Source organism: Achromobacter sp. PD1 (genome assembly GCF_048541815.1).
Taxonomy (GTDB): domain Bacteria; phylum Pseudomonadota; class Gammaproteobacteria; order Burkholderiales; family Burkholderiaceae_B; genus Achromobacter; species Achromobacter bronchisepticus_A.
In genome coordinates, this window is record NZ_CP183349.1 from 5,156,650 (window position 1) to 5,213,828 (window position 57,179).

General features: G+C 67.3%; 47 protein-coding genes (2 of these 47 only partly in view). 27 read left to right on the plus strand and 20 right to left on the minus strand.

The features are described from left to right. Positions 1-4,587 carry the 3' portion of a type VI secretion system tip protein TssI/VgrG gene (tssI, locus tag ACM1PE_RS24235; RefSeq protein WP_419341190.1) on the plus strand. Its footprint begins 498 nt before the window's first position, so only the last 4,587 of its 5,085 coding nucleotides appear in the window; its start codon lies beyond the left edge, outside the window; the stop codon is at positions 4,585-4,587. Then, complete coding sequence (locus tag ACM1PE_RS24240) at positions 4,568-5,194, plus strand: hypothetical protein (RefSeq protein WP_419341191.1); 627 nt, start codon at positions 4,568-4,570, stop codon at positions 5,192-5,194. Before tssI ends, ACM1PE_RS24240 begins: the two co-directional genes overlap by 20 nt. Before the next feature lie 23 nt (positions 5,195-5,217). Here ACM1PE_RS24240 and ACM1PE_RS24245 read toward each other — a convergent pair whose 3' ends face one another. The 12 genes from ACM1PE_RS24245 to ACM1PE_RS24300 all read right to left on the minus strand — a co-directional run bounded on the left by ACM1PE_RS24245 (position 5,218) and on the right by ACM1PE_RS24300 (position 15,326). Then, the gene (locus ACM1PE_RS24245) at positions 5,218-5,559 is read right to left on the minus strand and encodes a hypothetical protein (RefSeq protein ID WP_059371260.1); all 342 of its coding nucleotides are present in this window, start codon (positions 5,557-5,559) and stop codon (positions 5,218-5,220) included. Positions 5,560-5,578: 19 nt separating this feature from the next. Beyond that, entirely contained in the window at positions 5,579-5,941 is a 363-nt protein-coding gene (locus ACM1PE_RS24250) for a hypothetical protein (RefSeq protein WP_118935048.1), read from the minus strand. A 20-nt stretch (positions 5,942-5,961) separates the two neighbouring features. Next, complete coding sequence (locus ACM1PE_RS24255; protein ID WP_419341193.1) at positions 5,962-6,315, minus strand: hypothetical protein; 354 nt, start codon at positions 6,313-6,315, stop codon at positions 5,962-5,964. 75 nt (positions 6,316-6,390) lie between these two features. Further along, on the minus strand, positions 6,391-6,930 hold the full coding sequence (locus tag ACM1PE_RS24260; protein ID WP_419341194.1) for a hypothetical protein: 540 nt from the start codon (positions 6,928-6,930) through the stop codon (positions 6,391-6,393). Between the two features lie 4 nt (positions 6,931-6,934). Beyond that, positions 6,935-7,129, minus strand: coding sequence for a hypothetical protein (locus ACM1PE_RS24265; protein WP_124260420.1), 195 nt, complete (start codon positions 7,127-7,129; stop codon positions 6,935-6,937). Between the two features lie 30 nt (positions 7,130-7,159). Next, the gene (locus tag ACM1PE_RS24270; protein WP_419341195.1) at positions 7,160-7,690 is read right to left on the minus strand and encodes a hypothetical protein; all 531 of its coding nucleotides are present in this window, start codon (positions 7,688-7,690) and stop codon (positions 7,160-7,162) included. A gap of 47 nt (positions 7,691-7,737) precedes the next feature. Beyond that, the gene (locus tag ACM1PE_RS24275) at positions 7,738-9,522 is read right to left on the minus strand and encodes a hypothetical protein (protein WP_419341196.1); all 1,785 of its coding nucleotides are present in this window, start codon (positions 9,520-9,522) and stop codon (positions 7,738-7,740) included. A 101-nt stretch (positions 9,523-9,623) separates the two neighbouring features. Further along, positions 9,624-10,163: a hypothetical protein gene (locus ACM1PE_RS24280; protein WP_059371255.1), complete on the minus strand. Its 540-nt coding sequence runs from the start codon at positions 10,161-10,163 to the stop codon at positions 9,624-9,626. A gap of 18 nt (positions 10,164-10,181) precedes the next feature. Beyond that, positions 10,182-10,676, minus strand: a complete 495-nt coding sequence (locus ACM1PE_RS24285) for a hypothetical protein (protein WP_059371254.1) — start codon at positions 10,674-10,676, stop codon at positions 10,182-10,184. Then, positions 10,673-11,722, minus strand: coding sequence for a DUF4123 domain-containing protein (locus ACM1PE_RS24290; protein WP_419341198.1), 1,050 nt, complete (start codon positions 11,720-11,722; stop codon positions 10,673-10,675). Before ACM1PE_RS24290 ends, ACM1PE_RS24285 begins: the two co-directional genes overlap by 4 nt. Next, positions 11,671-14,550: a type VI secretion system Vgr family protein gene (locus ACM1PE_RS24295; RefSeq protein WP_419341199.1), complete on the minus strand. Its 2,880-nt coding sequence runs from the start codon at positions 14,548-14,550 to the stop codon at positions 11,671-11,673. The genes ACM1PE_RS24290 and ACM1PE_RS24295 overlap by 52 nt, the downstream gene beginning before the upstream one ends. 26 nt (positions 14,551-14,576) lie before the next feature. Then, complete coding sequence (locus ACM1PE_RS24300) at positions 14,577-15,326, minus strand: hypothetical protein (RefSeq protein ID WP_419341200.1); 750 nt, start codon at positions 15,324-15,326, stop codon at positions 14,577-14,579. Between the two features lie 310 nt (positions 15,327-15,636). On the opposite strand from ACM1PE_RS24300, the gene ACM1PE_RS24305 reads away from it, so the two are divergent. The 5 genes from ACM1PE_RS24305 to ACM1PE_RS24325 all read left to right on the plus strand — a co-directional run bounded on the left by ACM1PE_RS24305 (position 15,637) and on the right by ACM1PE_RS24325 (position 23,506). Further along, positions 15,637-16,488, plus strand: coding sequence for a M15 family metallopeptidase (locus ACM1PE_RS24305; RefSeq protein ID WP_118935031.1), 852 nt, complete (start codon positions 15,637-15,639; stop codon positions 16,486-16,488). 28 nt (positions 16,489-16,516) lie between these two features. After that, complete coding sequence (locus tag ACM1PE_RS24310) at positions 16,517-17,905, plus strand: hypothetical protein (protein ID WP_419341201.1); 1,389 nt, start codon at positions 16,517-16,519, stop codon at positions 17,903-17,905. Positions 17,906-18,024: 119 nt separating this feature from the next. Continuing rightward, complete coding sequence (tssM, locus tag ACM1PE_RS24315; protein WP_118935190.1) at positions 18,025-21,729, plus strand: type VI secretion system membrane subunit TssM; 3,705 nt, start codon at positions 18,025-18,027, stop codon at positions 21,727-21,729. Further along, positions 21,726-22,709, plus strand: coding sequence for a type VI secretion system-associated protein TagF (tagF, locus tag ACM1PE_RS24320; RefSeq protein ID WP_059371248.1), 984 nt, complete (start codon positions 21,726-21,728; stop codon positions 22,707-22,709). Before tssM ends, tagF begins: the two co-directional genes overlap by 4 nt. 2 nt (positions 22,710-22,711) lie before the next feature. Then, the gene (locus ACM1PE_RS24325) at positions 22,712-23,506 is read left to right on the plus strand and encodes an OmpA family protein (protein ID WP_059371247.1); all 795 of its coding nucleotides are present in this window, start codon (positions 22,712-22,714) and stop codon (positions 23,504-23,506) included. Positions 23,507-23,553: 47 nt separating this feature from the next. Here ACM1PE_RS24325 and tssA read toward each other — a convergent pair whose 3' ends face one another. Next, positions 23,554-24,654 carry a type VI secretion system protein TssA gene (gene tssA / locus ACM1PE_RS24330; protein WP_419341202.1) on the minus strand — a complete coding sequence of 367 codons (1,101 nt, stop codon included), beginning with the start codon at positions 24,652-24,654 and terminating at the stop codon, positions 23,554-23,556. Between the two features lie 172 nt (positions 24,655-24,826). Between tssA and ACM1PE_RS24335 the strand changes: the two genes are divergently transcribed. Both ACM1PE_RS24335 and ACM1PE_RS24340 read left to right on the plus strand, forming a co-directional pair. Further along, on the plus strand, positions 24,827-25,078 hold the full coding sequence (locus ACM1PE_RS24335) for a hypothetical protein (RefSeq protein WP_059371245.1): 252 nt from the start codon (positions 24,827-24,829) through the stop codon (positions 25,076-25,078). Positions 25,079-25,114: 36 nt separating this feature from the next. Next, positions 25,115-25,384, plus strand: coding sequence for a PAAR domain-containing protein (locus tag ACM1PE_RS24340; protein WP_042795237.1), 270 nt, complete (start codon positions 25,115-25,117; stop codon positions 25,382-25,384). Here ACM1PE_RS24340 and ACM1PE_RS24345 read toward each other — a convergent pair. Next, complete coding sequence (locus ACM1PE_RS24345; protein ID WP_306635395.1) at positions 25,381-25,827, minus strand: hypothetical protein; 447 nt, start codon at positions 25,825-25,827, stop codon at positions 25,381-25,383. The two genes, ACM1PE_RS24340 and ACM1PE_RS24345, sit on opposite strands and share 4 nt — an antisense overlap. A gap of 181 nt (positions 25,828-26,008) precedes the next feature. Between ACM1PE_RS24345 and ACM1PE_RS24350 the strand changes: the two genes are divergently transcribed. Further along, the gene (locus ACM1PE_RS24350; RefSeq protein ID WP_419341204.1) at positions 26,009-27,400 is read left to right on the plus strand and encodes a tetratricopeptide repeat protein; all 1,392 of its coding nucleotides are present in this window, start codon (positions 26,009-26,011) and stop codon (positions 27,398-27,400) included. Between the two features lie 56 nt (positions 27,401-27,456). Beyond that, on the plus strand, positions 27,457-27,621 hold the full coding sequence (locus ACM1PE_RS24355) for a hypothetical protein (RefSeq protein WP_165867768.1): 165 nt from the start codon (positions 27,457-27,459) through the stop codon (positions 27,619-27,621). Positions 27,622-27,633: 12 nt separating this feature from the next. On the opposite strand, the gene ACM1PE_RS24360 is transcribed toward ACM1PE_RS24355, so the two are convergent. Next, positions 27,634-28,389: a 5'-methylthioadenosine/adenosylhomocysteine nucleosidase gene (locus ACM1PE_RS24360; protein WP_419341205.1), complete on the minus strand. Its 756-nt coding sequence runs from the start codon at positions 28,387-28,389 to the stop codon at positions 27,634-27,636. Positions 28,390-28,730: 341 nt separating this feature from the next. Between ACM1PE_RS24360 and ACM1PE_RS24365 the strand changes: the two genes are divergently transcribed. Both ACM1PE_RS24365 and ACM1PE_RS24370 read left to right on the plus strand, forming a co-directional pair. Next, on the plus strand, positions 28,731-29,759 hold the full coding sequence (locus ACM1PE_RS24365) for a DUF2235 domain-containing protein (RefSeq protein WP_419341206.1): 1,029 nt from the start codon (positions 28,731-28,733) through the stop codon (positions 29,757-29,759). A 280-nt stretch (positions 29,760-30,039) separates the two neighbouring features. Continuing rightward, positions 30,040-31,725 carry a diguanylate cyclase gene (locus tag ACM1PE_RS24370; protein WP_419341207.1) on the plus strand — a complete coding sequence of 562 codons (1,686 nt, stop codon included), beginning with the start codon at positions 30,040-30,042 and terminating at the stop codon, positions 31,723-31,725. Positions 31,726-31,738: 13 nt separating this feature from the next. Here ACM1PE_RS24370 and ACM1PE_RS24375 read toward each other — a convergent pair whose 3' ends face one another. Further along, entirely contained in the window at positions 31,739-35,281 is a 3,543-nt protein-coding gene (locus ACM1PE_RS24375; protein WP_419341208.1) for an indolepyruvate ferredoxin oxidoreductase family protein, read from the minus strand. A 102-nt stretch (positions 35,282-35,383) separates the two neighbouring features. On the opposite strand from ACM1PE_RS24375, the gene ACM1PE_RS24380 reads away from it, so the two are divergent. Continuing rightward, positions 35,384-36,289 carry a LysR substrate-binding domain-containing protein gene (locus ACM1PE_RS24380; RefSeq protein WP_419341209.1) on the plus strand — a complete coding sequence of 302 codons (906 nt, stop codon included), beginning with the start codon at positions 35,384-35,386 and terminating at the stop codon, positions 36,287-36,289. Between the two features lie 20 nt (positions 36,290-36,309). On the opposite strand, the gene ACM1PE_RS24385 is transcribed toward ACM1PE_RS24380, so the two are convergent. Then, positions 36,310-37,218 (minus strand): LysR family transcriptional regulator, encoded by a 909-nt coding sequence (locus ACM1PE_RS24385; protein ID WP_118931578.1) that lies wholly within the window; start codon positions 37,216-37,218, stop codon positions 36,310-36,312. A 126-nt stretch (positions 37,219-37,344) separates the two neighbouring features. Here ACM1PE_RS24385 and ACM1PE_RS24390 point away from each other — a divergent pair, with 126 nt between their 5' ends. The 8 genes from ACM1PE_RS24390 (at position 37,345) to prpF (ending at position 48,459) form a co-directional block, all read left to right on the plus strand. Further along, complete coding sequence (locus tag ACM1PE_RS24390) at positions 37,345-37,938, plus strand: amino acid synthesis family protein (RefSeq protein ID WP_419341210.1); 594 nt, start codon at positions 37,345-37,347, stop codon at positions 37,936-37,938. After that, positions 37,935-38,723, plus strand: a complete 789-nt coding sequence (locus ACM1PE_RS24395) for an alpha/beta fold hydrolase (RefSeq protein WP_419341211.1) — start codon at positions 37,935-37,937, stop codon at positions 38,721-38,723. The genes ACM1PE_RS24390 and ACM1PE_RS24395 overlap by 4 nt, the downstream gene beginning before the upstream one ends. A gap of 31 nt (positions 38,724-38,754) precedes the next feature. Next, positions 38,755-39,726 carry a Bug family tripartite tricarboxylate transporter substrate binding protein gene (locus ACM1PE_RS24400; RefSeq protein ID WP_054452078.1) on the plus strand — a complete coding sequence of 324 codons (972 nt, stop codon included), beginning with the start codon at positions 38,755-38,757 and terminating at the stop codon, positions 39,724-39,726. Positions 39,727-39,832: 106 nt separating this feature from the next. After that, positions 39,833-41,725: a sigma-54-dependent Fis family transcriptional regulator gene (locus ACM1PE_RS24405; RefSeq protein WP_419341214.1), complete on the plus strand. Its 1,893-nt coding sequence runs from the start codon at positions 39,833-39,835 to the stop codon at positions 41,723-41,725. Positions 41,726-41,958: 233 nt separating this feature from the next. Further along, positions 41,959-43,761 carry an NAD(P)/FAD-dependent oxidoreductase gene (locus ACM1PE_RS24410; protein WP_419341216.1) on the plus strand — a complete coding sequence of 601 codons (1,803 nt, stop codon included), beginning with the start codon at positions 41,959-41,961 and terminating at the stop codon, positions 43,759-43,761. Between the two features lie 134 nt (positions 43,762-43,895). Beyond that, complete coding sequence (locus ACM1PE_RS24415; protein WP_059371233.1) at positions 43,896-44,606, plus strand: GntR family transcriptional regulator; 711 nt, start codon at positions 43,896-43,898, stop codon at positions 44,604-44,606. After that, entirely contained in the window at positions 44,603-47,212 is a 2,610-nt protein-coding gene (gene acnD / locus ACM1PE_RS24420) for a Fe/S-dependent 2-methylisocitrate dehydratase AcnD (RefSeq protein WP_118931574.1), read from the plus strand. The genes ACM1PE_RS24415 and acnD overlap by 4 nt, the downstream gene beginning before the upstream one ends. A 62-nt stretch (positions 47,213-47,274) precedes the next feature. Beyond that, a complete protein-coding gene (gene prpF, locus ACM1PE_RS24425) occupies positions 47,275-48,459 on the plus strand; it encodes a 2-methylaconitate cis-trans isomerase PrpF (protein ID WP_118931573.1) in 1,185 nt (394 codons plus the stop codon). Between the two features lie 69 nt (positions 48,460-48,528). Here prpF and ACM1PE_RS24430 read toward each other — a convergent pair whose 3' ends face one another. Continuing rightward, positions 48,529-49,200, minus strand: a complete 672-nt coding sequence (locus ACM1PE_RS24430; RefSeq protein ID WP_419341218.1) for an ankyrin repeat domain-containing protein — start codon at positions 49,198-49,200, stop codon at positions 48,529-48,531. 129 nt (positions 49,201-49,329) lie between these two features. Here ACM1PE_RS24430 and ACM1PE_RS24435 point away from each other — a divergent pair, with 129 nt between their 5' ends. Beyond that, positions 49,330-50,202: a LysR family transcriptional regulator gene (locus ACM1PE_RS24435; protein ID WP_059371229.1), complete on the plus strand. Its 873-nt coding sequence runs from the start codon at positions 49,330-49,332 to the stop codon at positions 50,200-50,202. Here ACM1PE_RS24435 and ACM1PE_RS24440 read toward each other — a convergent pair. Beyond that, positions 50,186-51,388: an amidohydrolase family protein gene (locus ACM1PE_RS24440; RefSeq protein ID WP_419341219.1), complete on the minus strand. Its 1,203-nt coding sequence runs from the start codon at positions 51,386-51,388 to the stop codon at positions 50,186-50,188. The two genes, ACM1PE_RS24435 and ACM1PE_RS24440, sit on opposite strands and share 17 nt — an antisense overlap. Before the next feature lie 612 nt (positions 51,389-52,000). Between ACM1PE_RS24440 and ACM1PE_RS24445 the strand changes: the two genes are divergently transcribed. Next, positions 52,001-53,692, plus strand: a complete 1,692-nt coding sequence (locus ACM1PE_RS24445) for a sodium:solute symporter family protein (protein WP_306635366.1) — start codon at positions 52,001-52,003, stop codon at positions 53,690-53,692. A gap of 28 nt (positions 53,693-53,720) precedes the next feature. Then, a complete protein-coding gene (locus ACM1PE_RS24450) occupies positions 53,721-53,843 on the plus strand; it encodes a putative transporter small subunit (protein WP_217278763.1) in 123 nt (40 codons plus the stop codon). A 26-nt stretch (positions 53,844-53,869) separates the two neighbouring features. Here ACM1PE_RS24450 and ACM1PE_RS24455 read toward each other — a convergent pair whose 3' ends face one another. Continuing rightward, positions 53,870-55,012, minus strand: coding sequence for a glycosyltransferase (locus ACM1PE_RS24455; protein WP_419341221.1), 1,143 nt, complete (start codon positions 55,010-55,012; stop codon positions 53,870-53,872). A gap of 286 nt (positions 55,013-55,298) precedes the next feature. Here ACM1PE_RS24455 and ACM1PE_RS24460 point away from each other — a divergent pair, with 286 nt between their 5' ends. Both ACM1PE_RS24460 and ACM1PE_RS24465 read left to right on the plus strand, forming a co-directional pair. Then, positions 55,299-55,973, plus strand: coding sequence for a heavy metal response regulator transcription factor (locus ACM1PE_RS24460; RefSeq protein ID WP_118931568.1), 675 nt, complete (start codon positions 55,299-55,301; stop codon positions 55,971-55,973). After that, a protein-coding gene (locus ACM1PE_RS24465; RefSeq protein WP_419341223.1) for a heavy metal sensor histidine kinase crosses the window boundary here: on the plus strand, positions 55,970-57,179 show its 5' portion. 173 nt of this gene lie beyond the right edge of the window; the window shows 1,210 of its 1,383 coding nt (coding positions 1-1,210); it begins with the start codon at positions 55,970-55,972; its stop codon lies off the right edge, out of view. The genes ACM1PE_RS24460 and ACM1PE_RS24465 overlap by 4 nt, the downstream gene beginning before the upstream one ends.

Here is a 57,179-nt window from a genome sequence, read left to right on the forward strand (position 1 = left end):
GAAACCGACCTGGCCTTCGTGCTACGCCTGCTGGCCGAAGCCGGCTTGAGCTTCCGCTTCGACCACCAGCAGGGCGAACAACAAGACGAGGCCTCGGGCGGCGCGCGGCACCGGCTGGTCGTGTTCGACACGCGCGCGGCGCGGCCGGCCTGCCCCGATGCCGCGCTGCGCTTTCACCGCAGCGACGCCACCGAAACCGAGGACAGCATCACGCGCTTCGGCGCGTCCCGCGCGGTACGGCCCAACGCCGTGACGCGCCTGGCCTGGGACGATCGCAAGCTGCTCGCACACGCGGCGCATGCGCAGTCCGACGTCGCAGCCGGCGCGGTGCCCCGCCTTGAAGACTACGACTACGACGGCCACGGCCGCCATGCCGACGGCGACAGCGCGGAACTGGCGGCTGCGCGCAGCCTGCAGACGCACGAAGCCCGCATGGTGCGCTTTGACGGCGGCGGCACGGCCCGCCAGATGATGCCCGGCCATGACTTCACGCTGACGCAGCACAGCCGCTACGCCGCGGGCCCTGGCCAGGCCGTCGACGAGATGGGCGGCAACCGCTACACGCTGCTGCACGTCGAACACGAAGCCGCCAACAACCTGGGCAGCCAGGCTGCCCAGGCGTTGGGCGATTCCGATCTGGAACACGGCTCATACCGCAATACCTTCGGCGCCCTGCCCGCGGCCGCGCCGCTTGCGCCCGGCTGGCGCGCCAAGCCCACTGCGCCCGAAGGCCTGGCGGCCATGGTGGTGGCCGCGCAGGACGCGCCCATTTCCTCGGGCCGCGATCTACGCATCAAGGTGCAATTCCCCTGGCAGCGCGGTGCGCGTCCGCTGCCGGGCGGCCTGGCGCACCGCAGCCATGGCGACGACACCGGCAATGCCCCGGGCGACGACAGTTCCGGCACCTGGCTGCGCGTCGCAGGCGCGCAGGCCGGCCCCAACTGGGGCGCGCACCATCTGCCGCGCAAAGGCACCGAGGTCCTGGTCGAGTTCCTGGACGGCGACATCGACCAGCCCGTGGCCTCGGCCCAGCTGTACAACGACGCCGACCTGCCGCCCTGGTCCGCCGGCGAGGACGCCGACGCCAATCATCCCGGCAGGCTCAGCGGCTGGCACAGCAAGGGCCTGGACGGCGAAGGCCACAGCCAATGGCTGTTCGACGACACGCCCCGGCAGATGCGCACGCGCCTGTCGAGCTCCATCGGCGCCACGCAGCTGGGTCTGGGCTATCTGGTCGAACAGGGCGCGGATGAATCCAATCGCGGCGCATGGCGCGGCACCGGCTTCGAACTGCGTTCGGACGCCTGGACCGTGGTGCGCTCCGGGCAAGGCATGCTGCTGTCCGCCAACGCACGCAAGGATGCACGCTCTACCCAGGCCGACTCGCAGGAAGCGCTGGCGCTGCTGCGCGGCGCGCAGAATGCGGCGCAGCGCCTGGATACCGCCGGCACGCAGCGCCAGGCGCGCGCGCTCGCGGCCACCAGCCAGTACGATGCGCTGACCCGCGCCATCGACCCCAGGGGTGACGGCCGCTATCCGGGCAGCGTAGGCGGCCAGCAGGCGATCAAGGCCAGCGGCGGCGAGCGCACCGGCACGGACGCAGTGGAGCGCATCGACGGCGCCCGCATGCTGATCGACGCGCCGTCCTCACTGAACTTCGCCACGCCCGCCTCGGCCATCCTGCACGCCAGCGAAAACCTGCACGTCACGGCGCAAGCCGACGGCCACGTGGCCGCGCGCCAGACCTTTGCCACGGCCTCCGGCCGCTCCACCAGCCTGTTCGTGCAGGACGGCGGCATCCGCGCCGTCTCGGCCGAATCGCCGGTGTCGATCCACGCGCATACCGACATGCTGGAGATGCTGGCCGGCCAGGACATCACCGTCACCTCCACCACCGACAGCATCGAGATCCTGGCAAACCAGAGCATCACCCTGCAGGCCGCTGGCGCCAGCATCGTCATGAATGGCGGCGACATCGTGTTCAAGGGGCCGGGGATGTTCTCGGTCAAGGGCGCATCCCACAACCTGATCGGGCCTGCCAGCGACGCGGCCGCGCTGCCGGCGCTGCCGTCCTCGCAAGTGGGCGATCCCATGCTGGTCACTGCCGAACTGGTGCACCGGCCCAAGGCCAAGCTGCACGCGCAAGCCGGCTCCGGCCAGGCGCTGAATGCGGCCGGCGCGACGGGCGCCGTGGCCGCGGCTCCCGCGACTGCAACCCCCACGGCAGCCGCGGCCGCTGGATCGCAAGGCTCCCTGCTGGGCAGCGCGGGCGCGGCGCTTGCCAGCGGCGCGACTGCCGTATCCAAGAGTCTGTCCGCGGCGGCCGATGGCGCGTCCGGCATGCTGGACCAGGCCAAGAGCACGGCCGGCGAAGCGCTCAAGCCCGTCCAGGAATTGGGCGCGATGGCCGGCAAGACCATGCAGGCAGCGGGCAAGGCGGGCTCGGAGCTGATGTCGGGCGCCATGACCAAGGCCGGCGGCATGGCGAAGACGGCCATGCAGAATGTCGCTCCGTCGCTGACTGGCGGCGCCACGCCTTCACTGGCGACCGGCGCCACGCAATCCTTGGCCAGCATGGCAACACCGTCGCTGATGGATGGCGGCCTCTCCACCATGAACATGGCACAGGGCGCTGGCGACGCGCTGGCCGGCGCGGTATCCATGCCCCAGGCGCTGACTGACGCGGCGGGCGCCGTGTCCAAGGCCAGCGGCATGGCTACGCAAGCGTCAGACGTGGCCTCGCAGGCATCCAGCCTGACCGCCGACGGTAGCGGCGGCGTGGGGTCCGCCATCGGCCCGGTCATGACCCAGGCGATGGGCGCCATGGGCGGCCGCCCCGCCGCGCTGAGCTCGGCGGTGAACTCGCTGCTGACCATGCCGGACGTCAACCAGGGCAATCTGCCCGCGGTGGCAGGCGCGATACTCAGCACGCCGGGCCTGACCAACTCCGCGATTCCTTCCGTGGTCGGCGCCATCCTGCAATCGCCCACGATATCCAACGTCACGCTGCCCAAGGTGGCGGAGGCGATCATGAACATACCCGCGGTGGCCAACTCGCCCTATCCCGCGATGGCCAAGCGGGTCATGGAAATGGCCGGCGTCAGTCTGCCAGGCCCTGTGGCGAGGCCCGCGGGCATGCCCGGCGGCCAGGACGCGGGCGGCTCCGCGGCGGCCGGGACGCCAGATGCCGGCGCGCCCACGCCGTCCGCCTACCGGGCCAGAAGCGGCGCCAAGCTCCAGTACGTCAACCTGAAGGAAGAGGACGAGGTCTGGAACGATGGCCAGGCGCTGGACAGCCTGGACCGCCAGACCAACAAGCCCAGGATCCGCGTGCGCTTCAACAAGGCCGGCCAGCATCGCTTCAGCGTCAAGGTCAGCCCGCGTCCGGGCAATGCGGTGTACTCCGCGCGCGAGCAAAGCCGCCAACCGCTGTACCGTGAGCCCAACCAGCGCTCCTACAGCTACGTGACCGACGCCGACGGCACCAAGGTGGTCGACAACATCACCCTGCCGGCCGCGGGCCTGAACACCTATATGTTCGAGGTGGTGAACGACAAGAACCAGATCATCTCCACGGAGCAAGTCGAGACCGCAAGGCGGCTGTATCTCCAGGAGATCATGCTGCCCGGCCCCGAGACGCTGGCGCGCCGCCACGGCTTCCAGCCGACCGCGACGGAATACGCGCGGCATGGCGTGGACGTGGTGCAATTGCCGCCGGTCAGCACGCGCGGCGACGCCAACATGGACGTGTTCACGGACGACGGCTATGAACGCCTGCGCCGGCTGGCTGCGTCCGTCTACCCCGGGTCGCAGGGCCCGGACCACGAGCCCTATACGCTCGTCGTCTGCCACATCGACCGGCTGGCCACGATGCTGCCCGTCCAGCCCATTTACGTGCAAGCCTCGGCCGGCCCCGGCGCGGCCGACAAGCAGGTGCAGTTCGTCAACGCCGACGGCACCCTCAGCTTCCTGTGGTATCACATCGAGCCTGGCGTGGACTGGTACGTCGAATGCCTGTTCGAGTACACCGACCCTGCGGCCGGCATCAGGCAGGTCCCCATCCCCAAGGATCGCATGACCCCGATGCCTTACGACCCAGCGAATCCCAAGGCCTGCGACAGCCTGAACATCCGCATGGCGGGCCTGGTGCCCGTGCCGACCTCGGGCAAGATCATCCTGAAGGTCCGGCTGCTGGAAAGCTCCGCAGGCGGCGTGGCGTTCCCTGGCACCAACCTGCTTGGCGTGGCGGCGATGAGCCCCTGGGAGCCCAACACGCTGGATTATCTGCAGCAGACGCTGGTGCACGAGATCGGCCACCTGATCGGCATGACGCCCAGCGGACCCGAGTGGGTACGGGCCCATCCGGACGAAGCCGACATGGACTCGTCCAAACTCGACAAGGGTCCGTATTTCTATTCCCAGTTCGGCAACCACTGCCACTTCGGCCTGCCCGCCAGCCAGGCCGATCCCAGCCACGTGGGTTCCTGCGTCATGTTCGGCGGCGACTGCGTCAGCATCCGCTTCTGCGCCAGCTGCGCCCAGGCCGTACGCAAGACGGACATGTCCAATGGCTGGCCCTCGTTCTGACGCGCGGCGCCGCCTGGCGCCGGCGCTGGCCCTGCTGCTCGCGGCCGCGATGGCCATGGCCGCGTCTGGCGCCGCCAGCGCCGCGCACCCTACCCCTCATACCCAGAAGACCACGATGAACACCGACTGGATCGATCCGCCTTCGTTCGCCACCGCACCCATCGGCACGGTGCGCGACCACGCCTGCATTCCGCCCAACCATGGCAGCGACGACCAGCTCAACATCGCCGCGCCGGCGCGCGTGCGCCCGCAGGCTTCCGGCGCGCTGGTCATTCCGGTCTGCGCGCAAGGCATCATCCCCGTATCGCAGAACCAGAAGCTGCCGCGCTTCGTCGCCGTCAATACGCAGACCAAGGCGGTCTATGAAGGCGTGGCCTACGAATACAAGCCGCGCAAGCGCCCCGGCATGGAAGTGGACGAGATCCCCGGCTCGCGTCCGCCCAAGGGCATTCCCATCAGCCCGGGCATCAGCGTCGGCACGCAGTTCAGCACCGACCTTGCAGCGCAGGTGCAGCTGCCCAAGGATCCGGCGGTCTACGAGGTGTATATCGAATCGAACGGCGTGCGCTCGAATACGGTGAAGATCGAAGTGCAGGCGGCCAAGTAAGCGCCCTGCTTGCAGCGGCCGCCTCAGCCGCCAGGCCGGCGCTTCCAGATCGAGCCGCCCCATATCCAGCCCGCAAGGGCCAGCGCCAGCATCGCGATCATGAATTCAACCCGGCGCTCCTGCGGCACTGGATTAAGGTGGGACAAGGTCAGGAAGGGTTCCACGGACAGCAGTTCGGTAGCCGCAAGCGAACTGAAAAACATCGCCAGGACCAGCCCCGTAAAGCGCGGTCGCACGCCGCGCGTCTCCTTGTCGCCCGTGATGAACCACAGCAGACGGATCAGCTGTACCGCCGTCGCGGCGAACGGCAGGCAGATGGCCAATGTCAGGGCGCCCAACGCAAGAAGACCGTAGATCGACATCATGCGTCCACCCTGGCGGCCGCTAAGAGGCGCGGGCCCCGATCATGCGCAGCACCCGGTCCCGGATCGACCGCCCATAGGCCCAGCACCAGACGGCCAGCGCCAGCATCGCAACGGTGAAGTAAGCCCTGGCCTCGATCGGCACCGGATTCATCGCCGAGATCGTCAGAAAAGGTTCATAGCCCACGAAATCGCTGGCGGCCAGGGTGCTGAAGATCAGCGCCAGCACCGGCCCCGTGAAATGCGGCCGCTCGCCGCGCGTGGTCTTGTCGGCCCAGAAGGACCAATGGATGAAACGGCTCAGCTGGATCGTCACCGCAAACAGCGGGATGACGACGGCGAGCATCAGGACGATAAGGGCGACGAGGACTTGAGGCGGAAGCATCGGGGGATTTTAGCGGCACATCAGGCATTGCCCTTTACCCCCTTGCACAACCGGTACCGGACCCACAGGCCGATCACGGACAAAATCAGCGCCGGTCCCAGATAGTAGGGAAAAAAGAACAGAAAATACCCATACCAACGGTCATAGTTCCGGGCGACGTAATAGACGAGCAGGGCACCCACGGCCGCAAACGCCCAGACGGCTACCATGGCCACGGCAAACCACTTGCGCGATGCTGCGGATCCCAGGGCTCCGAAACGGTTTGGGCGCACGTGGGCTGCGATCCCGAGAAGATAGAGTAGGGGCAGCACAAAACCCAAGGCTTTTGTGGCGTAGAGGATCATGTCGGTGGACCACATGACGAATTCACGCAAAACCGTCTCCTACGGATCGAACTTTCCGATGACCCGCTTCATCAAGGTTTATCTCTATCCGGACTTCTGACATGATCATCGATTCGACACCCAATCGTTCCCAGGGAGTTCAGGATCTACGTTGCCAGACGCAAGTCCAAGTGGCGTCGTGGCATAACGCGCCGCGACTTTTCCGTCCGGATAGAAACGCAACTCCAGAACCACCTGTCCAGAGGGGCGCCTAGGTTGCGGCAACGTCACCTGAAACGGATACACACCCTCAGGCGTGACATCCGGACCCGACGCATAGCGCCACAGCACATTCAAAGGCGCATCTGGCGACTCCGGCTTATATCCAAATGTCTGGGCTTCGGTACCCGCGGCGGCATTCGCGTCGACGATCATACGAAGACCCGGTGTTGCGGAATAAGCCACGTCATAGCGAGTAAAGTTGTACGGATAGACCGTCACAGCGCCTTCAAACGCGCCCCGCTGAACATTCGCCGTGTAACGCCGCTCCACACAGGCGTAAGCCGCCGCTGCCACGGCTATCACCGCCGCGACGCCCAGTGCGACCCATCGGCCGAGTTTCGAACGCCCCGTCTTCACTACGCCCCGATCAGAGATTCCCCGCATTCCTCTATCTCTCGTTGATCAATGAGGTTGCTTTGGCCGCCTTCTTAGGCGTTTCCGTAAACGTGGGCTGTCGCGTATCGTTGCCGTCATCGATGTAGCGGGAGCGGAAAAGCTGCGCATTGTTGGGCAGGCGTTGAATCGCCCAACCATCATCAGGCGGTTCCACCCGATCACACACACAGCCTGCAAAAATCCGCATGGCCTATTTCCTTCCTGCTGTCGCGACTCGTCATTGGCCTGTCACCCAATCATTCCCCGGAAGAGCGGGATCCACATTACTGAATTCCGATACCAGCGGGCGCGTGACATAGCGCGCGGCGGCCTTGCCATCAGGATAGATACGCAATTCCAGCACCACCGCGCCCGGTGGCCGCCGAGGCTGCGGCAACGTCACAACAAAGGGGTAATCTCCCTCTGCTGTTTCCTGAGGACCGGAGTCATAGCGCCACGATATCTGCATCGGAGCATCAGGCGTGGCCGGCTTGTAGCCGAATGACTGCAGATTGTTTCCCGTGGCGGAATTCGCTCGTGCGAACCAGCGAAGGCCGGGCATCAACGAATACGCCACGTCGTACTGCGTAAAGTTGTACGAGTAAACGGCCACCGATCCTTCCAACGCACTTCGTTGAATATCTTTTAGCTGGCTTCGCTCTATGTAGACATAAGCCCCTGCGGCCACGGCTATCGCGGCCGCGACGCCCGGTGCGACCCACCGCCCGAGTTTCGAGCGCCTCGCCTTCATGCCGCTTCGTTCAGACATTCCTGATGCCCCACTTGCTTCAGAAAAACCCGCATTAGCGCCAATGACTAGAACGGCAATCCCAATAGCAACGGATTCGGTGTCGCCATGTTGGAAAAGGTTGCGTCGGCCGCCTTCTTCAATTTTTCCGTAAACGTGGGCTGCCGCGTATCGTTGCCGTCATCGATGTAGCGGGAGCGGAACAGCCGCGCATTGTTGGGCAGGCGTTGAATCGCCCAACCATCATCAGGCGGATCCACTGGATCATGCATATAGCCCGAGAAAATACGCATAATCGCCGGCCCCACAGGCAGACGCTCGTTGTCCGGCAATGACGACACCTCCATGCAGGCACGTTGATAGTCGTCGGGAGGCGAGATGCGGGATCCCCCGTAGAACGTCACCTTGCCGGGGTGCTTGTGCATGATCTCCAGGCGCGCAAAGTCGATCGCGGCCTGCATCGCCGTGATGTACAAATACCCCGGAGCAGCGCCGGTTCGCGCGTCATTGAGCAACACCCGCAGCCAGGCCACGTAAACCATGCGGTGAAGGTAGAGTTGCCGCGCAAGCGTCTTGTCGCCTTCCATGCCATCGATCGCGTCCTGGGCATGCCGTAGCCCCAGCAGCTGTTGGGAAGGCCGCGCCAGCTGTTGCTGATAGCTGCGCAGATCATTACGTACCCTGGAGGTCGCGGCAATATCGAAATCAGCGCCGAAAGCCCTTGCATTCGTCTTGGTTTTTTCCAGTCCTTCGAAGGGCACGCCCGAAAGCCGGGCTATCCGCCACATTTCCTGTAGCGTTACGCGGCCGATACCGGGATCGCGCTGCTGAAATCCGGGCGGGTAGCACCCCGACAAGTCGGCGCCCAAACCTGGATATATACGTTCTTGGCGGGCGGGAGGCGACATAGGCGTGTCCATCAATGGCAGCAACGTCGCACCGCCCAGCGTATGTACACGCCATCTCAGCTCGTGTGCAGAGATAAAATGCGCCGCCTTCGCGAGCGCTCGCGGCAGCTCCTGGTCGTCGGCGGCAGTGTTGCGCAAGAAGCCGAATGGAGTTTTTGAAGCCAGGAAGCCGACGACAGAATTGTCGCGATACCCTACTGCATCGTAGAACCCGGCAAAGACCATCTTGAGCGGGACCTTGCGCTTATCCGCCAGCGTCCATTCCAGCTTGTCGCTATTGGCATCGCCATCGCATTCCTTGCACAGCTCATTGAGAAAAGCCCGAGCCAGCGCCGCCCCCCAATCGCAGCCAAAAACCGAGACCTGGATTTCCTCAAGCCTTATCTGAGACGAATCGATGATCGCCTTGAACCGCGTCACACCTTCGGAAATACGAGGCTGCACTCCCGAATTTATTGCCTCGAACATGAATCTCGAATCGCGTACCGGATCAAGTTGATCCAGGATCGCTCGTGTAATGTTCCCGGCCGCATCCTTGACTATCTTGACTCCAGTCCTGCCCGGATTTCGCACGGCCTCCCCGACATCCCGCCGCACCTTTCCCGGCAGCCCTTTCAACGTGTCGCCGATCGCGTCTCCCACGCGCTTGCCCTTCAGGATCTCCATGCCGACATCCTTGGCGGCATCTGTGGGAACCCCCTTTGCCGGATCCAGGGTCACGCTTTTCAGCATATCGCCGGAAATCGATCCAGCCTGGTCTTTCGCGAACTCATAGGCATTCACATTCATTTCCGTGCCGAGCCCAGAAATGTATACCCGCTGACGCAAAAGTGCTCCGAGAGCCCCCTGACCAAAGCCCCTGAACAATCGGCCTACGTTGGACGGAAGCGGAGAAGGCTCTTCGATACTCAGGCCGACCCCATCAAAAAACACGGCAATATGCATCTTGCCATGGCATCTGACTCCGTTGAGGGGCTCACATTGGAGGGCTCGCGCAGCCTCTCGCTCCTCATCCAACGATATTTCCTTCCAGCTGTCGTGACCTGTCATTGGTTTGTCACCCAGTCATTCCCAGGAAGAGCGGGATCCACATTGCTGAACTCCGATACCAGCGGGCGCGTCACATAGCGCGCGGCAGCCTTGCCATCTGGATAGATGCGCAATTCCAGCACCACGGCGCCCGCTGGTCGCCGAGGCTGCGGAAGCGTCACGATAAAGGGGTAATCTCCCTCTGCTGTTTTCTGAGGACCAGAGTCATAGCGCCACGATATCTGCATCGGAGCATCGGGCGCGGCAGGCTTGTAGCCGAATAACTGCATATGGTCCCCCCTGGCGGAATTCGCTTCTGCAAACCAGCCACGGCCGGGCATCAACGAATACGCCACGTCGTACTGCGTAAAGTTGTACGGGTAGACGGCAACCGATCCTTCCAACGCGCTTCGTTGAACATTTTGCGCCTGGCTTCGCTCTACGTAGACATAGGCCCCAGCCGCCACGGCGATCACCGCCAGCACGCCCAGCGCGACCCACCGTCCCAGTTTCGAACGCCCCGCCTTTCCTTGACCCCGCTCAGACATCCCCGACATCCCTCTATCCCTAGTTGATCATTGACTGACCCAGTCGCCGCTATTCCACACCGATTCCGGCGCATCCATGGGCTCTGGCATTTCTGTTTCCGTCGCAAAGCGGGCCTGTACCCGGTCCGGCGCGGTAAAGCGCAGCAACAACACCGCGGCATTTCCCGGACGTGGCACCTTCAATTCGGCGCTGTGCGGATACTGCTTCTCGCCGCCGTTGATGGCCCCCCACACGACCTGCACAGGTTTGCGGCGGCTGTCCGGGCCATAAAAGCAGGCGCCCGAAAGAGGCCCGCCAGGAGCTCCCGACGCTCTCGCGACCCGATCTCCCGGGAACGCGCCGGACGAGTCCTCCAGGCGATAGCCGATATCGACCTCCGTGTCGTTGCGGGCTTCGCAGATCAGCAATGGCGGCAAGAGTGCGACGTAGGCCCAGCGATAGAATGGCGGACCTGCGATGGCGCCAATGGCAACCAGGGCCAGTATCAGCACCGTCCAGGGCCACAGACGTTTGGACTTCATGCAACTCTCCTATGTGCAAACTCTGTTGGCAGCGGCTCAATGGCATAGCCTGCCGGAGCTTCAAACTCCGTCGCGCCATTCTGCATCGCCAACTCCGCCCTGACGGCGGCGCGCTCCTCGGAGGCAAGGCGCTCCAACGCACTATCCAGTGCTTCTCCATTCCGTAAACGCGCCTGGACCACCGAGCTGCGGTGCGCCATCGGATGCAGATCCAGCGCATCCAGCGCGTAGCAGAACTGGCGCTCGAAGGTCGTCAGCCCATGCGCCGCCGCCACCCGCGAAAGATGGCAAGCCAAGGCGTACGGCGTGGGGCGCGTCCAGGGGGCCAACATGGCCGGCACCCGCTGCATCAGCGCGTCGAGCAGAGGGCCGGGTTCGCACAAGCGCATCAGGGCTTCCGTCTGCGGCTGCGTCAGGATCCAGGGTGGAGCGCCTGGCTTCTCTACTGGCCCGTCCGACGTCGGCGTCAGGGAGCAGACCCGATTCCACGGGTCAACCCAGGACCAGCTTTCGCCCGGGTCCAACATGCCGCGCAGCACGTCTACTCCCATCAGCGTCAGCATGGGCTCCGCATGGCGGGGATCGTAGTAGCGCAGCAGGAAGTCCAGGCCATCGTCGGTCCGCGCATCCAGCCAAACCGCCAGATGCCGGGCCATCTCTTCCAGAGGCCGTTCGGTCCATATCCACGATACGGCATGATGCGCCTGTCCAACCCGCCACAGCCACTCCGCCTGCGGGAGATCGGGCTGCGCCAGCATCGGGCCGATCGACGCCGCCACGGCCTCGTGCCGCCGCGCGTAGAGCGAGGCATCGCCAGGCTCCCTGAAATGCCGCAACAATTCGGCGGGCGCGGGATCCCGGCAGCCATCCAGCATGCCGGGCTCGACCAGGGCAAAAAGATGGAGGTCCGATACCTGGACGCGAGCGCTGGCCTGGACCCTGGCGTGCAGGCCGTCGAGATCGGAATGCAGGACCAGCGGACGAACCTGATTGCTCATGTGCGAAACACCGCTGGCAATGCCTGCTTCATGGCGTTCTTCAGGCATTCGACGCAAACCTGCCCCGGCATGGAGGGAAACTGATAGGGCATCTGGTCCGGTCCGGCAAACTGCTTGTTCCCCGTCTTCACATCGATCCGCCCAGGCGCGGTGACCGTGATGTTGCCGCCTTCCAGCACGATGCTGGCGCCGGCCGCGGTGGCGATGCGGATGCGTTTGGGCGCGGCATACTCCACATTGGTTTGCGCGCTGCCGATGGTGATGTCCTTCTGCGCCTGCACGCGCAGGATGTCGTGCTGGGCCTGGACGTGCACGTCGCCGGTGGCGGAGATCAGGTCCAGGCCGGAGTCCGCGCCGCCCTGCTGCAAGCCGGCGACGATGCCCAGACCCTGCCCGGTGTGCACGCGCAGCGCGCCCATCACGGCCAGGTTCTGGTCCTTGCCGGCCGACCAGTGCACGGTCTCGCCGGCGGTGTATTGCATGTGTTGCCCGGCGACCTGCGCCAGCCCCGCGCGCGCGGCCATGAACACGACCGGATCGGTCAGGTGCGGCACCTTGCCCTCGGCCGCCTGGGTGTGCTTGGCCGAAGCATCGCCGCGCGCGCCGTCCAGGCTTTCGCCTGCTACGGTGCCGGACACGGCGCGATGCATGGCGGCCAAGGGCGCCTTGCCGTCGTCCAGCACGCTCGCCTCTGCTCCCTTGGAGCCCAGCGCGCTCGCCAGGCGCAAGCCCTGGTGCGCGCCGACCACGCCATCCAGCGAACGCGCCATCTGGTCGGCCTGGCTGGCCAGCGCCTGCAAGCCCGCGGCCTCGCCTGCGGGGCCGGCGCTGGCGCCGGTGCCGGCGTAGGTGCTGAGCAGCACGCCCGCGCCGCCGCGCACGGCGCCGTAGGCGTCGGTGCGCAGCTCGGCGCCCAGGCCGCGCAGTCCGCCGCGGTAGTTGCCGGCCTGATGGATCAGGTGACCCAGGTTCAGTTCGCTGGCGTCCTGGCTGCTCTTGATCTGCAAGCGCAGTTGTCCGTCGCTGTCGTCGAACACGATCTGGTTGTAGCCCGAGCCGCCGAACTCCTTGCTCTTGAAGCCGCTCAGCGCGGCGGCGTTGCGGTGATTCTCGTCGCCGCCCGCGGCGCCATGCCAGGCGGGCGCGTTGCCTGCCGCCAGGTTGGCCTGGGCGCTGGGCGCGGCATCGCGCGCGGCGGCGTAGACCTGGGTGTCGGCTTTGCCGCCGTCACGTCCGCCCGGCGTGGCGGGCGTACCGCCCTCGCCGCGGCCGTTGTACAGCGCGCCCACGACGATGGGCTGGTCCACGTCGTCGTCCAGGAAGCGCACCAGCACCTCCTGGCCAATGCGCGGCACGAAGCTCATGCCCATGCCTGCGCCCGATTGGCGCTGCGCTACGCGGGCCCAGCGGCTCTTGGCCACGCCCTCGGCATCGTCTGCCTGCCAATGGAACCGGATGCGCACGTCGCCGCGCTTGTTGCGCAGGATCTCGTCCTCGCCCTGCGCCTGCACCGCGCCGTCCGCGCCCGTGACGATGGCCGTGTGCACGCCATGGACCGAAGGCGCGCCGCTCAGGCGTGCACCGCGAGTCTGCGGCAGCGCCGGCCGCCATGGACGGTCGCAACGCACTGCCTGAAAGCGGTTGGCGTAGCCGACCTCGCGCGCTTTCGCCAACACCGCGGCGCCGGGCCGCGACGGATCGGTATTCGGACGCGCCGCGCCTGGCGCATCGGGGGCCTCGGCATCCAAGGCCAGATGCGCGTCCAGCCCGCCCAAGCGCTGCGACAGAGAGGCGCGGGTTTCAGGCGGCAGATTATTGATGCCTACATGCTCGACCCGGTCCAGCGCGAAGGCGGGCTCGAAGCCCTCTTCGCCTGCGGGTCCCAGTGGAGACATGTTCTGCAGTGTGAAGCGCGTGCCGGAACGGAAGGTGCGCACGCCGCCCTGGCCGACAAAGGTCTCCGCGCCGGCCTGCACCGCTTCCATCGCCAGCGTAGCCTGGCGCCGTGCCTCGGCCTCATCGGCAAAGCTGCCGTGGCCCGCCACTTCGTACCATTCCAGGCCGGTGTCGTCAGTGCCGTCGGACGGACGCGCCAGCGCCTCGGCCGCCACCGCGCGTTTGCCGCCGCCATGCCAGCCCAGGACGGTGACGCGGTCCGGACCGCGCCGCCACTGGCGCGACATGGCCTGCACGGTGTCACGCGACTCGGTCGCGCCGGCGCGGTGAAAGCGCACGCCGCCGCCTGCGGACTCGGCGTCTTCGGCCAGGCCGCGGCTGTCGGCGAAGATCAGCGCAACGTGCCGCGCAGGGACCTCCGGGTCTTCGACCACTGTCCAGCCCAGGCCCGCTTCGGCCAGCAGGCGGCTGATGAAGTCATAGTCGGTCTCGCGGTATTGCGTGGTGTAGGGGCGCGGCGCCGCGCCAGCCTGCGCGTCGGCCGCGTCGGGAGCCACGCGATGCACATAGCCTTCGTAGCCGCCCAGCACATGGCCGACGATGTCCAGCACCGAACGCGCTTCGAATACACGGCTGTTGCGCTGCTGCGTGGCCAGCCACAGCCAGGGCGCGACCGTCAGGCGGTAGCGCGCCAGGCCCGCGTCGCCCGACAGCAGCTCGGCTTCGCGGACCAGGCCGCTGCGGCCCGCGCGGCTGCCGTCGGCGCGCGTGGTCCACAAGGTCACGGGGCGTCCGATCATGTCGCGCAGGTCCAGGCCGGCGCTGTCGGACAGCGCGACCACGCGCGTCTGCCCGATACCCGACAAGGCTTCGCGCGCGATCCATCCCTCGACCTGCAGCGAGGCGAGCGCGCCCTCGCCTTCCAGGCTGTAGAGGCGGGCGTCGGAACTGAACAGGCCGGGCGTAGCAGTCGGATCCATTGCGGAAAAAAACCTTCTCTGAAGACTCAGGGTTCGACCTGGGCTTGCGGGTTGGGGCATTCGGGCGCGGTACCCCAATAGCCCGAGCACACCCGCAAGCGGCATTGCTCGCTTTCCAGGAAGCCCAGCTTGCGGCATTGCTCCAGGCGCGCCGCCAGGGGCGAGCCCGGCAGTTCGCGGACGAAGACGCCGTCGTTCTTGTAAACCTTGGTGCCAGGCGGCGACGCCGGTGGCAGGCCATAGGACATCAGCGCGGCCAGCAATGCGGCGTCGGAATCGTTGCGCGGCGTCTTGGCGCGCTGCGGCGCGGCCTCGGGCGGCGCTTTGGGCGAGGCTTGCGAGGTGTTCGCTCGAGGTACTGTGGGCCCGGCTGCCTTGGGCGCGGCGGCCTGCGCCTGCAACGCAGCGCGAGGCTGCGGCGGCGTAGCGGTGACGGCCAGCGCAGACAAGGGGTTCTCGGGCGCGCGGTCCTCATCGGCATTGGGAAGTCCCAATTGCGCCAGGGGGTGGTCTTCGATGATGGCAGCGGAAGAAGGCGGCGTATCGGGATCGGCAGCGGCCACGCGCGCACCCGCTGTCGGAGCGGCTGGCGCGGCGACGGGCTGCGCTGGCGGCGCGGCCGGGGGAGTCGATTCAGCAACCACGGGCAGCGGCGGCGTATCGAACACGCTATAGAACACCGCCCCCGCGGCGCCCGTCAGCAACAGCAGCAGCAAGGCCAGCGGCAAGCGGGAACGGCGCTTGGGCGCCAGGTGTTTGACCTCGGCGTCCGGCACTCGGCCCTCGAGCGCGGCGAGGATGCGCGATGCCGCGCGTTCATCCGGTGACGGTGCGCGTCCTGCGAGCAAGCTGGGAACAGAGGTCGGTGATCGCGATCTTTTTTCGTCTTCTGCCATGCGAAGTCCCGTGTCTGCAGAGGTCGTCTAAACCCCTGTAACCAAGGGGTTCGAGAATACCTGATGACTTCTTTCGCATCACCGTTTCTTGTTACGAGTTCTAAGCCACAGACGCGTTTTGCAACGTCCAAGCGCTTGCCTGAATCCCGAATAGAACAAAAGATTACGCCTTCGTAACTGAGGGACCTCCTTGCTTCTCCTGCTGCCTCTCTACTTTCTGCTCGCCATCGGCGTTTCCGCGTTGCTTGTATTCCCGTCCTTGCGGGAGGCCACGGCACGGGGAGCGCGCGCGCTTGCGCAGGGGATACGCCAGGGCATGGCGCGCGGCGCGGGACACGCCGGAGGGGCGGTCGGCGACTCCGCGCAGGCGCTGCGCACGGGCTTTGGAAAGGCCGGCGGCGCGTTTTCGGCGTACCGCTGGCACATCGCCGCGGGCCTGCTGGTTGTGTTGCTTCCGTCACTTTTCGCTTTCGTCATGCGACACAATCACACATTTGTTTACGAGGATCGGACAGCGGGTCCGGACCCACGCATCCAGGCTTTGCTGACCGGCGAAAGACTGGTCCCGCCGCCTCCGCTGCCGCCCGAAGCGTTCACCACGCGCGAAGTGGAATTGGTGCGTCCCAACCTGGGCGGCGCCAGCCGCGACTGGAACCTGCTGGACGCCGATTACCGCCAGCGCCTGCTGGCCGCGTACCGCGTGATGCGCGAAGAACACGGCTATGAGATGGTGCTGATCGAAGGCTATCGCAGCCCGGACCGCCAGGCTGAGCTTGCCAAGATGGGCTCGCACGTGACCAATGCCGGCGCCTACCAGAGCTATCACCAGTTTGGCCTGGCTGCGGACAGCGCCTTCCTGCGCGACGGCAAGGTGGTCGTGTCGGAGAAGGATCCCTGGGCGATGCGCGGCTACGAACTGTTCGGCGAAACCGCCGAGCGCGTCGGCCTGACCTGGGGCGGCCGCTGGAAGATGATGGACTTCGGCCACACCGAGCTGCGCCGTCCCGGCGTCATGCGGCGCAATGGCGGAGCCGCGCAATGATCAACTCCGCAAACGTCGGATCGCATCGATGACCCGCATACTCAAAACCGGGCTGCTGCTGGCCCTCGTCTTCGGCGTGGTCTGGCTCGCCGTCATCATCTGGTGGCAGGAGTCGCGCACGCTGCCCACGGGCGTGGACATCGGCCTCTATCTGTTCGCGCTGCCGCTGGCGCTGATCGCCGCCGCCTGGAGCGGCGCGCGCATCGTGCGTGCGCGCCGCGAAGCGCGCGCCGCGCCGGCGCAACCCGCGCAAGACGACGCCGTTGAGACCGCCGAGGCCGCACCCCAGGCCGCGCGCCTGCGCGTGCTGGGCAGCGCGGCCAGCGCCGCAGTCGGCAGCGAGCCCGCCGCGATCCACGCGGCGCTGGCCGCGCAGCAGCGCCCGGATCTGGATCCCTCCTTCAAGAACACGCAAGGCTTTCCGATCTTCAGCGCGCGGGCGCCGCAGCTCGATACCGATGCGCTGCGCGCCGCAGCGCGCGAGGCGCATGCTCCGGCCGCCGCGCTCGAAGAAGAACGCGTACGCGCAAGCTCCCTGCTGGCAGAGGTGGTGGAAGCGCTGTCGCTGGAGGCACGGGCCATCGTACTGAAGCAAGGCGAACCGCAACGCGACGAAGCCTGGCCGCTGCTGCAGCTGGAACTGCTGCTGCCAGCCGAATGGCCTGACGCCGTGCGCGACCACGCAGCCGACCAGGCGCGCGCGGCCGCGGCGTGGCCAGCCAGCCGCATCGCGCAGCGCCTGCACGCCGCGCCAAACGCGCTCGCCTGCGACGGCCTGCTGCGTCAACTCGCGCAGGAACCCCTGACCGCGCGCAGCGCCACGCTGCGCCTGGTCGCCGTCGCCGACTCTTACATCGATGCCGCGCGCGTCGAGCAATGGGACGCCGCCGGCCGCCTCATGTCGAACGCCAATCCTCAAGGCCAGGTGCCAGGCGAAGCCGCGGCGGGCCTGTTGCTGGACCTGGCCGCCCATGCGCCTGGCGGCGAGTCCGCACGCGCCGATTCCGCGCTGACCCTGATCCTGTCTGCACAAACACGGCGCGCGATCGACGCCGACGCGCGCGGCGCGTTGCATGAGCCCCGAGTGACCGAGTTGGCCACGCAGTTCCTGGCCGAACAAGGCCAGCCCGCCGATGGCGTGGCCGCGCTGATCAGCGACGCCGACCATCGCGGCAGCCGCCCGCTGGAAAGCGCCGGCCTGGCTGCCGCGCTGTTCCCGGCGCTGGACCCGAACCTGGACTGCCTTGCGGTAGGTTCCGGCTGCGGCCACACCGGCGCGGCCGCGCATCTGCTGACCGTGGCCGTCGCGGGCGTCGCCTGCGCCCAGGCCGGCGCGCCCGTGCTCGCCCTCATGACCCAGGACCCGGCGCTGCGGACGCTGGCGCTGGTGTCGCCTTCCGAAACCCTTCCCGCCTGACCCACAAGAACATAGCTCAAACCATGCGCAGCCCCTCCGATCTCCTATCCGGCGCCTCCCGCGCCATCAGCGAAGGCCGACATTGGTCCTCGCGCGCGCTGGCCAATCCGCGCACCTTCATGGCGCTCGGACTGGTGGCCCTGGTGGTATTCCTGTTCCTGTTCGCCGACACGGTGGAGATCGGCCTGGTCTGGGCGGGCATCGCGCTGGGCGTATGCGTGCTGCTGTGGCTGTGCGCCTATCTGTGGCGCCGGCGGCGCGCACGCAGCGCCAACAGGAACCTGGGCGACATGCTGGAGCAGCAGGTGCAGACGGGCGCCGCCGCCAACCGCAACGACGTGGAAGCGCTGCGCACGCGGCTCACCCAGGCGGTGCGCACCATCAAGACCTCGAAGATCGGCCAGACCTCGGGCAACGAAGCCCTGTACGAGCTGCCCTGGTACATCGTCATCGGCAACCCCGCGGCCGGCAAGAGCAGCGCCGTGATCAATTCCGGCCTGCAGTTTCCCTTTGCGGACAAGAACGGCGCGGCGGTGCGCGGCGTGGGCGGCACGCGCAACTGCGACTGGTTCTTCACCACCGAAGGCATCCTGCTGGACACCGCCGGACGCTATTCGGTGCATGAAGAGGACCGCAACGAATGGATGGGTTTCCTGGACCTGCTCAAGCGGCATCGTCCCAAGGCGCCCATCAACGGCATCATCGTGGCCGCCAGCATCGACGAGCTGACGGGCGCGGGCCCGGAATTCGCGATCAACCTGGCCAAGAACCTGCGCCAGCGCGTGCAGGAGCTGACCGACCGCCTGGAGGTGTTCGCGCCGGTCTACATCATCTTCACCAAGGCCGACCTGATCTCGGGCTTCAGCGAGTTCTTCTCCGACAGCGACCAGAGCGAGCGCGACCGCGTCTGGGGCGCGACCCTGCCCTACGGCGCCGAGGAAAACCGCGACGTGCTGGCGCTGTTCGACAGCCGCTTCGACGAACTGTATGAAGGCCTGAAGGAAATGGGCACGGCGCAGATCTCGTTGCGCAACAGCCGCGACCTGCCGCCCGGCCTGCTGACCTTCCCGCTGGAATTCGCCGGCATCAAGCCGGCGCTGCGCACGTTCCTGTCCACGCTGTTCGAGACCAATCCGTTCCAGTACAAGCCGGTGTTCCGCGGCTTCTACTTCACCAGCGCGCTGCAGGAGGGCGTGACGCAAAGCACTTCCACCGAACGGCTGGCCGAACGCTTCGAGCTGCGTCCCGCCGCGCGCGCGCAGTCGCGCAGCGTCACCTCCAACAACGGCTTCTTCCTGCGCGACCTGTTCTCCAGCGTGATCTTCGCGGACAAGAAACTGGTGCGCCAGCACGCCAGCCCCGCCAAGACGCGCATGCGCTACCTGGCCTTCTTCGGCCTGGTGCTGGCGCTGGGCCTGGTGCTGGGCGGCTGGAGCTGGTCCTATCTGGGCAACCGCCAACTGGCGCAGAACGTGCAGGCCGACCTGGACAAGGTGGTGCGCCTGCAAAGCGAGCGCACCGACCTGCAAAGCAGGCTGGAAGCGATGGAGATCCTGCAGGACCGCATCGAGCAGCTGGACCGTTATTCCTCCAGCCGCCCGTGGTCGCTGGGGTTGGGCCTGTACCAGGGCGACGTGCTGAAGGAGCGGCTGCTGGCCGAGTACTACAACGGCGCGCGCCAGTTCATGCTGACGCCGGTGAAGGCCAGCCTGGAAGACTTCCTGGCCAAGGTCGACACCTCCGCCGCCGCAGCCAGCGGCAGCGCGCCGCAACCGGCGCCGCAGCAAGCCCGCGCCGCGCACGCGGCCAATGGCGACACCCTGTTCCAGGACGCCTCGCCCACCAACGCCGACGACGCCTACAACGCGCTCAAGACCTACCTGATGATGGCCAACCATCAGCACGTGGACCCCACGCACCTGTCCGACCAGATCACGCGCTTCTGGCGCGGCTGGCTGGAAACCAACCGCGGCGCGATGCCGCGCGACCAGTTGATCCGCAGCGCCGAGCGGCTGATCTCGTTCTATGTCGGCCGCGCGCAGGACGAAGGCTGGCCGCAGATCGACACCAATCTGGCGCTGGTCGAAAAGACCCGCGGCAGCCTGCGCGCCGTGATGCAGGGCATGCCGGCGCGCGAACGCGCCTATGCCACGCTCAAGGCCCGCGCCGCGACGCGCTTCCAGGCCATGACGGTGGCGCGCATCGTGGGCGAGAACGACGCGGGCGTGGTCGCGGGCAGCTATGCCATTCCGGGCACGTTCACGCGCGAAGCCTGGGAGCAGTACATCCAGCCCGCCATCGGCGAGGCCGCCAAGAAGGAAGTGCAGACCAGCGACTGGGTGCTGGGCGTGAACGCGCGCGACGACCTGACGCTGGAAGGCAGCCCGGAGCAGATCCAGAAAAGCCTGGCGACGATGTACAAGACCGAGTACGCCGAGGAGTGGCAGAAGTTCCTGCGCGGCGTGACGATCAAGCCCTTCACCAGCTTCGAGCAATCGGTGGGCGCGATGAACCGCCTGGGCGATCCGCAGACCTCGCCCATCGCCAAGCTCATCAACACCACCTATGAGCAGACCTCCTGGGACAATCCCTCGCTGATCAACGCCGGGCTGCAGCAGGCCCAGAGCGGCGTGGTCGGCTGGTTCAAGCGCGTCATCCTGCGCCAGACGCCGCCGTCCGCCGCACCCGCCACCGCCGCCAACGGCGAAGCGATTCCGATGGGGCCGGTGGGACGCGAATTCTCCGATGTGGCGCGCCTGGTGGTCACGCGCGACAACCAGTCGCTGCTGGGCAACTACATGGGCGCGCTGTCGAAGATACGCACCCGCTTCAACCTGCTGAACAACCAGGGCGACCCCGGCCCCGGCGCGCTGACGCTGATGCGCCAGACGCTGGAAGGCAAGGACTCGGAACTGGCCGACGCGCTGAAGCTGGTGGACGAGCAGATGCTGGCGGGCATGTCGGCGACGCAGCGCGAGACCCTGCGCCCGCTGCTGGTGCGCCCGCTGATCCAGGCCTACGCCGTGACCATGCAGCCGGCGGAATCCGAGCTGAACAAGGTCTGGAACGCGCAGGTCTACCGCCCGTTCAACCAGACCCTGGCGGAGAAGTACCCCTTCGCCAGCCGCGCCAGCGTCGAAGCCAGCAGCGATGAGATCGGCCAGGTATTCGGCCCCCAGGGCAGCATCGCCAAGTACGTCAACGACACGCTGGGCCCGCTGACCGTGCGCCGCGGCGACATCCTCACGGCGCGCACCTGGGGCGACATGGGCGTAAGCCTGCAACCCACCTTTACGGCCAACTTCGCGCAGTGGGTGGCGCCGCTCTCGGGTGGCGCGGCCGGCAGCGGCGCGGCCAGCCAGCCGCAGACGCTGTTCCAGATCCAGCCCAAGCCCGCGGCCGGCGTGACCGAGTACACCATCGAGATCGACGGCCAGCAGCTGCGCTACCGCAATACCCCGCCGCAGTGGGTCAATTTCGTGTGGCCCAACGCCCAGGGCGCCCCCGGCGCACGCATCACCGCCACCACCTTCGACGGCAGCGTGGTCGAGATCGTCAACGAACCGGGCCGCTTCGGCCTGGAACGCCTGATCTCCACGGCCCAGCGCACCGCCAACGCCGACGGCAGCTTCAATATGAGCTGGGGCAAATCCAACGTGACGGTGCCGGTGAAGCTGCGCATCATCAGCAACGCCCAGGCGCCCGGCGCCGGCGGCAGCGAGCCCGGCGGCAGCCAGGGCCTGCGCAACCTGCGCCTGCCCTCGTCCGTGATCGGCGCCTCTTCCGAATCCTCCGCCCAGACGCAACCCGGAGCGCCGCAATGAGCAACCCGCAGTCCCCCTTGTTCCGCACGGCCTACTTCGGCAAGATTCCCAGCCGCGGCGACTTCGTGAAGAACACCTCGCATCCGCAGTTGATGGCCACGCTGGATGCCTGGGTCGCCAGCACCATGGAGATGCTGGCGCAGGAGCCGCACTGGAAGGCGCTGTACGACGAGGCCGAACCCATGCCGTTCGCCATCCTGGGGTCGCGCGGCAAGCTGGCCATCGCGGGGCATCTGCAGCCCAGCCAGGACCTGTCGGGCCGCCGCTACCCCTTCCTCTCGGCCACCTCGGTGGAAGTGCAGAAGCCGCTGGCCTTCATTGCCCGCAGCCCCATCGCCTTCAGCCGCATGTGGAACCGCATGAGCGGCGCCGCCGCCCTGCTGATGCAGGACGGCGATCCCGCCTCGGCGCTGCAGACGCTCAACGAACTGGAAGGCGAAATCCGCACGGCCGCCGACGACGGCTTCGATGCCTTCGTCGACCTGCAAACCGTGGAACGGCTGGAGGCGATGCTGCGCGGCAACGGCCACGCCGCGCGCGTGCACGACATCATCCTGGCGCTGGGCATCCTGCTGGAGCCGGTGATGTCCAGCGGCTCTTCGCAGCTGGACAAGGGACTGTCGCTGCCGCTGCCGGACGATCCGCTCTACATCAACCTGGTGGCCGCCTACTGGATGACGCTGATCTCGCCCTTCCTGTCGCGCGCGGACTTCGAGATCACCCTCTTCATCGGCCGCATTGCCGGCAAGCACCGGCTGGCCGTGGATTTCCGCGGCGCCTCGCCTCAGACGCTGGCCAGCCTGCTGTCCACGCCGCAGGCGTATGCCGAACAGCACATCGTGCTGGAGGACGCGCCCTGGGTCCGCAACCACGTGTCCGCCAGCCATGGCCTGGCCAAGCTGTCCAGCTACCTGGACCAGCCGCGCCTGTCCCTGCGCCTGGCGCTGGATACCTTTCTTGAAGTCTTTACCGGAGCCTGACCATGCGCCTTTCCTTCATGCTCATGGCGGCGCTGTATGCCTGCACGGCCGCGGCCCAGGACGCGGCCACGGTAGTGCCCGCCAACGTCATCCCCCAACCCGGCCAGGTCGTGGCCAGCGGCGCCGTGCCGGACGAAGCCGCCAAGGCCGACGTGCTGGCGCGGCTGCAGCAGGTGTACGGCGTGGGCAACGTGATCGACCAGATCGACGTGGGCGGCGTGGTCGCGCCGCCGAACTGGTCGGAACACGTCGGCAAACTGATCGGCCAGCCCTTGAAGCAGATCAACCGCGGCCAGCTGGAAATCGACGGCACCCAGATCCGGCTGCGCGGCGAAGTGCAGAACGAAGCCTCGCGCCAGCAAATCGCCAGCGCCTTCGCGACCTCGCTCAATCCCACCTACAAGATCGTCAACGGCCTGCGCGTATCCGCCAGCAAGGACGAACAGGGGCTGCTGGACCAGGTCCTGACCAACCGCGTGGTGGAATTCGAGACCGGCAGCGCCACGCTCACGCCGCGCGGCCGTGAACTGCTGGACAAGGTGGCGGACGTGGTGCCCAAGCTGCACAGCGACAAGGTGCAAATCATCGGCCACACCGACAGTTCCGGCAGCCGCAGCACCAACCTGGCGCTGAGCCAGGCGCGCGCCGATGCGGTCAGGACCTATCTGGTGGACAAGGGCCTGCCGCCAGCGCGCTTCGAGACGCTGGGCGCGGGGCCGGACCAGCCGGTCGCCACCAACGCCACCGCCGAAGGCCGCGCCAAGAACCGCCGCATCGAGTTCCGCGCCAGCCGCTAGGCGCCAGGGCGGCCCGCAAGGGCCGGCTCGCCAAGGGGACTTTTCGTTCAGCCGTTGTGGTCCGGCGGCTTGGGCACCCCCAACAGCTCTTCCAGGCCGGACAGCGCATCGCCGTTCTTGAGTACGGTGCGCAGCCACAGGTGCAGCGACATCTCGCCCCAGCTGGCGGCCTTGTCGGCCAGATAGGCCACGGGGCTGTGAGGCTCGGTTCGGCGGAAGAACTCCGCCACTTCGCGCAGCTGAGCCAGCGCCTGCTCGCGCGTTTGCAGCGGGCCGCGCGCGGCTGCGGGCGCGGCGGAATCAGGGGCGGCGGCGGACAAGGTCGGCTCCATCCGGGTGGCTGCGGGCGCAGCGGGGGCAGCGGCCGGCGCCGCGGCATCCGCGCGCACCAGCAGCCCGGCGTCGCGAGCGAAGCGACGGGTCAGCTCGGTGACGTCGCGCAACGCATCGCGCACCGGCGAGAAGGCAGGGCCCTCGTCGCCCAGGCGCTCCGCCAGCGTCTGTTCCAGCGTATCCAACGCCGCGAAGCAGCTTTGCAGATTTCCCTCCAGCTCGGAGTAGAAGGCCGGCGGCGTGTCGCGGCGCGCGGCGTCGAACTGGTCCAGCGTAAGCTTGCCGCGCGTGATCTCAGCCGCATTCTGCGGCGCGCGCTTGACCGCGTTGGCCAATTGCGAGGCGCTGTCCCACAGGGCCGCGCCATAGCGCCCGCCCTCGGACTGCGTCAGCGGCAGCTCGCGGATCAGCTGTTGCGAGCGTGCCAGCAGCCAGGCCAGATTGCCCACGCGCTGCTGCACGTCGCCTTCGTCCGGCACGGGATGCAGGCCGTCCCAGTAATGGCGGCACAGGCCGTCCACCAACAGATAGCCGTCGCGCAGTCCAACGAAGCCGCGCGTCTTGGCCCAGGCTTCGGCCAGCCAGGCCGCCACGCGCACATCCTTGCTCTGTTCTCGCAGCACGGTGGTGCAGATGCGGATGACTTCCGGCCAGTCGGCCTCCTTGATGTCGATGACCCAGTCGCCCTGGTCCAGGTTCGGATCATCGTGGCGGCGCGCTTCGCGGATGGCGTCGAATTCGGCGGAAAACACCATGTCGACGCCGCAGGGCGCCTCGCCCGCAATGGGCTGCAGCAATGTGTCGATATCGCTCATATATATCTGGTCGGATGGCAGGATCGCGGCCGCCGGGCCAGCGGCGGGCGGCGATAAGAGGACCGATCCTCCCATATCTGTAACGACGTTGCGTTTGAAGATGACACGTCCTATTACAAAACGCATCACGGACCCTGGATATCATGCGGGTTCCCCAGGACAAGGATGCGCGATGAACAAGTCATTCCACATGATGCCCGACGGCCGCTTCATCAATGGCAAGCCGCGCCGCTGCCCCGACGGCACCTACGTCGGCGACGGCGGGCCCATCACGCGCGCGCCGGACGGCACTTACGTTGCCGGCAAGCCGCAGCGCGCGCCTGACGGCCGCTACCTGGGCGGCGACGGCCCGGTCCGCATGGCGCCCGACGGCACCTTCGTCACCGGCACGCCGCGGCAGGCCCCGGACGGCACCTATCTGTAAGCACACATAACCAAACTGACAGGGCAACAGGCAGCCATGGCGCAGCTATCGGTGATACGCAAGGGCGACCGCACCTCACATGGCGGAGTGGTCGTCACGGGCGACGAAACAGTCATGATCTTCGGCCAGCCCATGGCCCGGCTGGGCGATCGCGTCACCTGCCCCAAGTGCAGCGGCACGCATACCATCGTCGAAGGCGCGGCCGCCGTCAGTTCGGACCGCCGCACCGCGCTGGAAGGCATGAAGACATCCTGCGGCGCGACGCTGATCGCAAGCCAGCAGTTCTACCGGCTGGAGCAGGGCTAGGCCGCGGACCGCGCAAGCACGCGCCGCAATCCCAGGCGCAACCCCAGCACGGCGAACGCAATCGGCAGCACCATGCGCCACTGCGCCACGAACAGTTCCATCGTGGCCTCGCCCGGCGCCCAGGTGTTGCCGAACACCTGAGGCTCGGGCGGCGCCAGATACAGCGCGACCAACGCGGCGGCCAGCGTCGCCGCGGTCCGCCATGCGGCCGAGCGGCGCACCCGCGCCGCGCGCTCGGCCAGCGCCAGCGTCAGCAGGCCCGCCAGCCCCGCCAAGGCGGCATCGACATAGAACTCGAATGGCCCGTACAGGTATGGCGCGTCGGGAATCATCCAGCCGTAGGCATCGGTCTTCAGCACCGAAGTCAGGCAAGCGCCGAACAGCGCCGCCGCGGCGGACAGCAGCAGGAAATCACAGAACCGCAGGAAGACTCTCGGCATCATGGAACAGGAATGCGCCGCATGCGGCGGCGGGGTGCGGGCGCAAGAATGCCACAGGACCGCGTCCGCCGCATCCGATCCTTCGCTGCCGCCGTGTTTGCGCGCGAACCAGCGGCACAACGCGTTCTCTGAGAGAATGCCGCCTGTCTCTCAGGCTCTCTCGCTCAGACCTCAAGCAGCACCCATGACGCTTCCGCAATCCAGGCTGTACCCGTTGCTATTGTCCGGCGCGCTCGCGCTTGCCCAGGCGGCTCTGCCGGCCTATGCCGCCGCCGGCTCGTCCTCCCGGAAACCCGCCACCCGCAGCACGCCCGCGGCCCCGCCCCAGGGCATGCCGCAGTATGGCAAGGGAGAACATGGCCGCTACCTGATCCTGAGGCTGGACAACAGCCGCGGCGGCGCCATTGCTCCCAATACGCCATACCGCCTGTTCCTGACAGATAAAGACCAGTCCATCGAGGGTACGCCCGACCACGACGGCATCGTGCACGGCGTCACCGACGCGCTGGGCCGCAGCGCCTGGATCTGGACCCGCGAGGCGCATTCCGCCGATGACTTCACCCTGATCCGGCGCATAGGCAGCGGCGCCTGGGGCAGTGTGTTCCAGCTGCAGCGCGGCGGGGATAAGGAGCCGCTGGGAGGTTGGCCTTACGTCACGACCATGCATGTGCGCTGGGGCGAGCAATGGGTGGACCTTGGGTACACCACCGCCCAGGGCAATACCGCCTATTTCACCCACGACCAGCCCGCTGCCACGCTGTCGATATCCACCGAAGCGAGCGCGGCGGAAAACCGCCAGTGCTTCGACGAGCTGGACGCCATCAACCGCAAGTTCAGCCAGGACGATGCCGAGGGCGCATTGCAGCTGGTGGATGCCACCGCCTGCGGCGCAGAGCCGCAGCAACAGCTGGACATGGCCAACCTGCTGCTGATGGCCGGCCGCGCCGACCTGGCGCGCCTATGGCTGGAACGCGCCCGCTCAGGATCCGCGCCCGTGGATCGCGATGTGCTGCGCGCACGGTTCAAGCTGGAACGCCTGCTGGGCATGCCCGCCCTGGCGCTGGAGGACGCGCTGGAATTGCAGCGCCGCCAGGCCGAGACGCCGCTGCGCGACGAACCCGACTGGGCCAACAGCATCGCCTATTACCTGGCGGATTTTCCCGATCACCTGGCGCAAGCCGAAACCCAAGCGCGCCAATCGATAGCCACCGCCGGCCCGCTCCCCTACAACTTGGGAACCCTGGGCTGGATCCTGGCCCTGAAGGGCGACATCGACGGCGGGCTGGACCTGCTGAAGCAGTCCTACCGCGAAATTCCGCGCGACGAGGAAATCGTGGCCGACTACGGCCTGGCGCTGTGGCGCCACGGCCAGCAAGGCTTGGCCACCCGGCTCTGGAACCAGGCCGAGGCGCAATGCGTGTGGGGCGGGCGCATGCACGACGCGCTGCGCGAAGCCCGCCATCCGCACCCCTACTTCCAGGCGGCGAGCTCCCGCGAGGTGCAGGCCTATCAGCAGCGCTGCGCGGCGCCGCAGACCAAACGCAAGACCAGGTCCGCCACTGGCGCCGAGGCGTAAAATAACCAAGACAGACCAGCAGCGCCCCGCAACAGCGGTACGCGCAGGAGACCATCATGAAATCCGCCCTGACCCGCTTGCTTACTCTCATGGCCACGGCCCTGGTCCTGGCCGGTTGCGCGCAAGGCAATGGCGGCCCGCCCCATCCCGGCGCGGTCAATCCGTACAGCGAGGGCGGCTTCCACGACGCCGGCCCCAACTACCCCGACACCGGCCGCTGACAAGCGCCAGCTTTAGGCTTCCCGCAGCGCGCCCGACTTCAGCAGGGGCGCCAGGATGCCGGCGGTGTAGACCCGCGCCAGGTTCACCAGGAAGTCAGTGAAATCGGCCTTCGCGGCGTGATCGGCCTGATCCGAAATCACCCGCAGCACCGCGAAGGGCACGCCAAATTCGTAGCAGACCTGCGCCATCGCCCCGCCTTCCATTTCCAGGCAGAGCGCATCGGGCAGGCGCTGGCGTAGCTGGTGCGCATAGTCATTGCTGTTGACGAAGACGTCGCCGGTGGCGATGAGTCCATGATGCACCCGCGGCAGCCGTGCGCCCTGCTCCGCCGGCAAGCCGGCATGGCCGCGCACGAACTGCCCTGCGCTTTCCAGCAACCGCCCGCTCAGAACCGGATCCGCATCGAAGCGTTCGCGCCCCAACAAGGGGATCTCATGCCGCCCGAACAGCGGCCGCGCGTCCATGTCGTGCTGCATCAGCCCGCTGGCCACGACCACGTCGCCCACCGCCACATCCTCATGCAAGCCGCCGGCCAGCCCGGTGAAGATCACCCGCGATACCTGGAACTCCTGGATCACGATGGAGGCGGTCGCAGCCGCGGCCACCTTGCCGATCCGGCTCAACGCAATCACGCAAGGCGTGCCCCACAAGGTGCCGACGTGGAAGTCGCGCATGGCAATGCGATGGATGGCGGCGCCCGGGTCCATCGCCGCCAGCAGGTCGGCGATCTCTTCGTGCAAGGCGCCCAATATGGCTAAACGTCCCATGTACATCTACTCAGGTAATGCGCGGCCCGCGGCCGCCCTGCCCGCAACATACTCCATGCGCGCCGAGGCCGCCAACGCATGCGGGCCTAGCCATGCTTGTCATGAGGATTGCAACTTTTGATGTAGTGAAACTGTCCTGCTGCACCCGCGCCGCCCTGCGAACCTGGCCGGGGCGATGGGATTGCTACCAATTAGCTAGTCAAAAAAGCGGTGTATGTCCGTTCAGCAGGGAAACCACGCACCCGGCGGCGTCTGAACGCCGTGCTAGCTTACCGTCGCGCACGACGCGGACCATGCCAGCAAGCAGATTCATTGCAAGACTCAATCTGTGGAGAACGATCATGGTGAAGAATCTAGCCGTATTCTTCGACGGGACCTGGAACGAACCCAATGACCGCACCAACGTCTACGAACTCTACAAGGCGGCGCCCGAGACCTCCACGCAGGAGACGTTCTACATCGAAGGCGTGGGCACGCAGGGCCAGGGCCTGTGGGCGGCCATCGACAAGTTCGCCGGCGGCGCCTTTGGCGCGGGACTGTCGGCCAACATCCGCGCGGGCTACCGTTGGCTTTGCCAACGCTACGAACCGCGCGACCGCATCTTCCTGCTCGGCTTCAGCCGCGGCGCCTACTCCGCCCGCAGCCTGGCTGGCATGGTGCGCAAATGCGGCCTGCTGAACGATCCTTCCGACAGCAACGTGGAACAAGCCTATGCGCTCTACCGCGACGACTGCATTCCCTCCTCGCTGGAAGCCGCGACCTTCCGCCTGAATTTTTCGCGCGAGACCGACGTGCATTTCGTCGGCGTCTGGGACACGGTCGGCAGCCTGGGCATACCGGTGGGCGGCATTCCTTTTCCGGGCTTCTCCAGGTTCTACAACTTCCACGACACCGAACTCAGCAACCACGTCCATCACGCCTATCACGCCATCGCCACCAACGAATTCCGCGAACCGTATGCGCCGACCCTGTGGACCCGTCTGGCCAACTCCGAGCCGCGCCCGCCCGACCATCCGGTCGAGCAGCGCTGGTTCATCGGCGCCCATTCGGACGTCGGCGGCGGCTACCGCGACGGCAGCCTGCAGACGCTGCCGGCTTCGTGGCTGCAGGAGAAGGCGCGCCAGGCCGGCCTGGCGCAACGCGTCGCCACGGACTACGACCAATGCGAGCCGCACGATTCCTACCGCGAGTTCACGGAGAAGGTGCTGATCCATGTGAAAAAGCGGCCCAGGCTGTGGGACGGCGCAACCGTGCTCAATCTGACGGTGGACGAACAGCTGCTCAAGCGGTTCGGGCGCAGCCTGGATTTCCTGAAGGAGTACCCCGACTTCAAGGACGCGCTGGAAAAGCTGCCCGTGGCGCGGCCGTGACCCGCCCGCCGCGCGCGGGCGGCGAACGCAATGTGATGACTCGCAATAGAGTGATGCAATGCGCTCGGAAATGAGACTATGCGATTTAAAGCGATACAAACTTCCACCTGTCGGAATGTGGAGGGGAAACAATGCTTATGCGTAGCGCATTTCAAGTAACCTCCGGCCACCAGTCATTGTTCCGAGCCGATGTTTACGCATGTTCCGCAATGTCTTTGCTCTCAAATCCCTTGAAAGGTATTTCCTGACACTGGCTGCAGGCGTAGCGCTGCCGGTTTCCATGCTGACCGTGATCGTGGTGCAGCAGAACTGGCGGTCGCTGGCCGCCACCGACGACGCCCTGAGAGGCTTCGTCGTGGTCCGCACGACCCTGATGACGATGGAGGCCGTATCCGCCGAACGCGGCCCCATGAACTCGGCGCTGGGTTCCGACCTGCCGGTCCCTGAAAACATCCTGCACGCGCTGGACCAAGCCCGCCAGCACACCAATGCGCAGATCGCCGACCTGCTTGCGCTCTACCGCGCGCCCCTCAATCCCAACGGCGCCCGCGAATTCACCAACATCCAGCGCATCCGCGAGTCCCTGTTGAACGCCCGCGCCAGCGCCGACGCAGCCATCGCCGCGCCCCGCGCCCACACCTCCGGCCACAACCTGTCGACAGTGGTCGGCGACATGGTCGCGGTGGTTCCCGAACTGCGCGCCGCGATGTCCGACGGCATCGGCCTGATCGCCCGGAACCAGGGCGAAGACTTCGACCTGCTGTCGCTGGCGCTGCTGGCGGGCGAACTGCGCGAACAGGCCGGCCTGCTCGGCTCCACGTTCGCGCCCGCCCTCAGCAAGCGCCGCACGCTGACCGCCAGCGACCAGCTGCGGATAGAACGCGTGATCGGCCGCATCGACCAACTACGCGCGCTGATCGACGCCAACATCGCCAGCATGCCGCGATACGCCTCCTCCCTCGCCTACCGCGAACTGCAGCAGCAGTACTTCGGCGACGGCATGAACTACCTCGACAGCGTGCGCGCCATGGCCGAACGGGTGCCCGAAGAATCCCTGGTATCGATGTACGAACTGGGCGCGAACTATGTGCCGCGCATGAAGTCCATCCTCCGGTTCCGCGACCTGATGCTCAATGAAGTGGAGCGGCGCATCGGCGAAAACCGCCAGGCCGCGATCCGCGTGCTGCTGACCACCCTGGCGGCCGCCGCGATGCTCACCGCCGCGTTGATCATCGGCTTGTCCATGTTCCGCAAGCGCGTCATCCGGCCTTTCGTGCGCGCCACGAACATCATCGGCGCGATCGCAAAAGGCGGCGACGTGCCGGCCATTCCGGCGGACCAATACCGCGGCGAAGTGAACGGCATGTTCAAGGCCTTGAACGTGCTCAACGACAACGCCGCCGCCGTGCGCAAGCTGGAGCTCGAACGCGACCGCCTGATTCAAGACCTCGCCATCATGGCCGAAACGGATTTCCTGACGGGCCTGCTGAACCGCCGCGCCTTCGAGAAGCGCCTGGAAGCTTCGCTGGACGACATCCGCAACGACGCGCAGGACGGCCTGGGCTTCATCCTGTTCGACATCGACCACTTCAAGTCCATCAATGACACGCACGGCCATGCCACTGGCGACGAAGCGCTCAAGACCGTGGCCCACCTGTGCCGCACGACCTTCCGCGAATCCGACGTGGTCGCGCGCGTGGGCGGCGAAGAATTCGCGGTGCTGTGCCGCAGCCGCAATCCGGACCGCGTCCGGGACATTGCGGAACGCATGCGTCTGAGCATCGCGCAAACGCGGATCCGCGCCGACGGCGGTTCCTCCTTCAGCATGACCGCCAGTTTCGGCGTCGCCCATGCCCGCGGCGGCGATACGGCGGCGCTGGAGAACCTGTCGCGCCGCGCGGACGAGTTGCTGTACAAGGCCAAGCTGACCGGCCGCAACTGCGTGCTGCTCGAACAGATGGCTTGACGCCACGAGCCACTCAGGCCGCCAGCGTTTCCCGCGCCGGTGCGCGGTACTGCTCCCACAGCCCGGCTTCCCGCGCGCGCGCCCCTTCGACGTTTTTCTCCTTGACATGGCCATAGCCGCGGATCGTGTCCGGCAGCGCGGCCAGTTCCAGCGCCGTGGCGCGATTGGCCGCGTCCAGCGTGCGCGAGAACTCCCCGGCCAGCGCCAGATAGTCGGCCGCCAGTTGACGCTCCATGCGGCGTTCGGCCGTCTTGCCGAACACGTCCAGCCAGGTGCCGCGCAGCCGCTTCATGGGCGCCAGCGCGCGAAACGCCAGCCCCATCCACGAACCGTAGACGCGCTTCTGCAGGCGTCCGCGCGCGTCGCGGCGCGCCAGCGCGGGCGGCGCCAGGTGATAGCGCAGCTGGTAGTCGCGGCCAGGCTCGCCTTCGAACTGCTGGCGCAGCCGGGCCTTGAAGGCGGGGTCCACGTACAGACGGGCCACCTCGTATTCGTCCTTGTAGGTCATGAGCTTGGCGAGATTGCGCGCGACCGTCTGCGTGACTTCGAAACGCTGCGGATCCGCCAACGTGGCCTCACGCGCGCGCAGCGCCGCCACCGCCTCCAGGAAGCGCGCGGCGTAGGCCTCGTCCTGGTAGGCGCGCACGTGTTGCGCCAGCCGCTGGATCTGGCCGTCCAGGGACTCCGGCAGGGCCATCACCTGCCCCCGCGGCGCCGGCTTGAGCGCGGCGGCGCCATGATGCGCGGCTTGCCGGCCCAGTTCGAAGGCGGCCAGGTTCTTCTCGACCGAGACGCCGTTCAGTTCGATGGCGCGCCGCAGGCTGTCCAGCGCCAGCGGCAGCCCGCCCTGCTGCCAGGCGTAGCCCAGCAGCAGCGGGTTGGCGTAGATGGTGTCGCCGAGCAGGGCCTCGGCCAGCGGACCGGCCTCGATGAAGTCGCAATTGCCGCCCGTGCTGCGCGCCAGCGCGGCTTCGGCCTGCGCGCCGGGAAACCGCCAGCTCGGCTGCGACAGGAAAGCCGCCGTCGGCGCGGCGCTGCTGTTCACCACGGCGCGGCCATGGTCCGGCCGCAGGCGCGACAGCACTTCCGGCGACGCCGCCACCAGCGCATCGCAGCCGATGACCAGATCCGCCTCGCCCAGCGCCACGCGCGTGGCATGCAGGTCCGCGGGACGATTGGCCAGCTGCACGTGGCTGAGCACGGCGCCGCCTTTCTGCGCCAGCCCGGCCATGTCCAGCACGGTCACGCCCTTGCCTTCAAGATGCGCGGCGGCTCCCAGCAGCGCGCCGACGGTCACGACGCCAGTGCCGCCCACGCCCGCTATCACCACGCGGTAGGCCCCTGGCGGGCGGATTTCCGCCAGGTCGGGCTGCGGCGGTTCGGCCAACGCGGGGAGATTCCTGCCCGTGCCCGGCTTGCGCAGCGTCGCGCCTTCCGCCGTGACAAAACTGGGGCAAAAGCCCTCCACGCAGGAGAAGTCCTTGTTGCAGGACGACTGGTTGATGCGGCGCTTCGTGCCCAGCGGCGTGTCCAGCGGCTCGACCGACAGGCAGTTGGATTGCACCGAACAATCGCCGCAGCCTTCGCAGACCGACTCGTTGATGAAGGCGCGGCGCTGCGGGTCGGGATACTCGCCGCGCTTGCGGCGGCGGCGCTTCTCGGTGGCGCAGGTCTGGTCGTAGATCAGCACCGTCGTGCCTGCGACGTCGCGCAAGGCGCGCTGCACGTCGTCCAGCGCCTTGCGGTGGTGCACTGCCACGCCCTGCGGCAGCGCGGCGGCGCCGGCGTACTTTTCCGGCTCGTCGGTCACCACCACGGTCTGGACCACGCCTTCGGCCTGCATCTGCGCGGCGATCTGCGGCACCGTGAGCACGCCGTCCACCGGCTGCCCGCCCGTCATCGCGACGGCGTCGTTGTAGAGGATCTTGTAGGTAATGCTGGCGTGCGCGGCGACTGCCGCGCGTATGGCCAGCAGCCCCGAATGGAAATAGGTGCCGTCGCCCAGGTTGGCGAAGATGTGGCGCTCAGTGGTGAAGTCCTTCTGGCCCAGCCAGGCAACGCCTTCGCCGCCCATCTGGCTGAAGGTGTCGGTCTTGCGGTCCATCCACATCGCCATGTAATGGCAGCCGATGCCGGCGACCGCGCGCGAGCCTTCGGGCACGCGGGTGGAGGTGTTATGCGGACAGCCCGAACAGAACCAGGGCTTGCGCTCTTCCACCAGCGTGGGGCGGGCAGCCTCGCGCTCCTTGGCGTCGATCACCGCCAGCCGCGCCGCGATGCGCGCCCGCAGCGCGTCCGACAGGTCGGCTTTCTCCAGGCGCGCGGCAATGGCGCGGGCGATCAGGGCCGGCGACAGCTCGTGGCGCGCGGGCAGCAGCCAGCCGCCGCGCGGCGTGGACCATTCGCCGCCGCCGTTGTCGCGTTCGTCGAACTTGCCGTAGACGCGCGGCCGCACGTCGTCGCGCCAGTTGTAGAGTTCTTCCTTCAGCGCGTACTCCAGGATCTGGCGCTTTTCCTCCACCACCAGGATCTCTTTCAGGCCAGTGGCGAATTCGCGCGCATCCTGCGCGTCCAGCGGCCAGATGCAGCCCACCTTCAACACGCGTATGCCGGCCTCGCGGCAGGCGGCCTCGTCCAGGCCCAGGTCATTGAGCGCCTGGCGCACGTCCAGATACGCCTTGCCGGCCGTCATGATGCCGAAGTGCGCCTGCGGCGAATCCAGCACCACGCGATTCAACTTGTTGGCGCGCACATAGGCCAGCGCCGCATACCACTTGTGATCCAGCAGCCGCGCCTCCTGCGCCAGCGGCGTGTCAGGCCAGCGGATGTTCAGTCCGCCTTCGGGCAAGGCGTCCTCGGGCAGCACAATCTGCACCCGGTCCGGATCCACTTCCACCGAAGCGCTGGATTCGACCACGTCGGTCACGCACTTCATCGCCACCCACAGGCCGGTGTAGCGGCTCATGGCCCAGCCGTGCAAGCCATAGTCCAGGTATTCCTGCACATTGGACGGATACAACACCGGTATGCCGCTGGCGATCAGCACGTGCTCGGACTGGTGCGCCACCGACGAGGACTTGGCGGCATGATCGTCGCCCGCCAGCATCAGCACGCCGCCATGCGCCGAGCTGCCGGCGGAGTTGGCGTGCTTGAGCACGTCCACCGACCGGTCCACGCCAGGCCCCTTGCCGTACCACATGCCGAACACGCCATCGCGCGCCGCGCCCGGAAACAGGTTCAGCTGTTGCGAACCCCATACCGCCGTGGCGGCCAGGTCTTCGTTCACGCCCGGCTGGAACACCACGTCGTTGGCCTGCAGGTGGCGCTTGGCCTTCCACAGCGCCTGGTCCAGCCCGCCCAGCGGCGAGCCGCGGTAGCCCGAGATGTAGCCGCCGGTGTTCAGGCCGGCCTGCAGGTCGCGCTGCTTTTGCAGCAGCGGCAGCCGTACCAGGGCCTGGGTGCCGCTCAGATAGATGCGCCCTTGGCTGCGGGTGTACTTGTCGTCCAGCGTCAGGCCATGGGTATCGGCCGCGCCTGCGGAAAGGGGGGTGTCCACGCTTGTCTCCTGCGTTCCGGTTCTTGGTGTTTTGCCGCAGTGTAGGAACCAGGCTGGTTATCGTATATTCATATATTCAGGTATCAGGTATGTGATAAACAGATGGCTAACGACGTCACCTTGCGGCAGCTGCGCTACTTCGCGGCCGCCGCCCGGACCGGCCGGTTTTCCATGGCCGCCGCCGACGAACATGTCTCCCAATCCGCGGTCACCAATGCCGTGCTGGCGCTGGAGGCGCAACTGGGCGTGCGCCTGTTCGACCGCCATCCGCATGGCGTCACCCTGACGCCCGAAGGGCATAACTTCCACCAGCGCGCACGTGAAGTGCTCGATTCGCTGGACGACGCCCTGCGCGAGCCCGGCTTCCAGCGCTATGCGCTGCGCGGCGCAGTGAGGATCGCCGCGTCCTACACGGTGCTGGGCTACTTCCTGCCAGATCTGCTGGCGCGCTTCCGGCGGCGCTATCCCGACGTGGAGCTGGACCTGGTCGACCTGGACCGGCCCGAGATCGAAGCCGCGGTGACCAGCGGCGAGGTCGAACTGGGCGTGGCGCTGCTGTCCAACGTGGAACGGCGCGAGCGCTTCGGAAACCAGGTGCTGGTGCGCTCGCGGCGGCAGCTATGGACCGCGTCCGGCCATCCGCTGGCGCAGGCGTCGGCGCCGTCGCTGGCCGATATTGCCGGCTATCCCTACATCCTGCTGGAAATGGACGAAGGCGAGCGCTCCACGCTGGCCTATTGGCGCGCCCATGGCCTGCAGCCTGACATCGCGTTCCGCACCCGTTCGATGGAGGCGCTGCGCGGGCTGGTTGCGCATGGCTTCGGCGTCACGATGCTGTCGGACATGGTCTACCGTCCGTGGTCGCTGGAAGGCCGCAAGATCGAGGCCGTACCCATTACCGACGCCGTCCCGCCCATGGAGGCCGGGCTGCTGTGGCATCCGCAAGCGCGGCTGGCCAAGCCCGCCGAGGCCTTCCGCCAGTTCATGATCTACGCCTGCGGCGTCTAGCGCCGCGGCACGCCTGGCCGCTATACCAGGATCGCGCCCTTGCGGCGCGTGAACTGGGCCAAGGAACGCAGGGCCAGCGCATGCATGGCCGCGACGGACGGCAGCAGCGTTTCTTCCTTGCGGGTCAGCACGCCGACGATGCGCTCGACCGTGGGTTCGGCCAGCGGCACGAAGGCCAGGCCGGTCGCGGCCGCCGGCCGCGCCAGCACCGGCAGCACGGTCACGCCCAGGCCGCTGAACACGCTGGCCAGCAACGACGCGCGGTTCGACACCACCATGAACGGGTCCTCGATGGCGCTGCCCAGTTGCCGGTTCTTCAGCGTGTCGAAGGTGGCATTGCCTATCAGGCGTTCGTCCGCCAACGCCGACCAGGGCACGGGGCCGCGCCGCCGCGCCAACGGATGGCTCTTGCGGCACACCAGGCCGAATGCGTCGCGCGCCACCGGCGCGAACGCCACTTCCGTGGTGCGCGGTACTTGTCCCGCCACCCCTACCTGGACCTCGCCGCTCAGCACCAGGCGGTGCACGTCCTGCGAGGACTCGTCGACGGCGCGGATGCGGATCGCGGGGTGGCTGCGCGCGTAGCGCTCCAGCAGGCGCGGCAGCCACTCGTCGGCCAGCGACGGCATCACCGCCAGCGACACCGGTCCCTGGCTGCCCAGGCCGAATTGACGCGCCGCGTCCAGCACCCGGTCGTGGGTGGACAGCAGTTCGCGGAACAGCGGGGCCACGGCGATGCCCAGGGGCGTGAGCTGCGCGCGCTTGCCGGGTTCGAACAGCGGCGCGCCCAGCTGCTGCTCCAGATCCTGCATGGCCGCCGACACGGCTGCCTGCGAGCGGAACGTGCCTTCGGCCGCCATGCGGAAACTGCCATGGTCGGCCGCCAACAGGAACTGGCGCAGATGCTGGATTTTCAAGGGCGCGGACATGGCTTGAAGGCTGCAGAAAATTCGGATTTTCCGAAATTAACTTGAGTTAATTTGGATTGTCAAAAATCCGCTTCGCCTTCAACAATGGCCGCGTCTTTCATTCTTACAGGTACTGGAGCAGCGGTTATGTCTTTGCAAGTGCGCAAGGTAGTCAGCTATGTGGAAAAAACCCTGGTCGAAGGCGGCCGCGAGGCCGAGCGCCCGCTGGTGATGGTCATCGCCGCGGCCGTGATCCGCAATCCCTGGGCCGGCCAGCCGTTCCAGGAAGACCTGAGGCCCAAGATCCTGGAAGCCGCGCCGCCGCTGGGCGAATTGCTGGTCGCGGAAATCCTGCGCCAGGCCGGCTCGGCCGACCAGGTTGAAGCCTATGGCAAGGCGGCGGTCGTGGGCACTGCCGGCGAAGTCGAACACGCCTCGGCCCTGATCCACACGCTGCGCTTTGGCAATGCCTATCGCGGCGCGGTCGGCGGCACCAGCTACCTGAGCTTCACCAATATGCGCGGCGGCCCCGGCTGCGTGATCACCGTGCCGCTGATGCACAAGCTCGACGAAGGCCTGCGCTCGCACTACCTGACCGTGCAGACCACCATCAACGACGCGCCCGCGCCGGACGAAATCGTGATCGCCCTGGGCGCGGCGACCTCGGGCCGTCCGCATCATCGGATCGGCAACCGCTACTCCGACCTGCAGGAACTGGAACGCGAGGCGCAGGCCAAATGAGCGCGCATGTTCGGCGTTCGGGCCGCGGCGCGCCGCTGGTGCTGCTGCATGGCGTCGGCCTGGACCACACCTTGTGGGACGATCTGGCGCCGCTGCTGGAACCGCATTTCGAGGTGCTGCGCTACGACATGCTGGGCCATGGCCGCGCCCCCGCTGTCGCCGATGGGGTGACGGTACAGGACTACATCGCGCAGCTGGACGCGGAACTGGACCGCGCCGGCTGGCAAAGCGCCAATCTGCTGGGCTATTCCATGGGCGGCCTGATCGCGGGCGCCTATGCCGCCGCCCGCCCGCGGCGCGTCACCCGCCTGGCCTTGTTGAGCACGGTATTCCGCCGCAGCGCGGACGAAACGCGTGCCGTGCTGGCGCGGCTGGAAGCGGCGGCCACGCAGGATCCCGCAGCCGCGGCCCAGGTCTCGCTGCAGCGCTGGTTCACGCCCGCGTTCCAGGCCCGGCGTCCCGAGCGCGTGGCCGGCATCGGCCAGCGCCTGCTGGACAACGACCGCGCCAGCTTCCTGGCCGCCTACCGCGTGTTCGCGCAGGGCGACCCGATCCTGGCGCAGGCCGCACCCGATATCGCCTGCCCCGCCCTCGTGCTGACGGGCGAGCTGGACGTCGGCTCGACCCCGCGCATGACGCGGGAACTGGCCAAGGCGCTGCCCCATGCACGGGCGCAGGTGGTGCCGGACCAGCGGCACATGCTGCCGGTGGAAGAGCCCGCCATCGTGGCGGCGGCGCTGCATGAGTTTTTTCTGCCGGCTGCCGGCGCGCCAAGCGCGGCCTAGCCCGCGTAGAGTGGATACGGAGACAAACAATATGAATCGCAGAACCATCCTGAAGAACATGGCAGCCCTGGCGCTCACGCCGCTGGGCGCCGCGCTCGGCGGCGCCGCCAGCGCGCGCGAAGCCCCCTTGCGCGTCATCGTGCCCTTCCCGCCCGGCGGCGGCACCGACGTGCTGGGCCGGGTGATCGCCGCCACGCTGGAAGGCGCGCTCGACCGCCCGGTGGTGGTTGAGAACAAGCCCGGCGCCAGCGGCATGCTGGGCGCCGACTACACCGCCAACGGCGCCAAGGATGGCAGCGTGCTGCTGTTCGCCGGCCTGGTGCCCTCGGTGCGCTACTACGCCAAGCCGCCCGAGGACGTACTCAAGCAACTGGCGCCCGTCTGCCCGATTGCCCGTTCGCCGTATATGGTGGCGGTCAACGCCGACCTGCCGGCCAAGACCCTGGGCGAACTCGTCGCCCAGGCCAAGCGCGAGCCCAAGGGGCTGACCTTCGGTTCCCCCGGCAACGCCACGCCGCAGCATCTGGCCACCGAATTGCTGCAGGCCGCCTGCGGCATCGACATGCTGCACGTGCCCTACCGCGGCACGGGCCCGATGATGACGGACCTGCTGGGCGGACAGATCCAGGTGGTGGTCGCCACCGTGGCGGCGGTGGAACCGTATCTGCAGGGCGGACGCCTGCGCGTGCTGGCCGTGACCAGCCCGGAACGCCTGCCCAAGTACCCGGACATCCCGACGGTGGCGGAAGGCGGCTACCCCGGCTTCTCGGCGCAGATCCAGTTCGGCACCTATTGCGCGGCCGGCACGCCGGAAGCCGCCATTGCGGCGCTGAACCAGGGCATCAACCGCGCGCTGCAGACCGAGACGGTGCGCGCCAAGCTGGGCGAACAGGGCTTCCAGCCCACCGGCGGCACGCCCGCGCAGCTGCAACAGGCGCTGCTGGCGGAAATCCGCGACGTGGCGGGGCTGGTGCAGGCCGGCAAGGTCAAGGTCGACCTGTAGCGTCCCCATACGTTCCGATGCTGGATAACCAGCATTTACAGGCATGTCGTCCTCTGTGCATGCTGCCCGTTGATCCGGCGCAGATCGGGCGCAACATGGAGACGACATGCCTAGTCAGGAATCCCTGCACTCCGCCCATATCCGCGAGATCGAACAAGTCGGCCAGGGCCGCCCCACCCAGCGCGACGCGCACGTGGTCAGCAGCTGGCTGCGCTGCCTGGACCAGTACCGGCTGGATCCCGCCCAGGCCTGCGAGGCCTACATCGTGCCGGATGGCCGGCTGCGCGAACACCGCCAGCAGTCCGAAGCGCTGATTTCCATTGCACGGTCCGGCCTGGACCATCTTTTCCGCCAGGTCGCCGGCCAGAACTACGTGCTGCTGCTGGCCGACCGCCAGGGCGTCACCGTGGAATTCCTGGGCGATGCGCAGCAGACCGCCAGCCTGCGCAAGGCTGGACTGTATCTGGGGTCGGAATGGTCGGAACGCCGCGCCGGCACCTGCGCCGTGGGCGCCTGCCTGGAAAGCGGCGAAGCCCTCACCATCCACCAGACCGATCACTTCGACAACACCCACACCCCCCTGTCCTGCACCGCCGCGCCCATCTATAACGCCGACGGCGAACTCGCAGCCGTGCTGGACATCTCGCTGCTAAGCTCACCCATCCTGAAAGCCAGCCAGAACCTGGCGCTGCATCTGGTCACCAGCACCACGCGGCGCATCGAGATGGCCAACCTGATGGCGCGCACCAGCAACGAATGGGTGCTGCGCTTCGCGCGCTCGCCGGAATTCCTGGACGTGGATCCGGAGGCCGCGATCTCGCTGGACGGCTCCGGCCGCATCCTGGGCATGACGCATACCGGCGCCAAACTGCTGGCGCGCGCCGCCGGCCTGGACTGGCGCAATCCCGCCGGCCTGATCGGCCAGCCCGTCACCCGTTTCTTCGACCTGCAGCTCGATGACCTGCCGCGCTACACCCGCGCCCATGCGCCGCAGCAACGCCTGATCGCGGCCCGCGACGGCAACGCGCTGTTCGCGCACGCCATCGAACCCAACCGGCACGCGCGCGGCGCCTCGGTCGCGGTGCGCGGCGCGCCGTCCGCGCTGCGCGGCCTGGATGGCGGCGACGCCCGCATGGCGGCCCTGCTGACGCGCGCAGCCAAATTGGCCCGGCAGGGGCTGCCCCTTCTGCTGCAAGGCGAAACCGGAGTCGGCAAGGAATACCTGGCCCGCGCCATCCACGACGGCAGCCAGCGCGCCGGGCGCTTCGTCGCCGTGAATTGCGCGGCAATTCCCGAATCGCTGATCGAAAGCGAGCTGTTCGGCTACCTGCCCGGCGCCTACACCGGCGCGGCGGCCAAGGGCCGCAAGGGCCTGATCGAGGAATCCGACGGCGGCACGCTGTTCCTGGACGAGATCGGCGACATGCCGCTGGCGCTGCAAAGCCGCCTGTTGCGCGTGCTGGCCGAATCCGAGGTCACGCCCATCGGCGCGAACGCTCCGCGCGCCGTGCGCCTGTGCCTGGTGTCGGCCTCGCACCGCGACCTGGCCGCGCTGGTGCGCGAGGGACGCTTCCGCGAAGACCTCTATTACCGCATCAATGCCGCCACCCTGACGGTGCCGCCGCTGCGCGAGCGCGCCGACCTGGAATGGCTCATCTCCCGCCTGCTGGCGCGCCACCAGGACGAGTCCGGCGCCCCCGTGCTGGCGCCTGCCGCGCTGATGGCGTTGAAGGCGCATGCCTGGCCCGGCAACATCCGCGAACTCGCCAACGCCATCGCGGTCGCCGCCGCGCTGTGCGAAAACGGCGTGATCGAACCCGCCGACCTGCCCGACGCGCTGGCGCCCGCGGCGGCCGCCGCCAGCCCCGCGGAGGCGGCCTTGCGCGCCATGCTGGCCAGTTGCGGCGGCAACGTCTCCGAAGCCGCGCGGCGCCTGGGCGTGGATCGCTCCACCGTGCATCGCCAGATGCGGCGCCACGGCCTGGCCTCGCGCTCCTGAGGCCCACGGCCGGGCGCCACAGCTGGGTGCCACACCCGGGCGCCACACCCGGGCGCCACAGGTGTGGCGCAACGCCACGGCATCCCGCCCCCGTCCTCCTGTGCGCCGGGGCTGGCATGCCGATTGCTTGATCGTTATCGACGCCCACCGGCCGGCACAGGCCGGGGCCGCCAGCGGACCATGCCCCGGTCCGCCACGACAACGATCGCCCGCCACGGGCAAGGAGACTAGACATGCAGACCGATCAAGCCGGCGCCGCCCTGGACGCCGTGCTCGCGCGCCTGAACACGGCGCTGGGCAACAAGGACATCGATGGCGTCGCGGCGCTGTTCCAGGACGACTGCTACTGGCGCGACCTGGTGCTGTTCACCTGGAACATCCGCACGCTCGAAGGCCATGGCCAGATCCGCGACATGCTGCAACACCAGCTGCCGCAAGTGGAGCCGGTGCGCTTCAGCCTGGATCCCAAGGAAGCCGTATCGGAAGACGCCGGCATGCTGCAAGGCTGGATCGAGATCGAGACCAACCGGGCCCGCGGCTACGGTCACATCCGCGTCCAGGACGGCAAGATCTGGACCCTGCTGACCACCATGTCCGAACTCAAGGGGCATGAGGAACCCAGCGGCCTGCGCCGCCCCAAGGGCGCCGAGCACGGCAGCAGCCGCACTCGCCAGAGCTGGCTGGAAAAGCGCGAGCAGGAAGCCGCCGAACTCGGCTACCAGACCCAGCCCTACGTGCTCATCATCGGCGGCGGCCAGGGCGGCATCGCGCTGGGCGCGCGCCTGCGCCAACTGGACGTGCCGACCATCATCATCGAAAAGAACGAACGTGCCGGCGACAGCTGGCGGAAGCGCTACAAGTCCCTGTGCCTGCACGACCCGGTCTGGTACGACCACCTGCCCTACATCCCCTTTCCCGAGAACTGGCCCGTCTTCGCGCCCAAGGACAAGATCGGCGACTGGCTGGAGATGTACACAAAGATCATGGAACTGAACTACTGGACCTCCACCGTCTGCCAGTCAGCGCGCTACGACGAGCAGAAACAGGAATGGGAGGTCACGGTGCTGCGCGAGGGCAAGCCCGTGGTGCTGCGGCCCAAGCAGCTGGTGCTGGCCACCGGCATGTCCGGCAAGCCCAATGTACCCAGCTTCCCCGGCCAGGATGAATTCCAGGGCGAACAGCAGCACTCCTCGCAACACCCCGGCCCCGACGCCTACCGCGGCAAGAACGTGGTCGTCATCGGCGCCAACAACTCCGCGCACGACATCTGCGCGGCGCTATGGGAAGGCGGGGCCAACGTCACCATGGTGCAGCGCTCGTCCACCCATATCGTGCGTTCCGACACGCTGATGGACATCGGCCTGGGCGGCCTGTATTCCGAGCAGGCGCTGGCCAACGGCATGACCACGCGCAAGGCCGACCTGACGTTCGCCTCGCTGCCCTACAAGATCATGGCGCAGTTCCAGATCCCGCTCTATGACCAGATGCGCGAACGCGACGCCGGGTTCTACGCCAAGCTGGAAGAAGCCGGCTTCATGCTAGATTGGGGCGATGACGGTTCGGGCCTGTTCATGAAGTACCTGCGGCGCGGCTCCGGCTACTACATCGACGTCGGCGCTTGCGACCTGATCATCGACGGCAGCGTCAAGCTGCAGTCGCGCACCGACGTCAGCCACCTGACGCGCGACGCCGTGGTGCTGAAGTCCGGCGTCACGCTACCCGCGGACCTGGTGGTCTACGCCACCGGCTACGGCTCGATGAACGGCTGGGCCGCCGACCTGATCAACCGCGAAGTCGCCGACAAGGTTGGCAAGTGCTGGGGCCTGGGCTCGGACACCACCAAGGACCCCGGCCCCTGGGAGGGCGAGCAGCGCAACATGTGGAAGCCCACGCAGCAGGAGGCGCTCTGGTTCCATGGCGGCAACCTGCACCAGTCGCGGCACTACTCGCAGTACCTGTCGCTGCAGTTGAAGGCGCGGCAGGTCGGCATGCCCGTGCAGGTCTATGGTTTGCAGGAGGTGCACCACAAGCGGTAGGCGCCGTCGTGCGCCCCATCGGGGCGGGCCGCGCTTGCGCCCGCCCTGCCCTCGGGGTAAATTGTTGACAATCTTGCGCCACGAGGCGCTTTTTTTCGAATTTTTCTTCCCGTAGCGGAAAGATTGTCAACACAATGAGCAAGGTGCTGACCCTGCCTGGCGCCGTCCCGGGCGATAACGAGACGCTTGCGGAACACATCTTCCGCAAGATCCAGTCCGCCATCGTCAAGGGTGAAATCGCCCCCGGCAGCAAGATTTCCGAGCCCGAGCTGGCCCGCATCCACGGCGTCAGCCGCGGCCCGCTGCGCGAAGCCCTGCACCGGCTCGAAGGCCAGAAGCTGCTGGTGCGCGTGCCCCATGCCGGCGCCCGCGTGGTGTCGCTGTCGCAGCAGGAACTGTCCGAACTCTACGAAATCCGCGAATCGCTGGAAGGCATGGCCTGCCGCCTGGCCGCCGAACGCATGCCGCCCTCGGAAATCGCCGAGCTGCGCGCCGTGCTGGAAGCGCACGAGCGCGATGAAGCCTTCCAGGCCGGGCTGGGCTACTACCAGCAGGAAGGCGACTACGATTTCCACTACCGCATCGTCAAGGGCAGCGGCAACCAGATGCTGTTCCGCATGCTCTGCGACGAGCTCTACCAGCTGGCGCGGATGTACCGCATCCAGTATTCGACCACCCCCAACCGCCCCCGGCAGGCTTACGCCGAACATCACCGCATTCTGGACGCCATCGCCGACGGCGATGGCGAGTTGGCTGAAATCCTGATGCGCCGCCACATCCGCGCATCCCGTCTCAACATCGAACAGCAGATCGCGCAGGGCAACCTGCAGCGCACCGAGGCATGAACCAAAACTACCGCAAGCCCCTGCCCGGCACTCGCCTGGACTACTTCGACACCCGCGCCGCCGTCGAGGCGATTTCGCCCGGGGCCTACGACCGCCTGCCCTACACCTCGCGCGTACTGGCGGAAAACCTGGTGCGCCGCTGCGATCCGGCCATGCTGACGGACGCGCTCAAGCAGCTGATCGAGCGCCGCCGCGACCTGGATTTCCCGTGGTTTCCGGCGCGCGTGGTCTGTCATGACATTCTCGGCCAGACCGCGCTGGTGGACCTGGCCGGCCTGCGCGACGCCATCGCCGACAAGGGCGGCGACCCCGCCAAGGTCAATCCGGTAGTGCCGGTGCAGCTGATCGTCGACCACTCGCTGGCCGTGGAGTACGGCGGCGACGATCCCGACGCCTTCGCCAAGAACCGCGCCGTGGAAGACCGCCGCAACGAGGACCGCTTCCATTTCATCGACTGGACCAAGCAGGCCTTCCGCAACATCGAAGTCGTGCCTCCGGGCAACGGCATCATGCACCAGATCAACCTGGAGCGGATGTCGCCCGTCATCTACACGCAGGACGGCGTGGCCTTCCCCGACACGCTGGTCGGCACCGACAGCCATACGCCGCACGTGGACGCGCTGGGCGTGATCGCCATCGGCGTGGGCGGCCTGGAAGCCGAGAACGTCATGCTGGGCCGCGCCTCGTGGATGCGCCTGCCCGACATCATCGGCGTGGAGCTGACCGGCCGCGCCCAGCCCGGCATCACCGCCACCGACATCGTGCTGACCCTGACCGAATTCCTGCGCAAGGAGAAGGTCGTGGGCGCCTACCTGGAGTTCTACGGCGCAGGCGCCGCCAGCCTCACGCTGGGCGATCGCGCCACCATCTCGAACATGGCGCCCGAGTACGGCGCCACGGCCGCGATGTTCTCCATTGACCAGCAGACCATCGACTACCTGCGCCTGACCGGCCGCGAGGACGAACAGATCGCCCTGGTCGAGAACTACGCCAAGACCACGGGCCTGTGGTCCGACAGCCTGAAGCACGCCGAATACGAGCGCGTGCTGCGCTTCGACCTGTCCAGCGTGGTGCGCACCCTGGCCGGCCCGTCCAATCCGCACCGCCGCCTGCCGGTCAGCGACCTGGCCGAGCGCGGCATCTCCGGCGTGGTGGAAAACAATCCCGGCCAGATGCCCGACGGCGCCGTGATCATCGCCGCCATCACCAGCTGCACCAACACCAGCAATCCGCGCAACGTCATCGCCGCGGGCCTGTTGGCGCGCAACGCCAACCGCGCCGGCCTGACCCGCAAGCCCTGGGTCAAGAGCTCGCTGGCGCCCGGATCCAAGGCCGTCTCGCTGTACCTGGACGAAGCCGGCCTGACCCCGGAACTGGAACAGCTGGGCTTCGGCGTCGTCGCCTTCGCCTGTACCACTTGCAACGGCATGTCGGGCGCGCTGGATCCCGTCATCCAGCAGGAAATCATCGATCGCGACCTCTACGCCACCGCCGTGCTGTCCGGCAACCGCAACTTCGACGGCCGCATCCATCCCTATGCCAAGCAGGCCTTCCTGGCCTCGCCGCCGCTGGTCGTGGCCTATGCCATTGCCGGCACCATCCGCTTTGACATCGAGCGCGACGTGCTCGGCACGGACGCCGCCGGCCGCGAGATCCGCCTCAAGGACATCTGGCCCAGCGACGAAGAGATCGACGCCGTGGTCAAGTCGGCGGTCAAGCCCGAGCAGTTCCGCAAGGTCTACGCTCCCATGTTCGGCATCCAGGACGACCGCAAGGCCGCCGTCAGCCCGCTGTACGACTGGCGCGCACAGAGCACCTACATCCGCCGCCCGCCGTACTGGGAAGGCGCGCTGGCCGGCGAACGCACGCTGCGCGGCATGCTGCCGCTGGCCGTGCTGGGCGACAACATCACCACCGACCACCTGTCACCGTCCAACGCCATCCTGATGGACAGCGCCGCCGGCGAGTACCTGCACAAGATGGGCCTGCCCGAAGAGGACTTCAACTCCTATGCCACCCATCGCGGCGACCACCTCACCGCGCAGCGTGCCACCTTCGCCAATCCCAAGCTCTACAACGAAATGGTGAAGAACGAGGACGGCACGGTGAAGCAAGGCTCGCTGGCCCGCGTGGAACCCGAAGGCAAGGTCATGCGCATGTGGGAAGCCATCGAAACCTACATGGACCGCAAGCAGCCGCTGATCATCGTGGCGGGCGCCGACTACGGCCAGGGCTCGTCGCGCGACTGGGCCGCCAAGGGCGTGCGCCTGGCCGGCGTGGAAGCCATCGTGGCCGAAGGCTTCGAGCGCATCCACCGCACCAACCTGATCGGCATGGGCGTGCTGCCCCTGGAATTCAAAGCGGGCGTGAACCGCAAGACGCTGGGGCTGGACGGCACCGAAAGCTATGACGTCATCGGCGAGCGCAAGCCGCGCGCCGACCTGACGCTGGTGATCCACCGCCGCAACGGCGAAACCGTCGAAGTCCCCGTGACCTGCCGCCTGGACACCGCCGAAGAGGTCTCGATCTACGAAGCCGGCGGCGTGCTGCAGCGCTTCGCCCAGGACTTCCTGGAAGCTTCCGGCGCCGACAAGAAGGCCGGCTGATCCGCCATCGGCCGGGCGGGCGCCGCGGCGCCCGCCCCAACACCCATCATCAGGACTGCCCCATGACCCATGCACCCCAGACCAAGATAGCCGCCACCTACATGCGCGGCGGCACCAGCAAAGGCGTGTTCTTCAAGCTCGATGACCTGCCCGAGTCCGCGCGCACGCCCGGCGCCGCGCGCGACGCGCTGCTCATGCGCGTGATCGGCAGCCCCGATCCCTACGGCAAGCAGATCGACGGCATGGGCGCGGCCACTTCCAGCACCAGCAAAACCGTCATCATCGGCAAGAGCACGCGCCCGGACCACGACGTGGACTACCTGTTCGGCCAGGTCTCCATCGACCAGCCCTTCGTGGACTGGAGCGGCAACTGCGGCAACCTGTCCGCGGCCGTCGGCCCGTTCGCCATCACCAACGGTCTGGTCGACCCCGCCCGCGTACCGCAGGACGGCGTGGCCGTCGTGCGCATCTGGCAGGCCAACATCCAGAAGACCATCATCGCGCACGTGCCCATGACGGGCGGCGCGGTGCAGGAAACCGGCGACTTCGAACTGGACGGCGTGACCTTCCCGGCGGCTGAGCTGCGCCTGGAATTCATGGACCCGGCCGAGGAAGGCGACGGCGGCTCCATGTTCCCCACCGGCAAGCTGGTCGACGACCTGGAAGTGCCTGGCATCGGCACCTTCAAAGCCACCATGATCAACTCCGGCATCCCCACGATCTTCCTGGACGCCGAGGCCCTGGGCTACAAAGGCACCGAACTGCAGGACGACATCAACGGCGACGCCGCCGCGCTGGCGCGCTTCGAGACCATCCGCGCCCACGGCGCGCTGCGCATGGGCCTGATCAAGACGCTGGAAGAGGCCGCCAGCCGCCAGCACACGCCCAAGGTCGCCTTCGTGGCGGCGCCCAAGGAATACGTGTCCTCCAGCGGCAAGAAGATCGGCGCGGGCGACATCGACGTGCTGGTGCGCGCGCTCTCCATGGGCAAGCTGCACCACGCCATGATGGGCACCGCGTCCGTCGCCATCGCCACTGCCGCGGCGGTGCCTGGCACGCTGGTCAACCTGGCGGCGGGCGGCGGCGAACGCGACAACGTCTGCTTCGGCCATCCGTCCGGCACCTTGCGCGTCGGCGCCGAGGCCAAGCTGGTCGACGGCGAATGGAAGGTCACCAAGGCCATCATGAGCCGCAGCGCCCGCGTGCTGATGGAAGGCCGCGTCCACGTGCCGCGCGAGGGCTTCTAAACCGGCCGGCGGTCGGCGGCATGAAAAACGGGGCTTGAGAGCCCCGTTTTTTTGCGCGGCGCCCCCGCCTCAGCCCTTCGCTCCCGCCGCTTCCAGCAGACGCACGACCTCGGTCTGTCCGCGTTCACGCGCATGGCGCAGCGGCGTAATGCCCTTGCCGTCAGCCAGGTTGACGTCGGCGCCGGCTTCGATCAGCCGCTTGACGATGGCCTGATGGCGCGCGCCGCCATCGCCCAGGATCACGGCTTCCAGCAGGCCGGTCCAACCCAGGTTGTTCACATGATCCGCGTCCACGCCGGCGCGCAGCAGCATGTCCACCACTTCGACGTGGCCGCGCTCGCAGGCAGGAATCAGCGCCGTGCCGCCGTAGCGATTGGTGCTTTTCAGGTCGGCGCCGTGCGACAGCGTCAGCGCCAGGATCTCGCGATAGCCACGGGCGCCAGCCAGCAGGTAGGCGCTGTCGCGGATCGCGTTCTGCGCATTGACGTTGGCGCCGGCCTCGATCAGGACGCGCGCCGCTTCGACATGATTGCCTTGGGTCGCGCGCAGCAGCGGCGTATTGCCGTCCGCATCGCGCGTATCCACGGCAGCGCCCTGCCCCAGCAGCTGCTTGACGCGGGCCGCGTCGCCATTGCCCGCGGCGGCCAACAGCGCGGCGTCCGGGCCCGCGCCCGCGGCCACGCCCCCCATGCCCAACAGGAATGCCGCCAGCCAAAGCCGGCCCGCACGAAAGATAGACATTGGTATTTCCTCCAGATCAATAGCCTGAGGCTCGCCGCATCGACTCGCGGCCTCGTGAGATTCCAAGTATGGCGGCCGGCCCAAGTATTATGAAATTAATTGGCTTGATAGATTCGAGTGGACATCCCAATGCTAGATCCGGTTCTGCTGCGCAGCTTTCTTACCGTCGTGGACACGGGCAACTTCACCCGCGCCAGCGAACACCTGCACCTGACGCAATCCACCGTCAGCCAGCATGTCATCCGGCTGGAAGAGAACCTGGGCTGCCGCCTGCTGGACCGCACGCAGCGCCATGTCCTGCCCACCGAGGAAGGCGAACGACTGCTGGGCTATGCCCGCAGCATCCTGCGGCTGGCTGAGGAAGCACGCGAAAACGTGGCCGCTGCCCAGGCCAGCGCCGTGGTGCGCGTGGGCGCGCCCGAGGATTTCATGGGCGCCACGCTCATGCCTACCCTGGCCGCCGTGGAAGCGGCCTATCCGCGGCTGCGCGTGGAAGTAGAAGGCGGCCTCAGCCATCAGCTGCTGCGGCGCTACCGCGATGGCGAGTTGGACCTGCTGCTGGTCAAGCAATGGGAAGTGGACGCCGATTGCGATGCGCACTGGCCCGAACCCCTGTGCTGGATCACCGCCCGAGGCGCACCGCCGCCCGCGCCCGACACCGCAGTGCCGCTGGTGGCCTTTCCGTCCGGCGCGCTGTACCGTCAGGAAATGACCGCCATGCTGGAAACCAGCGGCAAGCCCTGGCACGTGCGCTTCTCCAGCCCCAGCCTCCCCAGCCTGAGCGCCGCCGTCGCGGCGGGACTGGGGATCAGCCTGCTGCCTGCCGCCTGTGCCACCGCCGAACACCGGCTGCTCACGCCAGAAGAAGGATTTCCGGCGCCGCGCGGCCTGCACTTGTCGCTGTATGCGCGCTCACGGCTCAGCGACGCGGGCCACGCGCTGCGCCGCGCGCTGACGGACTTTTGCACACAGCGCGCCGCGCAGGTCACGCCGCCGGCGTGACGCTGGCGTAAGCTTGCGCCGCCTCGCCCACGGGCTCGCCCTTGCGGAACAGAAAGCGCTGCGCCGGCACCGCAGCGACCGCCGCCGCGCCGTTTGGCGCGGGCATCGCCACGAAGTTCGCCTCGTTGCCCGCCCGCAGGCCGTAGCCGTCCAGGCCCAGCACCGCCGCACCCGCATGCGACGCCATGTGCAAGGCCGTCAACAGGTCGTCGTCCGTGTAGAAGCCCGAGCGGTAGCCGATCAGCATCGCGCGCTGCAGCATGTCGCCATTGCCATAAGGCCACCAGCAATCCTGGATGTTGTCGTTGCCCGTGAATACCTGCACGCCCGCCGCGCGCAGCGCCAATACCGGCGGAAAAGCCCGGTCGCCCGGCGCGTTCGTCATGATGGCCACGCCGGCGTCGGCCAGCTTGCGCGCCACGTCATCCAGCGCCCCTTGGTCGACGTCGCCCAGCGCATAGGCGTGGCTGATGGCGACCCGGCCCGCCAGGCCCAGCGCCCGCGTCCGCGCGGCGATGCGGGCAATCTGCGCGACGCCCGGTACGCCCGGCTCGTGCAGGTGCATATCGATCTTCGCGCCCAGCCGCTCGGCAATGCCGAAAACGCAATCCAGCTGGCCTTCGGCATCGCCATCCAATGTCGACGGATCGATGCCGCCCACCACCTCGGCGCCTTCGCGCACAGCCGCCTCCAGCCATTGCGGCGTGCCTGGACAGGACATCACGCCGGCCTGTGGAAAGGCCACCAGTTCGATGTCGACGATGCCGCGCCATTTCTCGCGCGCCGTCATGACGGCATGCAGATTGGCCAGTTCGGTCGTAGCGTCCACGTCCACATGGCAGCGCATCGCCATCGTGCCGAATGCCGCGGCTTGCGCGATGAGGGCATCGGCGCGCCCTTCGATGGGCGGTGCGGCGGCCAGTTCCTGCTTCTCGATGGCCAGCCGTTCGCGCAGGCTGGTTGCGGGCCGGTGCGGCCGCCAGCGGTCGCCGACGAAACTCTTGTCCAGGTGGATATGGCCGTCGACAAAGCCCGGCAGCACCAGGTGTCCGCGCAGGTCGGTCACCTGCGCTGCGCCCGCGGCAGGCGGCTCGGCGCCCAGCGCCAGGATGCGGCCATCGCGCACGTGCATGAATAGGGGATTGCCGTCTGCTCCCACGGCGTTGAGGTATACGCGGTCAGTCATGTGTCGTCTCGGTCTTGCGCGGCCATGCCGTACGCATGGCCCGGGCTTGCGTACACCTTATCGGAGGACTCGCGCCGCGGCCAATTAAGTGTTGCGATACTCGTCAATGCGAATCGCGATACCCGCGCATGCACACCTGATGGACGCATGCTGGACTAGCGCGGGGTATGTCCCTATACTTTGCGCCTGTTGTAGTTCATTACGCATGCAGCCAGACGATGCACATCGCTGGAAGCATCCATCACACGGCCGCGCACAGCGGCCCGGCGTGTAACGCCGAAACACCCATACCCAGCCGTAAAGGCTGCGGAACAAAACTCCTGCTTACCAGGCAGGACCATCGCTCGCCGCATCGGGCAACGTAAAAAAGCAACCAGCGTTCTGCGCTATGCGGCAGCAAGACACCTATACGGTGTGCCTTATTGCTGTCCGTCCGAGGGCGTGTCCAATCACGTCCGCGCCGGGCAGGCATGCGATCGCGCCTACGGCCGCTCGCCTGGTGTTTCGGCTGCGTCACAGGGGTTTGCCGCCCATCGCATCCCGCGGAAACGGCCTTCATGCAGCCATGACTGTCCGTCATGAACACGCTGTCAAGGAGAAAGGACGAAGACGATGCAAGAGACAGAATTCTTTCAGCTATCCGCCACCACAGCCATCCTGTTGCTGGTGGGGTTCTATGGGGCGACGTTCCTCATGTCGCTGCTGATCAGCCAGAAGAACGAGAACGTAGACGGCTACATGGTGTCGAACAATGCGGTCGGCTTCGGCCTGTCCACCGCCAGTATGATCGCCACCTGGATCTGGGCCGCGTCGTTCTACGCCAGCGCCACCTCGGGCTACAAATACGGCCTGTCCGGCCCGCTGCATTATGGCTTCTGGGGCGCGCTGATGATTCTCTTCATCTATCCCTTCGGCAAGCGCTTCCGCAAGCTGGCGCCCAAGGCCCATACGCTGGCCGAGGTCATACACGCGCGCCACGGCACCTCCAGCCAGATGATCATGGCGGTGTCGAACATCGTCGGCAGCTGCATCAGCCTGATGGTGAACTTCACTGCGGCCGGCGCGCTGGTTTCGATCCTGAGTCCGCTCAGCTTCATCCAGGGCGTGCTCATCGCCGGCCTGGGCGTGCTGTCCTACACGCTGTGGTCCGGATTCCGCACCTCGGTGATGACGGACTTCGCGCAACTGGCCGCCATGATCATCGCGGCGGTCGTCATCATCCCGCTCATCTTCTTCAACGCGGGCGGACCCGACGTGCTGTCGGCAAACATGTGGCGGCTGAGCGCCGACCAGGCGGACTTCTATTCCACCCGCGCCATCCTGGAACAGGGCGCGCCCTACTTCGTGGCCGTGCTGGCCTACGCCATCGGCAACCAGACCATCGCGCAGCGCCTGTTCGCGGTACGCGAAGACTTGATCAAGCCCACCTTCCTGACGGCCACGGCGGGATATGGCGCCGTCGTGATCGGATTGGGCATGCTGGGTCTGTTGGCGCTCTTCGTCGGCCTGGAACCCGCCAACGGCGACATGAACAACATCATCCCGCAGATGGCGTCGACCTATCTGCCGCCCTTCGGCATCGCGCTGTTCTTCCTGCTGGTGGTGGGCTCGCTGTCCTCGACCGCCGACTCCGACCTGGCCGCGCTGTCGGCCATCGTCATGACCGATGTGTACGCCAAGAACCTGGCTGGCGGCCGCCCCGATCCGCGCCGCATGCTGTGGTGGGGCCGTATCACCATGATCGTCGCCACGATGGTGGGCGTGATCTTCGCCAGCCTGCGCCTGGATATCCTGGTCATGCTGGTGTTCGTCGGCGCGCTGTGGGGCGCCATCGTGTTCCCCGTCATCGCCAGCTTCTATTGGGACCGCGTCGACAACCGCGCCTTCGTCAGCGCCGTGCTCAGCGCCGTGGTCCTGTTCACCGTCGTGCGCTTTGAATTGCTGCCCATCACCGGCGCCGTCGCCGTGTTCTTCGAGATCTGCTCGGCCATCGGCGGCGGCGTGGTGCTGGGCCTCATGACCTTCGGGTTCTTCGGCCGCTCCGCGGCGCTCGCCGTGGGCGCCCTGGGCATGCTGGTCATGCTGCCCCTGTTCGTGGGCACTTTGCGCGAATACATCGTCCTGATGGGCTCGCTGACCGCCTACGGCGTCAGCGCCACGGTCTGCGCCGGCCTCAGCCTGCGCAACCAGCAACGCTTCGATTTCAGCCTGCTGGCCGACCGCGTGACTTCCTTCCAGGAAGCGCAGGACGCCCTGTCCGCCCCTGCCGTGCAACGCCCCGAAGTCCAGCCAGCCCAAGGCTGAGCATCCATCCCGCAACAAGGAGACCGATATGTGGTTGACGTTCTATTTTCTGGTGTGGCCGGCCATTTCCGCCCTTATCCTGGCGCTGCTGTGCGTGACGCTATGGCAGGACATCCGCGCGGCCAGGCGTAGCGGCAAAGCGATGGTCTGAGGCCGTGAGCCAGGGTCCGTTGCCATTCACGCCAGCCGCAACGGACGCTGGGCCTGCGCCCGCGCCTCGAGGTAGACCGCGTGCGTGTCCGCCACGAAGCGCGACAGGGCGAAGTCCCGCAGGGCTTTCTCCCGCGCCGCGCGCCCCATGGGTCCCAATAGCTGCGGTTGCGCCAGGATCTCGCGCAGCACGCCTGCCACGGCCTCGGGTGCGCGCGCCGGAACCACCCAGCCGTCCAGCCCCGCATGCACGTTCTCGGCCAGCCCGCCGGCATTGCTGACAACGACCGGCACGCCCATGGCCATCATCTCCCGGCACGCGAACGAGATGGTCTCCATCTCCGAGGACAGCACAAAGCCCACGTCCAGCGCGGCCACAAAGGACCGCACGTCATCCAGCAGGCCTGCGAAGATCACTTGATCCTCCATGCCCAGTTCGCGCACCCGCCGGCGCTGATGTTCACCGGGCGGCTCGCCAGCGATCATGACGACGATGCGCGCGCGCAACTGGGCAGGCAGCAAGGACACCGCCTCGACCATGTCCGGCCAACGCTTGTAGTCCGCGGTGCCTGCATTGCTGCCGACCACCAGGCGGCCAACATGCGCGGCCGGCAGCCAACGGCGGCGGGCTTCATCCACCGCTTGCGGCGAGGGCGGACTGAACCGCTCCACGTCCACGCCGTTGCGCACGGTGCGCAGGCCGCAGCGCCCGAATGCGCTGCCCGCCAGCTTGCGGCGCGTGTGCTCGCACACGCAGATGACGCGGTCCGTCGCCAGCCGGGCGCGCAGCATCGTGCCCAAGCTGCTGGCGGTACGGTCGTTGTGCTGCGTGTACACCACCGCGGGGCTGTCCGCTCCCAGACCCAAGCCCGCCAGCATGCACACGCGGTGGTCGGCAGAGCCGTTGACGTGCGCGATGTCGAAACGCTCCTGCACCAGCAGCCGCCGCAGGCGGCGCGCATTGGGCAGGGCGGCCAGCAGGCCGCCGCGGAAATCCAACGCTTCGGCCCGCACGCCTGGCATGGCCAAGGCCGCGTTGAACAACCGGCTGCCTGGCGGCGCCGCCACGACGATATCGTGCGCGCCGCGCAGCGCGCGGGCCAGCGACAGTACATACGTGGTGTGCCCGCCGCCGTCGCCGCGATGGAAATTGGTGTACAGGATCTTCATCGCGGAACGCCTGTTCAGATCCTGGACGGACCAGCCCCGCCGGCAGGCATCCGCGCATATCGCCATGCACATTTTGGCGCGCAGGATGCATAATGCGCGGCAACGGCAATTTCATCGTTGGCCGTTGCCAAGCTCTTCGAGAAAGATTTTCGAGCACTCACGGATCGTTCCTTGCATTTCAGCGCCGCCAAGCAGGAACTTGGCTGACCCACTGAACTCTACGCAGTCGGCAATTACAGAAGCCGGACCGACTCATTACATTTATGCAAGGAAAGCGAGGCGCCCCATGCGTATCCTCTTGATCGAAGATGAAAGAAAGCTGGCGGACTACGTCCGCAAAGGATTGACCGAGCACAACTACGTGGTCGACATCGCCCGCGACGGCGTCGACGGACGGCATGCCGCCATCGAAGGCGACTACGACGTGGTGGTGCTGGACGTGATGCTGCCGGGCGTCGACGGTTTCGGCGTGCTGGCGGACCTGCGCAAGCACAAGGAAACGCCGGTCCTGATGCTGACCGCGCGCGACAAGGTGGAAGACCGCGTGCGCGGCCTGGAGGGCGGTGCGGACGACTACCTCGTCAAGCCCTTCGCCTTTTCCGAGCTGCTGGCGCGGATCCAGGCCCTGTTGCGCCGCGGCCGCGGGCAGGAATCGACGCTGCTCAGGCTTGCCGACCTGGAGATGGACCTGGCGCGACGCAAGGCGCAAAGAGGCGGCATGCGCCTGGACCTGACCGCCAAGGAATTCACGCTGCTGACGCTGATGCTGCGCCGCCATGGCCAGGTGCTGTCCCGTACCGTGCTGGCCGAACAGGTATGGGACATGAACTTCGATAGCGACACCAACGTCATTGAAGTCGCCGTGCGGCGCCTGCGGGCAAAGATCGACGATCCGTTCGAAACCAAGCTGCTGCATACCGTGCGCGGCATGGGCTACGTGCTGGAGCTGCGTGAAAAATGAAGCTGCCGCGCATCGCGTCCATGGAAATCCGGCTCACGCTGCTGCTCGGCGTCATTGCGCTGGTGGTGTCCAGCGTCGCCGGCTACACCTTGTTCTGGGCCTTGAAGCGCGAGGTGCAGCGCCAGGAGATCACCGAGGTGGCGGGCAAGCTGGAGCTCATCAACCACCTCATCGGCATGCAGACCACGCTGGCGCAGATGCAGGATCTGCGCGGCGCCCTGGACAACATCATGGTCGGTCACGGCAACCTCAAGACCTGGATCACGCTCGCCGACGGCAGCGTGTTCTACGGCGACGCGCCGCCCGTGGACGTACGGCCCCTATCCGGCCGCGAGATCAGGCTGCACTCCCAGGACGGCTGGAACATGCGCGGACTGCGCGTGCCGCTGGAAGGCACGCTGCTGCCTGGCGCCGAGCTCACCGTGGCCGTGAACCTGCGTCCCGGCACGCAGTTCCTGTATGCCTTCGCCACCGCGCTGGTCCTGATCTGCGCCATCTGGGTCGGCGCCACGCTGGTGCTGTCGGCGTGGGCCGTGCGGCGCTCGCTGTCGCCCATCCGCCGCCTGTCGCAGCAGGCCGCCCGGATCCAGCCGGACAATCTTGCCGTGCGCCTGCCGGAACAGGGCATAGACCGCGAGCTGCGCGAATTTACCCATACCTTCAACGGCATGCTGGGCCGGGTGCAAACGGCCTACCAGCAGATGGAAGGCTTCAACGCCGACGTGGCGCACGAACTGCGCACGCCCCTGGCCACGCTGATCAGCGGCGCCGAGGTCATCCTGTCGTCCCCGCGTTCCGAGCAGGAGCTGCGCGAGGTGCTGGAATCCAACCTGGAGGAACTGGAAGGGCTGAAGGCGCTGGTCAACGACATGCTGTTCCTGGCCCGCGCCGACGGCGGCGAACCGGCGGGGGACCTGCAGGAAGTGGACGTGCGCCGGGAGGTCGCCCGCGTGGCCGAATACTACGAGGCCGCGCTGGACGAAGCCGGCGTTTCCCTGACCGCGCACGGCGCCGCCACCCTGATGGCCAACCCGCGGTTGTTGCGGCGCGCCATCGCCAACCTGCTCAGCAACGCCATCCGCGCCACGCCCCACGGACGCGGCATCGACCTCTATTGCATCACCCGGCAGGACGAGATCGAAATCAGGGTCAGGAACCCCGGCGCGCCGATCGCAGCGGAGGCGCTGCCGCGCATCTTCGACCGTT

What these genes read in the sequence shown, in the direction of transcription:
- ACM1PE_RS24450 (WP_217278763.1), top strand. Translation starts at nt 53,721, where the DNA reads ATGTGGTTGACGTTCTATTTTCTGGTGTGGCCGGCCATTTCCGCCCTT.
- ACM1PE_RS24250 (WP_118935048.1), bottom strand. Translation starts at nt 5,941, where the DNA reads ATGCTTCCGCCTCAAGTCCTCGTCGCCCTTATCGTCCTGATGCTCGCC.
- ACM1PE_RS24265 (WP_124260420.1), bottom strand. Translation starts at nt 7,129, where the DNA reads ATGCGGATTTTTGCAGGCTGTGTGTGTGATCGGGTGGAACCGCCTGAT.
- ACM1PE_RS24405 (WP_419341214.1), top strand. Translation starts at nt 39,833, where the DNA reads ATGCCTAGTCAGGAATCCCTGCACTCCGCCCATATCCGCGAGATCGAA.
- tssM (WP_118935190.1), top strand. Translation starts at nt 18,025, where the DNA reads ATGGCGCTCGGACTGGTGGCCCTGGTGGTATTCCTGTTCCTGTTCGCC.
- ACM1PE_RS24335 (WP_059371245.1), top strand. Translation starts at nt 24,827, where the DNA reads ATGAACAAGTCATTCCACATGATGCCCGACGGCCGCTTCATCAATGGC.
- ACM1PE_RS24365 (WP_419341206.1), top strand. Translation starts at nt 28,731, where the DNA reads ATGGTGAAGAATCTAGCCGTATTCTTCGACGGGACCTGGAACGAACCC.
- ACM1PE_RS24280 (WP_059371255.1), bottom strand. Translation starts at nt 10,163, where the DNA reads ATGTCGGGGATGTCTGAGCGGGGTCAAGGAAAGGCGGGGCGTTCGAAA.
- ACM1PE_RS24295 (WP_419341199.1), bottom strand. Translation starts at nt 14,550, where the DNA reads ATGGATCCGACTGCTACGCCCGGCCTGTTCAGTTCCGACGCCCGCCTC.
- ACM1PE_RS24395 (WP_419341211.1), top strand. Translation starts at nt 37,935, where the DNA reads ATGAGCGCGCATGTTCGGCGTTCGGGCCGCGGCGCGCCGCTGGTGCTG.
- ACM1PE_RS24435 (WP_059371229.1), top strand. Translation starts at nt 49,330, where the DNA reads ATGCTAGATCCGGTTCTGCTGCGCAGCTTTCTTACCGTCGTGGACACG.
- ACM1PE_RS24415 (WP_059371233.1), top strand. Translation starts at nt 43,896, where the DNA reads ATGAGCAAGGTGCTGACCCTGCCTGGCGCCGTCCCGGGCGATAACGAG.
- ACM1PE_RS24240 (WP_419341191.1), top strand. Translation starts at nt 4,568, where the DNA reads ATGGCTGGCCCTCGTTCTGACGCGCGGCGCCGCCTGGCGCCGGCGCTG.
- ACM1PE_RS24345 (WP_306635395.1), bottom strand. Translation starts at nt 25,827, where the DNA reads ATGATGCCGAGAGTCTTCCTGCGGTTCTGTGATTTCCTGCTGCTGTCC.
- ACM1PE_RS24355 (WP_165867768.1), top strand. Translation starts at nt 27,457, where the DNA reads ATGAAATCCGCCCTGACCCGCTTGCTTACTCTCATGGCCACGGCCCTG.
- ACM1PE_RS24440 (WP_419341219.1), bottom strand. Translation starts at nt 51,388, where the DNA reads ATGACTGACCGCGTATACCTCAACGCCGTGGGAGCAGACGGCAATCCC.
- ACM1PE_RS24455 (WP_419341221.1), bottom strand. Translation starts at nt 55,012, where the DNA reads ATGAAGATCCTGTACACCAATTTCCATCGCGGCGACGGCGGCGGGCAC.
- ACM1PE_RS24285 (WP_059371254.1), bottom strand. Translation starts at nt 10,676, where the DNA reads ATGAAGTCCAAACGTCTGTGGCCCTGGACGGTGCTGATACTGGCCCTG.
- ACM1PE_RS24350 (WP_419341204.1), top strand. Translation starts at nt 26,009, where the DNA reads ATGACGCTTCCGCAATCCAGGCTGTACCCGTTGCTATTGTCCGGCGCG.
- ACM1PE_RS24380 (WP_419341209.1), top strand. Translation starts at nt 35,384, where the DNA reads ATGGCTAACGACGTCACCTTGCGGCAGCTGCGCTACTTCGCGGCCGCC.
- ACM1PE_RS24460 (WP_118931568.1), top strand. Translation starts at nt 55,299, where the DNA reads ATGCGTATCCTCTTGATCGAAGATGAAAGAAAGCTGGCGGACTACGTC.
- ACM1PE_RS24370 (WP_419341207.1), top strand. Translation starts at nt 30,040, where the DNA reads ATGCTGACCGTGATCGTGGTGCAGCAGAACTGGCGGTCGCTGGCCGCC.
- ACM1PE_RS24400 (WP_054452078.1), top strand. Translation starts at nt 38,755, where the DNA reads ATGAATCGCAGAACCATCCTGAAGAACATGGCAGCCCTGGCGCTCACG.
- ACM1PE_RS24325 (WP_059371247.1), top strand. Translation starts at nt 22,712, where the DNA reads ATGCGCCTTTCCTTCATGCTCATGGCGGCGCTGTATGCCTGCACGGCC.
- ACM1PE_RS24445 (WP_306635366.1), top strand. Translation starts at nt 52,001, where the DNA reads ATGCAAGAGACAGAATTCTTTCAGCTATCCGCCACCACAGCCATCCTG.
- ACM1PE_RS24290 (WP_419341198.1), bottom strand. Translation starts at nt 11,722, where the DNA reads ATGCCTGAAGAACGCCATGAAGCAGGCATTGCCAGCGGTGTTTCGCAC.
- ACM1PE_RS24430 (WP_419341218.1), bottom strand. Translation starts at nt 49,200, where the DNA reads ATGTCTATCTTTCGTGCGGGCCGGCTTTGGCTGGCGGCATTCCTGTTG.
- acnD (WP_118931574.1), top strand. Translation starts at nt 44,603, where the DNA reads ATGAACCAAAACTACCGCAAGCCCCTGCCCGGCACTCGCCTGGACTAC.
- ACM1PE_RS24360 (WP_419341205.1), bottom strand. Translation starts at nt 28,389, where the DNA reads ATGGGACGTTTAGCCATATTGGGCGCCTTGCACGAAGAGATCGCCGAC.
- ACM1PE_RS24260 (WP_419341194.1), bottom strand. Translation starts at nt 6,930, where the DNA reads ATGCGGGGAATCTCTGATCGGGGCGTAGTGAAGACGGGGCGTTCGAAA.
- ACM1PE_RS24275 (WP_419341196.1), bottom strand. Translation starts at nt 9,522, where the DNA reads ATGCATATTGCCGTGTTTTTTGATGGGGTCGGCCTGAGTATCGAAGAG.
- ACM1PE_RS24270 (WP_419341195.1), bottom strand. Translation starts at nt 7,690, where the DNA reads ATGTCTGAACGAAGCGGCATGAAGGCGAGGCGCTCGAAACTCGGGCGG.
- ACM1PE_RS24310 (WP_419341201.1), top strand. Translation starts at nt 16,517, where the DNA reads ATGACCCGCATACTCAAAACCGGGCTGCTGCTGGCCCTCGTCTTCGGC.
- tssA (WP_419341202.1), bottom strand. Translation starts at nt 24,654, where the DNA reads ATGAGCGATATCGACACATTGCTGCAGCCCATTGCGGGCGAGGCGCCC.
- ACM1PE_RS24410 (WP_419341216.1), top strand. Translation starts at nt 41,959, where the DNA reads ATGCAGACCGATCAAGCCGGCGCCGCCCTGGACGCCGTGCTCGCGCGC.
- ACM1PE_RS24385 (WP_118931578.1), bottom strand. Translation starts at nt 37,218, where the DNA reads ATGTCCGCGCCCTTGAAAATCCAGCATCTGCGCCAGTTCCTGTTGGCG.
- prpF (WP_118931573.1), top strand. Translation starts at nt 47,275, where the DNA reads ATGACCCATGCACCCCAGACCAAGATAGCCGCCACCTACATGCGCGGC.
- ACM1PE_RS24390 (WP_419341210.1), top strand. Translation starts at nt 37,345, where the DNA reads ATGTCTTTGCAAGTGCGCAAGGTAGTCAGCTATGTGGAAAAAACCCTG.
- ACM1PE_RS24245 (WP_059371260.1), bottom strand. Translation starts at nt 5,559, where the DNA reads ATGATGTCGATCTACGGTCTTCTTGCGTTGGGCGCCCTGACATTGGCC.
- ACM1PE_RS24340 (WP_042795237.1), top strand. Translation starts at nt 25,115, where the DNA reads ATGGCGCAGCTATCGGTGATACGCAAGGGCGACCGCACCTCACATGGC.
- tagF (WP_059371248.1), top strand. Translation starts at nt 21,726, where the DNA reads ATGAGCAACCCGCAGTCCCCCTTGTTCCGCACGGCCTACTTCGGCAAG.